Here is a 40,980-nt window from a genome sequence, read left to right as displayed (position 1 = left end):
GCCGCGCCGGCCCTCCCGCCTCGGGAGGGCCAGGATCACACGGCCGATTTGGGTCCAATCGGGACGGCGCGGGGCACTCCCCCGCAGTTTTCCTCACCGACCCCGCCGCAAATCCTTGACACCCCCTGCCCGCGCTTCGTAAATCGCGGGCTCCGACGGACTGCTTCGGCAGCTGCCCAAAAGGCCTCACGGCCGGCAGCCACCAGGATCCGGGCGCATAGCTCAGCGGGAGAGCGTTCCCTTCACACGGGAGAGGTCCAAGGTTCGATCCCTTGTGCGCCCACCATTTAGCAAACAAATTCAGTAGCTTAGACTATCCATTCCCTTCCGATGTGCCCCAATTCCACGGGGGCACAATCCGGGCACACAAAAAATTAGGCTGCATCCGAGGCCGCGAGAACGGGCAGTCCGCGGTTCTTGGACAAGACGCCCGCCTGAATTTCTCTAACGGTCGACCTCACCAAACACGATATCCAGCGAGCCGAGGATGGCTGACACGTCGGCTAGCAAATGACCCCGGCACAGCATGTCCATCGCCTGCAGATGGGCAAAGCCGGGCGAACGGATCTTGCACCGATAGGGTTTGTTGCTGCCATCGGACACGAGGAAGACGCCGAACTCACCTTTCGGGGCCTCCACCGCGACATAGATTTCGCCGGGCGGGACATGGAAGCCTTCGGTGTACAGCTTGAAGTGATGGATCAGGGCCTCCATCGAGCGCTTCATCTCGCCTCGACGCGGCGGGGCGACCTTGTTGTCCTGGATCAGGACGGGACCCTGCCCGTCCGCAGCGCGCAGCTTGGCGATGCACTGCTTCATGATGCGGACCGACTGCCGCATCTCCTCCATGCGGATGAGGTAGCGGTCGTAGCAATCACCGTTGCGGCCGATGGGGACGTCGAAATCCATCTCGGCGTAGCAGTCGTAGGGTTGCGCCTTGCGCAAGTCCCAGGCTGCGCCCGAGCCGCGCACCATGACCCCTGAGAAGCCCCACTCCCAGGCCTGCGCAAGCGTGACGACACCAATATCGACGTTGCGCTGCTTGAAGATCCGGTTCCGGGATAGCAGGGCGTCGAGGTCGTCGACCACACGCAGGAATGGATCGCACCAGGCTTCGATATCGTCGATCAGCTTGGGCGGCAGGTCCTGGTGGACGCCGCCCGGCCGATAGTAATTGGCATGCATCCGGCTACCTGATGCACGCTCATAGAACGTCATCAGCTTCTCGCGCTCCTCAAATCCCCACAGCGGCGGCGTGAGCGCGCCGACATCCATCGCCTGCGTTGTGACGTTGAGGAGATGCGAAAGAATCCTGCTGAGCTCATGATAGAGGACGCGGATGAGCTGCCCGCGCCTGGGCACCGCGATGCCGAGCAGGCGCTCGATGGCCAGACAGAACGCGTGCTCCTGGGTCAGCGGCGCGACGTAGTCGAGACGGTCGAAATAGGGGATGGCCTGCAGATAGGTCTTCACCTCAATCAGCTTCTCGGTGCCCCGATGGAGCAGCCCGATGTGCGGATCGACCCGGCGCACGACCTCGCCATCGAGCTCCAGAACGAGCCGCAGCACACCGTGCGCTGCCGGATGCTGCGGGCCGAAATTGATGGTGAAGTTGCGGAAGCTCTGCTGCGCGTCGCTCATCGGTCCACCTCTCCCGCCGGCCTATTGCCCGCGTCGCGCTCGCGCGACCTGATCCGGCGAGATCTGCGCCGACTTGGCGCCGAAATGCGCCAGCACATAATTGGCCACCGCCGCGAGCTCGACATCGCGATAGGCGTGGAATGACGGCATCGCCGCCTCTACATGGTCGGTCCGGAATCGGGATCCCTGTAGCAGCACCTGGAGCAGATTGACGCCGGTCGGATCGTTCACGGTCTGGCTGCCCGCCAGCGCGGCACGCGGATCGTTGACGCCGGTACCGTCGAAGCCGTGGCAGCTTGCGCAAGCGCCCTGAAACACCTCGAGCCCAAGGGACTCCTGATCGTTCTCGGCGGGAGCCGGCGTGAGATGCGTCGAGTCGTTCAGCGATCGCGGCGAGGGGGCGACCGCGAGCTCGTGGGGCGCGGGATGCCCGGGCACGGTGCGCAGATAGGCGACCATCGCCTTGATGTCCTCCGGCGTCAGGTGGCTGAGGCTGTACTCCACCGCCTCGGCCATGCTGCCCGAGGCCGCGCCGTGGCCTTGCGCGAAGCCCTTGCTGAGATAGTCCGCAAGCGCCTGATCAGACCATGCGCCGATGCCCGCCGTCGCATCCGAGGTGATGTTGTAGGCCTTCCATCCCGCGGTGACGGCGCCCGCGAACTTCTGGCCGCTGTCCAGGCCATAGAGCTTGTTGCGCGGCGTGTGGCATTCGCCGCAATGGCCGAGCGCCTCGACGAGATAGGCGCCCCGGTTCTGAGCCGTCGACTGCCCGGGATCGGGATTGAACTGTTGACGCGGGACGAACAAGAGTTTCCAGGCGCGCAGCAGATAGCTTTGGTCGTAGGGTAATTTGAGCTGATGCGGCGGCGCCTCGGCATGCACCGGCGTGAGGCTGAACAGATAGTCCTTGATGGCGAGCGCATCCTCCGTGCTCATCAGCGCATAGGAGGCATAGGGAAAGGCGGGATAGAGATCCCGGCCGTCGCGTCCCACGCCATGATGCATGGCGCGCACGAACTCGGCGTCGCTCCACTGGCCGATGCCGGTGTCGCGATCGGGCGTGATGTTGGTCGCGTAGATCGTACCGAACGGCAGGTGGAACGGCAGTCCACCCGCATAGGGCCGACTGCTTCCGACCGAGTGGCAGGCGGCGCAATCGGCCGCCTTGGCGAGATACTCGCCGCGTTTGACAGAGTCGGCGCCCGTCGGCAGGCGCGAGCGCGCCTCTGCGACATCGGTGAGGCCGTGCGGCCAGAAGAAGAACGCTGCCGCGGCCGCCGCGAGCACCACCACGATCGCGAGGATCGTCAACCCGAGCCGGCGCATCAGCGATCCTCAGAAGCGAGAGCAGTCGTTCCTTGACGTGCATTCGAGGCCATCGCCTGGCTGGCGAGCCGGCCGCGGTCGAACGGGTAACGCCGCAGCCGCACGCCCGTCGCGGCGAACAGGGCGTTGCCGAGCGCCGGCGCGGCCGAGACCGTCGCAGTCTCGCCCACGCCGCCGGGGTCCTCAGTGCTCCTGATCACATGCACCTCGATAGCGGGGCTCTCGTGGATGCGCAGCATGCGATAATCGTTGAAATTGCTCTGCTGCACGCGGCCGTTCCGAAACGTGATGTCGCTGTAGAGCGCAGCCGTCAGGCCGAAGTTCAGACCGCCTTCCATCTGCGCCTTGACCTGGTCTGGGTTGATGGTGAGGCCGCAATCCATGACGGCAACCGCGCGCTGCAGCTTGATCTCGCCATTGTCCGCCACCGCCACCTGCAGCACGATCGCGAGATGGCTACCGAAGGAATCGTGCAGCGAGACACCGCGACCGCTCCGCGGCGGCAGCGGCGCGCCCCAGCCGGCCTTCTCGGCTGCCATTTCCAGCACCGCGCGTGATCGCGGGTTCTTGCCGAGCAACGCCTTGCGATAGTCGATCGGATCGCGCTTGGCCGCATGGGCAAGCTCATCGACGAAGCTTTCGACGACGAACACGTTGTGTGTCGGACCGACGCCACGCCACCAGGTGAAGGGGATCGGCGGATCGGCACGCGTCCAGTCGACGTGCACGGCCGGAAAATCGTAAGGCGTCTCTTTCGCCCCCTCAACAGCATCCGGATCAATCTCGCCCGGCGGCAATCCCTGCGGCATGTAGTGCGCCGTGATCGAACCGCCGGTGATGTGATCGACCCAGGCCAGCGGCAGACCGTCGCTGCCGAGGGCTGCCGACATGCGATCGTAATAGGCCGGCCGGAACATGTCGTGCTGTATGTCCTCCTCGCGGCTCCAGATGATCTTGACGGGGTAGCTGACATGCTTGGCGAGTTCGGCCGCCTGCTGAATGGAGTCCGCCTCGAGGCGCCGGCCAAAGCCGCCGCCGAGCAGCTGGTTGTGAACCGCGACCTTGTCGAGCGGCAGGCCGGTCGCCTGTGCGACGAGCTGCTGAGCAACCGTCGGCACCTGCGTGCCGACCCACACGTCACAACCATCCGGGCGTACGTGGATCGTGGTGTTGATCGGCTCCATGGTGGCATGCGCCAGGAACGGCAGCTCGTATTCGGCCTCCACGCGCTGCGCGGCGCGAGCCATCGCGCCGTCGACGTCACCGTCGTGGCGCGCGACGATGGCTTTCACCTTGCCGTAGGCGCCTTTGAGATCGTCGATGAGCTGCGCGCTCGACATTCCTGCGTTCGGTCCATCGTCCCAGGTGATGCGAAGCGCCGCGAGCCCCTGACGGGCTGCCCAATAATGGTCCGCCGTCACGGCCACCGCGTTGGCGATTCTGATCACATCGCGAACGCCCGGAATGGCACGGGCCGCGGAGTCGTCGACCGAGACGAGCTTGCCGCCGATGACTGGAGAGGCCGCCACCGCCGCCACCTTCATGCCGGGCACGCGAATGTCGATGCCGAACGTGGCGGTGCCGTCGGTCTTGCCCGGCGAATCCGTGCGCCGCGCTGGCGTACCGATCAGCTTCCACTGTGAGGGATCCTTCAGCGGCACATTCTGGGGCACCGGCTGCCGGCCGGCTTCGAGCGCAAGTTCGCCATAGCTCAAAGTGCGATTGGTGCGAACGTGCGTTACAACGCCCCGACTGGCCGTGCATTCGGTCGCAGGGACGCGCCAGCGCTGCGCGGCTGCCCCGATGATCATCGTGCGCGCCGCCGCGCCCGCCTGGCGCAGCGGACCATAGGCGCCGCGGATCGACGTCGAGCCGCCGGTCGTCTGCGACTTCAAGAGTGGCTGGCGATAGAGTTGCTCATTGGGCGGCGCTGTCTCCACTTGCACCTGGTCGAGCCCAGCTTCCAATTCCTCGGCGATCAGCATGGCCTCGCCGGTGTAGATGCCCTGCCCCATCTCGACATTGGGCACGATCAACGTGATCCGGCCATCCGGACTGATCCGCACGAAGCCGCCGGGTGCGAAACCTTCGAAGGCCGTGCCGGTCTGCCCCTTCCCGGTGACGTCCTGGATCTTGCCGAGGCCGGGCTGCTCGCCGGCGGCGTGCGCCTTGCGGCTGGCCGCGGCGGCAAAGCCGATGACGAGTCCTGCGCCGAGCAGACTACGGCGTGAGATGCGGTTTGGGATGTGAATATAAGCAGGCCCGGACATCGTGCCCCCCCTCAGACCTTTGAGGCAGTCTTTATTGCGGCGCGGATGCGCGGGTAGGTGCCGCAGCGGCAGACATTGCCGGCCATGGCGGCATCGATATCGGCGTCCGAGGGCTCTCGCTTGACGTTGAGCAAGGCCACCGCGGACATGATCTGGCCAGACTGGCAGTAGCCGCACTGGACAACGTCGAGATCGACCCACGCCTTCTGCACCCCCTGCCCGACAGGGTCTCTGCCGATCGCCTCGATCGTCCTGATCTGTCGATTGCCGACGGCGCTCACCGACATCACGCAGGAGCGCGCCGGCCGGCCGTCGACATGCACCGTGCAGGCGCCGCACTGCGCGATGCCGCAGCCGAACTTGGTGCCGACCAGACCAGCCACATCGCGCAGCACCCAGAGCAGCGGCATGTCGTCCGGGACGTCATAGCTCCTGATCTCTCCGTTGATGTTCAGATCGACCATGCCGCGAGCTCCGGGACCGTGCCTCATGCAAGCGGGGCGAATGCCTGATGCTCCCCGACGTTCCTATTCGAACCCGTCGCGGATCCCGCTCGCCTGCGAGACAACTACCGATCCGGACTCATGACTGACAGGAACCCTTCCTCACTGCGTCTGTTGCGGTCCGAGACTTACAACGTCTCATTCCCCAAGGAGGCCCTTCATGGCAGTCCAGATCGTGATGGACCGAGCCGGCGACAGCCGATACCCGTTCGATCCTGCGAGTGCGGCGCAGGTGGCGGAGGCTGAGTTGCGCTTTCAGCAACTGACTGCGCGAGGCTTCACGGCGACCGCCCGCGTTGCGCCAGGGCGCGTGGAGATCATCCGTTCGTTCGATCCGCGCGTGGAGGAATACGTGTTCTTCCCGCGGCTCGTGGGCGGCTAGCACGACCGGTCATGTTCAGCGTTGTCAGATCGGAGCAGCGTGCCCTGCGGCGCCGGCGCGCGGTGCGGACCCTGTATGGCCAGCACCGGTTCCACCGCACGCCGGCCGGCCGCGCGCAGCGTCTGTTACAACAATGGCTGACGCCGGCACAATGGAAGCAGTTTTGCTCGCGCGGCTATTTCGACGTGATCGGCTCCCACAGCGCTCGCCGCTACAGGATCTACAGGGGCACGGCGATGAATGTCTGCCTGCTCGACGAGCGCGGACGCGTCCGCCGCGGCCTCTGCTTCGTGCCGATTTACGACCTTCCGGCCGGCGACGTCATGCTCGCGCAGAAGCTCGCGCTCGAACTGTGCGAGGACAGCGCGCTGATGGTCGCACGAGAGTTCATCCCGCGCGCTCTCTATTGACGTGGTCTCCGTTGACACCTCCGTGTTGACATCTTCGTAGTGGGCCTGCGCGCGGCCGCAGCTAAAACTTCAGGAAGCTGCGCAGACCAAACACCAGGGCATCGGGAATCGCGGCAGCGCCGACCGCCGCGGGCGCCGCCGTGGGCGCATGGCCTCCGGGATGTCCGATGTACTGGAGGTCTGGCTGCAGCGTCCAATTGTCTGCCAGCTTCCATTGATAGGTGAGCTCAAGGGCGAGTTCATAGTCGCGGATCGGGCCGGCTCCGTGGCTCAACACAGCCACGTCGCGGCTGGCCTCGCGCGCGGCGCTGGAGATGCGCCCATAGGCGAGAGCGAGCCCTATGATGTCGTCGGAGCGCTGGGGCAGCGCGCCCTTGAACGTCATTCCGCCATCGACATAGAGGTCCACCAGGTTCCGATCAGCCGGGCTGACGCTTGCTCGCAGTAAGCCGCTGAGACGCCGGCTGCCGTCGTTCGGCATCTGCCAAAGATCCTGATCGAGCACGGCATAAAAACTCCAATTGCCACGATGCTGCAGCGGCGCTCCGGCATCAGCCGCAAGCAGCTGTCCGTTGATATCGGTCCTCTGATCGGCAAAGCTGCCAGAGTGATACCAAGCGCCGAGCTTCAACGAGCCGGGCAGCCCGCCCTGCTGGTCCGGGCTGCCACGTCGGCCACCCGCATCGGTCCCTTCCTGATTGGGATTGACCGCACGACGATGCGCTGGAGGCGCTTCGCCCCAGGCCGAGATGCCTTCTACGATCAAGAACGGCGGATCGTTGACGCGAAGCGCCAGACCAAGGGGATCACGCTGCACCGGATTGCCCGGCCCCGGACCGGCTGGATCACCATTGAAAACGGCCGCCCGCAGTGTGAAGGCGTCGGTCGCCGCGAAGGACAGCCGGACACCCGGCGTCGCCTCAGGATAGGCCGGACCACCGCTCGGCAGGTCCTGCGCAAATGATGTCGGCCAGCCGAAGGTCGAGTTCACGAACAGGTTTGCCGTATCGCTGGTCATGAACTCCTGCGCGGCGGTGAATTGCCCGACCCGCAGATTGAGCTTCGATCCGATCGCCTGCTCGATCCAGAGATTGAACAGCCGCAGTGACGGCGGCGCTTCGATGCCGCTCACACTCATCAGGTTGGCGAGATTACGCGCGCTGAATTGCGTGCCGAAGATGTCATGAATGCTGGCATGCGCCGTCGCCCCGCTCCAGCCGACCAGCTTGGCGAGATCGGCATCAATGATGGTTCCGAAGCGCCCATCGAAGCCTACGCCTTGCCTCACGCCTCCGCTCGGATTGGCAAACCCATCGCCGTAATAAGTAAAGGTGAAGCGGACGCCACGCTGCTCCAGCGCGCTGCGGCCGCCGCCGACATCGCTGAGATCGCGGAGCACGGTGGGCAACGCCGGCACGGTCAATTCGTCCGCTGCAGGCGATGGCGCGCCGTGCAACAGCACGAGCACGCCGCTCGCCCAGCAAGTTGCGGTGCCCCAGCGGCGAGACAAGTGAAACCGACCGCCGTTCGCCATGTGCGCCACCCATCCGCTTATCGCGAAACGTAGCGGTTTGTTCCTGGAGGCGAAACATCATGGGATAATGCCGGTGAGCCTCAAGCAGCTTGCGTCCAATGCGGCCCAATTTGTAGTCAAGATCAGCTCATCGTGCTCGCGGTCTTCTCGAGCGTCGCGGACCGGCCCTCGCCAAGCCTGCGGTATCATTGTTTGCCCAGCGATGCATTGATAGCAACCGCGGCTGTTCATCCAGCATGTCGCTGCCCCGTCACTGCGATGCCCTGCCTCGGTAGCTCCGGGATCACCGAATGATCTTGGCGCTGGTCCAAACGGAATCACCCGTGAGTTCCGTCTTGCCACCTCCTGCCGGCTGGAAGTTGGCGCCGATCGCCGCGCGCAGGGCAGCTGAGCGGCGTCAACGGCATTCTATTATGGATAATCGAGGCACCAATCTCGACATGGAACTGATAGACGCTGCCATTGACTTTCACTTTGGCACCGATGATCTGGTCGAGCTTCGCCGTATCGAGATCGCGGGTGGCACTGGGCCCAGTAGCGCCGCGACGATCACCGGGGGCCCAACTTCTCATCCACCCGCTTGATCTGAGAGAGCGGATATTTCCAATGAACTAGGGCGCTCGCTGGCGCCGCGGGCCGGTGCCGCATATGCTGAAAGTCCGAGCCACACCCGACGCAAGCGACACCAGTAGTGGCAGACATGCGGACGCGATTTGCGTCCACACGATTAGTCAACGGATGCGTAGTGCAGATAGTCAGGATCAAACATCGCCGCGCCCATCAGCGCATCGAAATCTGGCACGGTCAGGGTGCGGTCGCGCAGCACGATCAGGTCGGCGGAGCGCAACTCCTGCAAGGTACGATTTAGATGAACCACCGATAATCCGGTTGCATCGGCAAGATCGATCTGGGTGATCGGGAACTTGCAGCTGTCGCCGTCAACCAGCCCGACGGCGCGCAGCCGCGTCACCACTTCACAGAAGAGATGCGCGACACGCTCATAGGCATCGCGGCGGCCAAGGTTCAGCGTCCACTCGCGCTGGATCGCCGCATTGGAAAGCGTCTCGCACCAGAAGGCTTCGGCGAGCGTTCGATCGCCGACCATTAGGCTTTCGAAGCGCTCGCGGTCGAGCTCGGCGTAACTGACTGGCGTCAGCGCCGCAATCGAATGATCGAGCCGCTTCACGAGATAAATTTGCGCATCGCAGGTGTCGCCGGGCAGGACCAAATTGACGATCTGCCGGCGGCCATCCTCCAGCGTCTTGTAGCGCACAGCCCAGCCGGTCAGCATCATGCGGATTGTGGCCGCGGCGTCGCCCTCGGTGGCCAGCTCCTGCCCTGCCGAGGCGACCACGACATGGCCACGCATGGCCTGTTCGAGCTTCGCCGCCGCCTCCTCGGAGATCGCGCGGAATGCGCGCAGCCGGCGAAGCACGACATCCGCCGTGGCCGCGCTGATGCCTCGGCCGCTCATCGCTGTGATGTCGCGGGGCTCTGGACGAAACTGCGGCTGAGCGGAAGGATGATCTGGAATTGCAGGCCCGCCGGATTGAACGACAGCTGCGTCCTGCCCTTCAGCTCGAAGGCCAATGTCCGCTCCAGGATCTCGGTGCCAAAGCCTTTTCGTTGCGACGGCTTCACCTCAGGCCCTCCTCTCTCGCGCCATTCAAACACCAGTTCATTGGGATCGACGCTCTCGTCGATGTGCCAGCTGATCTCGACCCGTCCAGCCGGCTGGCTCAGCGCGCCGTATTTCACTGCGTTGGTCGCCAGCTCATGAATGGCGAGCGACAGGGTCTCGGCCGCCTTGGGCTGCAGCCGCATCGACGGACCAGAGATGCGCACTTGCTCGCCCTCGCGCGCCTTGTAGGCCATCAGCTCGTCAGCCAAGAGATATTCGAGATCGACGCCCGCTTCGGGATCGCGCGTCACCGCCGCCTGGGTGCGCGCCAGCGCGCCGAGCCGGCCATCGAGATGCGCGGCATATTCATCGACCGTAGAGCTGGTCTGGGCCGAGCGCCGCGCGATCGAACGCACGACACCGAGTGTGTTGCGCACGCGATGCTGCAATTCGGCCAGCAGCAGGCGCTGGCGCTCCTCGGCGCGGGTGATCGCGGTCACGTCGATGAAGGTCATCACCACGCCGGCGATGAAGTTGTCGACGCTGCGATAGGGCAGCATGCGCACGATGAAGCGGGTGCCGCTATCCGGCGCAGTCAGCTCGCGCTCGGCGCTCGCCAGCGTGCGCAGCACCCGGCGGATGTCCTCGTACAGCTCCTCGATCGGGATCTTGGCCTTGATGTGAGCGATCGGGCGGCCGACATCGGTCTCGACCAGATGCAGAACCTGGGTGATCGCAGGCGTGAAGTTCATCACGCGGAGATCGTTGTCCACGAACACGGTCGCGATCTGCGTGCTCTCGAGGAAATTCTTCAGGTCGCTGGTGGCGCGCGTCAGCTCCTGGACACGATGCGCGAGCTCGCCATTGACCGTCGTGAGCTCCTCGTTGACCGATTGCAGCTCCTCGCGCGAGGTCTCGAGCTCCTCATTGGCGGATTGCAGCTCCTCGTTCAGCGACTGATATTCCTCGTTGGAGGATTTGAGCTCCTCGTTGGTGCTCTCCAGTTCCTCGATCGTCGCCTGCAGTCGCTCGCGGGTCGCCCGCAGCTCGCTTTCGAGCCGCTCGACATGCTCGCTGCGCACCAGCGCGCTGTTGCCGCTCGGCAGCGCCGTGGACGGACGCAGCGGGCCATCCTTGAACAGCACGACGAAATTGCGGTGGCCGTCGGCCCCGTCCTCGACCGGCTCGACGGTGATGTCGACGCCGACCGTATGGCCGTTGACCCCCAGCATCACCTGGTCGGCATGCACGATCTGGTTGGAGTCGCGCGCATGGCCGAGCGCCGTGCGCAATTCGAGCCTGAGGTCGCGATGGACGAGGCTGAGCAGATCCAAGGTCGCAGCACCCGCGGTCGGCTCGATGAAGCGGCCGGTGCGGCCGGAGAAGTGCAGGATCTGGAAGTTGCCGTCGGTGATGACATAGGCGGGCGCATAGCGCTCGGCGATGCGCTGCGCCTTGCGCTCGAGCCCGACATCGGCGTTGACAGTCCGGATCGTCGGCATCTCGACGGTTGCGCGCCCCGCAGCCGTGCTGATCGGAAATTCCGGCGGCAGCCGCGAGCCGCTGTCGAGCTTGCGGAAGATGCGCGCGCGGCGGTCGACCGGCGCGAACAATTTCGGATGCCGGGTGACGTTTTCCGAATTGCCGAGGAACAGAAAGCGGCCAGGCAGCAGCGAGAAGTGGAACAGCGGGATCACGCGGTTCTGCAACTCGGCGTTCAGATAGATCAGCAGATTGCGGCACGACACCAGATCGAGCTTGGAGAACGGCGCATCCTTGATGACGTTGTGCTGGGAGAAGATGCACATCTCGCGCAGCTCCTTGACCACGCAATAGGTGTCCCCCTCGCGCACGAACCAGCGTGCCAGCCGCTCCGGCGTAATGTTGCCCTCGATGTCGGTGCGGTAGCGGCCGACCCGCGCCGCGGCCAACGCCCGGCCGTCGATGTCGGTGGCGAAAATCTGCAGCGACGGCGGCGAGTCGAGCTTGGCCGCATGCTCCCGCAACAGGATGGCGATGGAATAGGCCTCCTCGCCGGTCGCGCAGCCCAGCACCCAGACCCGGATCTGCTGCCCGCTCTGCTTGCCGGCGAAGATCTGCGGAATGACGTCCTGCTCCAGCACCTCGAACTCCCGCTTGTCGCGGAAGAACTCGGTCACGCCGATCAGGAGGTCGTTGAACAGGTGCTGCACCTCGTCCTTGTCGTTGCGGAGGAAATCGACATAGGCCGCGATGTCGCTGATCTGCACCACCTGCATGCGGCGCTGCACCCGGCGCAGGAAGGTGTTCTGCTTGTAGCCGTGAAAATCGTTGCCGGTCTTGTTGCGCAGGATGTCGGCGATGCGGCCGAGCGAGGCGGCGGCCGCGGCAAGCACCTCGTCGAAGCCCTGGCGCTCCTCGAGCCGGCGCAGGTGGCGGGCATAGACCTGGATGTGGTCCGCGATGTCCTCGGCCGGCAGCACGAAATCCGCGATCGCGGCGGCCCGGCTGCTGTCCTGCAGCTCCTCTTCCCCTTCGTCCGCGAGGCGCTCGGCGAGCGCGAGCCCGCCATGATCCTTCAGCACGGCGACGCCGAGCGTGCCGTCACCGCCGGTGCCGGCCAGGACGACGCCGATCGCCTGCTCCGCACGCTCCTCGGCGAGCGACACCAGGAGGCTGTCGATGGTGGCGCGCTCGCCGGGCGCCTGCGGGCTTTGCCGCAGGAGGACGCGGTTGTCCTGCAAGGTCGCAATCATGTTCGGCGGGCAGAGATAGATCGACTGACCTTCGAGCTCGGCGCCATCCTCGAGATCCCGCAGGCGGACGCTCTCGAGCGGTTGCAGCACCTGGCGCAGCCAGGCCCCGTCGAGCGCTTCGCGATGCTGCAGCACCAGCACCATGGCGAGATCCTGATCGAGCGCGGCCTTGGACAGGAACCGGGCGAGGCTCGCCGTATTCCCGGTCGAGGCGCCCACACCGATCACCAGCGGACGCCGCTTCTTGTCGCCAGATTGAGACACGCCTTCGGTCGTCATACCCTGTCGCAAATCAAATCCGCCTCAGCCAAAAACAGAAACAAACTAGCCGATCCGTCCTGCAAACAAAATAGCCGCAGGACACCGCCAACGCAGCAAGAAAGCATGCTTTCCGCCGACGAATCCGGCCCGCGCGGCTTGATCTGCCGCAACATCGATGGTGCCGGTTTCCTCTACCCGTTGATCCATGACCGAGCCACTCAGCCTACCGATTCTGCAAATGCAGCTGGACCGTTTGGTTCCCGGCCAGGGCCTGCATCTGGCGACAGCGGATGTCGAGCGGATGTTCGGCTACAACGATGTCGCGACCGGGCGTATCAGGAACTTCGCGGACGGGCATGGCTGCATGTTCGCCTGGTGTGCGACGGGCGTGCAGTTCGTGAAGCTGCCCCGCCGCGACGGCTGACGCATCGCCACCGGCGCGCGCAGGCCGCCCGGCGGCCCTGCGTGTCAGGATTTCAGCTCGCGCTGCTGGCGGAGGCGCAAATAGGCCAGCCGTTGCTGAATGAGCGCGCGATGCCGCTCCCACTCCGCCAGGCTCTCGCGTATCAGCACCGCGAGCCGCTCAGCCTCTTGCTTGGTCCTGTGGCCAACCGAGCTGGCGCAAGGCTGGCCCATGTCGGCGATCAGCCGCTCCTGGTTGCGCAGACGCGTCCGCCCCTTCAGAATGTCCGCGACGGCCTTGCGCAGCTGCATCTCCTCGGCACGGATCTCGGCCGCCGTGGTCTCGGCCGAAAACATCGGGGCATCTCTCCCCATCTTTCACCCCCCTGTCGCCGCCGGCAGATCGAGCGACTTGAGGACGACCTGCCTGATCAGATCGGCATAGCGCCTGTACTCGATGCATCTGTCGTCGTACATCTCGGCAATCGCGGTGCGGCCGCTGGCGCGCGCATCCTCGGCCATGCGGCGCACCAGCTCCGCGCGCTCCTCGATGATACGCAGCGCCACCCGCATCGCCTCGTCGACCCGGCTCTCCTGCTCCCTGGCCAGCACGTCGGCCGTGAAGGCGTGCCCCACCTGGCAGCGAAACCGCAGCGGCTTGTCGACGGTGACGTGCGACAGCACGCCGCCGCAGCTCGGGCAGGTCAAGGCCGCCGGTCTGGAGATCGTCCCGAGGGTCTCGCTGTCGATGCGCTCGCCGGCTGCGATGTCCACCTCCAGGCGGATGTCAGGCGGAGCGGGCCCCGCCGCGTCGGCCTTCGCCTTGGTCAAGCCGGCGAGGACATCGCCGATCTCAGCGCCCGGCAGGCAGTAGTCGACGGAACTGGCTTCGAGCGCACGCCGCGGCATCTCATCAGCAAGCGCATCCGTCGGCGCCTGCACCATCGCCACCCCGCCGCAGCGCTTAATGGCGTTGAGGCCGGACGCACCGTCTGATAGAAGACCACTTAGGATAATACCGATGACCCTGGGCCCATAATGCAGCGCAGCAGATCGGAACAGGGGATCGATGGCCGGACGAACCATGTTCTCGCGTGGGCCGCGGCCGAGCATGATCTCGCCATTCACGACCAGCAGGTGATGATCGGGCGCCGCGAGATACACCGTTCCGTTTTCGATCGGCATCCCATCCATGGCATGCTTGACCGGAAGGCAGCCTGCGGCGTGGACGACTGTCGACAGGATGCCGATTCCGCGTGCGGGAATGTGTAGCACGACAAACACCGCGGCGGGGATATCAGGCGGCAGCCGCCCGAGAATCTCCTTCAGCGGTGCGGTTGCTCCCGATGAGCCGCCGATGACGATGATGTCTCGGTTGAACAAGATCCGATCCTTCTCGAGCGTCGCACAGGAACACGGGTTGTTTTGTACCGTTGGGCGACAAGGTATTTGTCCATCAGCCGTTCCTATCAGTCATTCTCATAGGAGAACTTCATGCATCATGGATCGGCCATTCCGCGGACGTCCTCACAGCCATTTGCCGGACGATCGATCCTGATTGTCGAGGACGAGTATTTTCTGGCCGATGATCTCGCCGATGAGTTCCGGCGCCGCGGCGCTGAGGTGATCGGACCGATGTGTGATATCGACGAGGCGCAGGCGCTGCTGCGGTCCGGGCAATCGTTCGATGCCGCCCTGCTCGACATCAATGTCCGCAGCGAGATGATCTTCCCGGTGGCGCGCATCCTGCGCGAGCGCAACATTCCATTCGTCTTTACGACTGGATATGACAAGGCGTCCATACGGCCCGAATTCGCCGACGTTCCGCATTGGGAAAAGCCGATCGATATCTCGTCCGTGGCCGACTTTCTTGCGGCGAGGCTGCGCGAGCATTGATATCTCGACCTGACGTCTCCTCGCGTCTCGCTCACCGCGCGGCGATGGCACTGGCAGACCGCCGTGCCATCGCCTGCTTGCCGTTAGCGGCAGCGGTGCATGCGGCCGTCCACGCCCTGCACCATGGCGCCGCGCGGGCATGCGACCCAGTTGCCGGCGACGTTGCCGGCCGTGTAGGTGCCGACATTCGACTCATCGCCATCGCCCCCGCCGCCCATCATCGCGTAGGAATTGTCCCAGCCCGAGTTGCCCCAACCGCTGTCCCATGCTCCCGCTGGCCTGAACGGAGCGGTGGCGATCGCGCCGGCAGCCCCCACCGCCCCCCCGATGACGTCGCCCGCAGCCTCCGCCGGCCAGAAGCCGTTGTCGCTGCGCCGTGCGTGAGCGCGGCTTGCGCGAGAGTGGCGCGATCGGTTCAGATCACGGCGGTTTTCAAGCGTCGGGCCTGTGCCGGTGTAGGGGTTGCCAGGTCCGAGGTTCTGGCAGTTCGCGTTCGGGAATTCCGCCTCGCAACGACCGGGATCGCTGATCACCGATTGCGCCAGCGTGGGAGCAGCACTCATCGCAGTGAGCGCGACTGCTCCAAGTATATGCTTCATCATTGTCATTCCAGATTTCCTCATATGATTCGATGTTGTTGCCGTATCGGTCGTCGCCGTGTGAGCGTCTGCGGCTAAGCGGAGCCGCATCTCAACGTTCCAATGAACTTACGATCGGCTTCAGCCTGATGAGATGCGGGCGATCGCCGTCTCCCGCACGATCCATGCCGATGGCGCATGAGCCGGCACGCGCGAGGCACTGAACGTATCCGACAACACGCAATGCGGTCGGGGCCGCAAGCGTGCACGGCCTAAGGGAGCTGCTACCGAGCATCATGATTGCCGATCCCGCTCCGCTGAGATGGTCAGCAACGACGCACGCGGGAAGGTTAGGCCGCCATCGCGATGGCGACTGGCCTCAGACTACCGCGCCGAACCCAAGTTCTTCCTTACGGCGATATCTCGTCGCCGAGGACCGCGGCGGTGCCGGTGAACCTCGCCGACCTGACGCCCTGCATGAATCACGGACGCCGTGGAGGATAGCGCGTAGGCCCTCTCAGAAATGCCTCGAGCTGCGCGATCGCCTCGGCCTCGCGCGCCCGCGCCAAGAGCTGCACCTGATCGGCACCCGGCGGCATCTGCTTAGCGGCCTCGCGCGCCGCATGGGCCGTCTGCAGCAGACGTTCGCCGAGGGACAGGGTCTGCTTGACCCGGCGACGCCGCTTCTTTCGATAATCGACTTCCATACTCGTCCCGCGCTGTTAGAAAAAGTACCGGCATCATTTTGCCGGTCGAGCGCAGGACTGCAGCAACATAGGTAAGCAAGGCCAAGTATTCCAAGCGGGTCTATACTGACGCTCGAACACCGCGGCACTGGAACTCCTTTCCGTCCGCGTCAATCCGCCTGCGCTCCGCTCACCAATCTCGCGCGGAGATCGCCGAGGAAAGCCGTGAGCGCCTGATCCGCGCTCGCCGTATCGGCGGGAGACAGGCTGGTGATACCCCAGCGCGCGAGGATCGCCTCCTGGACCGGATTCCGCAGGGGAGCGAAAACGAAGGAGCGCGGTCGATCGTGGCGGTAGCCCGACTCCTCCCAGATCTGCCAGATCCGATACAGCAGCAAGCGGATGTTGGGATCGGACATGCTGTAGCCGACGAACAGAATAGTATTGGCCAGCGCGTCCGCGCGAAGCTTGAGATCCAGCGGTGAGTCGAACGACAGCCGTTTGAGGAAGTCCGTTTCGGTCAGCACGAGCGACGCATCGTCGTCGAAATCGCCGTGGTACTTGACGATCTGGGTGACACCCGCCGGAGCCGAAGCGATCTCCTTTGCATTGCTGATCTTGGCGTATGGCTTGCCGCACACCTCGAATGCCGTTTCCAGATTGCGGTCATAGTTGGTCGTGTAGATCACCGGGAAGTCGAGATCGACAATCAACCGGTGAAGGTGTGATTGCGCGATGCAGTCCGAAGCGACCCGCCAATTGCGGTCAAGCCAGCTGCGCAGCGGACCGATGCCGCCTCGCTCGAGACGATAGTACTCCGCCAGCATCTGATAGCCATCGCGCATGCCGTCGATGACGTCGCACTCGAGTTCGAGCTCCTCGACAAGATGATCGATCAGCGACTGCCAGGATGGCAGCCCGACCGTCATCGACACGCCGGCGCCAACAAACAGGATGGCATGCCGGCGCCGCATCGCAGACACCAGCACGTCCTGCGCCAGACGCGGCTCACCGCTGTGTTGAATCAGCTCCATGCGAGACAAACGAGAACAACAAGCGGCGTTCCTACCAACCGCCCTCGCCCGACAGGTCCTGCTGTCCGAAGTGCAGCGTCGCCTCAAAGGCCCAGGAACAGCCAATCAGACCGCCGGTTCTCCTGTAACCGTCGAAATCGTTTTATGATGTCCACAGACCACAACATGGCTGCATTGTTTCAGGCGATCGATATTGCGACCGGCTATCTGCTGCGACGTGGCTGCAGTCCGACAGAGGCGAATGCTCTGGTCGGGCGCCATGTCCCACGTCTCTTCGAGCAGGGTGAGCACCGGCCGCTCATGGTCGCAAACAGAGCCCTGGCGCAGATCGAGCGCGAGCTTCGCGAGCGGCCGAGAGACACGATCGATCGCTGAAGCTCCAGGGGATCTCCGTCTGGAGCAGGCAATCTGCTTCACGGGCGTTCTCAATCGTCAGCAGGGATCAGGCACGCCGCCGCCGAGACCCGGTCACGGGCCGGCTACCCGGCTTGTTCGATTCCCTGGCGGCGCCTGAGGGTGGACTGAGACTCCGGACGGAGATGCGAGTGATCCCATCTCGGATGACCGCCGATGACCGCAGCCGGGCTGCCATCCTGAATGATCCGCCCGTTCTGCAGCACGATGATCCTGTCGAACGCCTCCAGGGTCGCAAACCGATGGGTCGCCGAGATGATGGTCCGGTTCGCAAATGCGCCTGCAAGGGCTTGACGCAGCGCCCGCTCGGTGTCGACGTCGAGCGCCGAGGTTGCTTCGTCCAGCAGCAGAATGGGCGCGCTCTTCAGTAAGGCCCTGGCAATCGCGATGCGTTGCCGCTGCCCCCCCGATAGCACCGTGCCGCCCTCGCCCACGATTGTGCGGAGGCCATCCGGCAGTTCATGGATGAAGCCGCATTGCGCGATCTCTGCAGCCGCCATGATCTCCTGCTCTGTCGCATCAGGATGGCCGTAGCGCAGGTTTTCGAGGATGGTGCGGTGAAACAGGCCGACATCCTGCGGAACGAAGGCGATCAGGTCGTGCAAGCCCTGCTCGGACATCGCAGCAAGCGGCTGGCCGCCGAGCCGGATCTCGCCGCGCTGGGGATCATGCAGCCGATGCAAAAGCGCGAGCAAGGTCGACTTTCCTGCGCCGGACTCGCCGATGATGCCGACGCGCTGTCCCGGCGGAATGTCGCAGCTGATGTCGCTGAGGACCGGATCATCTGGACGGTAAGCAAAGCCCAGGCGGGAGATTTGGATCTGGGGCGGCTCGCTGCGCCCGAGGTGGATGGTCCCAACGGTAGGCGTGGAATGGGCCTCCAGCACCTCCAGGGTCTCCCTGATCACGGCAATCTGGTTGCTGGTGCCGATGAGGGCCATCGCAAGATCGCGCGAGCCGTGCAGAATACGGAAGGTCAGCGCGCTGACCAGCACCACGTCACCTGGCGAGAACGCGCCGATTGTCCAACGATAGACGGCCCAGCCGAAGATGCAGGCGGCCGACAGCCACAGGAAGAAATCGTGCAGCATCCTGCTCTTCTCGAGATAGGTCCAACTCCGCCCCTGGGCGTCGGCCTCCTCATGCAGGATCGCCGAAAGCCTCTGGTGCTCGCGGTGCCGCATGCCGAACATCTTGACTGCGCGGATGTTGGCGATCGTATCGATGAGCTCCCCGGACGCCCTGCCCGCCTGTCTTGCATAAACGTGGTGCAGCTGCCTGCCCCGCAGGCCAAACACAAGGAGCCCACTGCCGATCGCGATGACGAGCGCGAACACCGCAACCGCCATGCCGATATCCATGATGCTGAACAGCACCAGCGCGCCGACGAAGTCGACGCAAGGCGGCAGGATGTTCCAGATGAACGTGTTCATGATGGCGCCGAAAGCGCCGCTGACCGCCGTGATGCGCGAGCCGAGCGCTCCAGAAAACACTTCGGCGAAAAAGCCCAGCGGCTTGGCGACCAATCGCTCGAACAGGTCGAGGCGAATCTGCACGCCGGCGCTGACGATTGCACGGGCACCCAGCCAGCCGGCGACGCGCCAGCAGATCGTCTCCACGGCGACGATGGAGATGAACAGCCCGAAGGCCAGCAGCACCGCGTCAACCCGGCGCTCGGGCGCGGCCATCGCATCCACCAGCGCCTTCATCTCATATTGAACAGCGATCGCGCAGGCGCCAGCGACCACGACGCAACCAAACAGCGGCGCAAAATGCTGGCGCTTGGCCTTGACGTAGGACCAAACGAACGCCAGGGGACCCGCTTCCTTCGGATCATGCAGGCGCGGGCTCACGAGCTTCGGGCGCAGCATAGATATCGCCTCTGTCATGCCGAAGCGAAACTGCGATCAGTGACGTCAGGCGCAACGCGCTGCTCGGCGTCCCGGATGCGCCGGAACGTGGCAAGCGCCTGCCCCACGACCTGGTCCATGTTGTAGTACTGATAGGTCGCGAGACGGCCGACGAAATGGACATCGCTCTGGCTCGCAGCCAGCGCCTGATACTTGCGGTAAAGCGCGCGATTGCTGTCGCAGGGGATCGGATAATAGGGGTCGCCGATATCCGTCGGATGCTCATAGGTGATCGTCGTGAACGGGTGCACCTGTCCTGTCAGATGCTTGTATTCGCTGACACGCGTGAACGGCTCGTCGCCGGGGTAATTCACGACCGCCACGTCCTGATGCCACTCTTTCGGCAACGTCACGTGCTCGAACCGTAGCGAGCGATACGGCAGCGCTCCGTAGCAGCGATCGAAATACTCATCGACGGCGCCGGTGAAGATCAGGTTGCGGTATGGGACGAGCTTCTTGATCATGTTGAAGTCGGTCTGCAGCATGATCGAGATCCGAGGATTGTCGAGCATGCGCTCGAACATCCGCGTATAGCCGTCCTTGGGCATAAATTGATGGCTGTCGCCGAAATAGCGGTCATCGGTGTTCGCGCGCGTCGGCACGCGCGCCGTCACCGACTTGTCCAGCTGCGAGGGATCGAGCCCCCACTGCTTGCGCGTATAGCCTCTGAAGAACAGCTCGTACAGCTCGCGGCCGACCCGGTCGACGACGACGTCTTCCGAGGTTCGGATCGTATCGATCGACTCGCGACGGCTTTCGTAGAACGCTTCGGCTTCCTCCTCCGTCGACAGCTGCAGGCCGTACAGACGATTCAGCGTGGTGCGGTTGATCGGAATCGGCAGCTGCTGCCCCTTCACGCTCGCCCGTACCCGGTGCTCATAGGACCGCCACTCGGTGAAATTCGACAGGTACTGAAATATCTCGCTGGAATTTGTGTGGAAAATGTGCGGGCCATAGCGGTGCATCAGCACGCCGGCCGCGTCGTAACAATCATAGGCGTTTCCGCCGATATGCGGTCGCCGGTCGATGATCAACACGGTCTGCTTCAACTGCGTAGCAAGCCGCTCTGCGAGCACGCTTCCTGCAAATCCTGCCCCAACGATCAACCAATCGAACACGGTCATACTCCCGATATCTGACCGGGAGAGAAGCTGGGCGGAAAATGAACGTTCCTAATGCCGCGCGGCCATGCGGGGAGCAGCTAACACACGACAGGCATGCCACGCCTGAGACAGGCCGCGGACGCAATCAGCTCCTGACACAGCGGCTCGTAAAAAAGCCGGCCTCCGTCTTGCCCGATCGGCCCCAGCAATCCGGTTTCGCAGGACCGTTCGTTGACCCATCCGGGATAGTCTAGGACCGGATACAGGCAGAGCCCCTCGAGGTCGACGCCGTCATTGCGAGCGGCGAGCACCTCGCGCGCAACATAATAAAGCCAGGCCGCGCGGGCGCTGCCTTCCGCGCCCGTCTCGGAAATGAACATCGGCGTTCGGTAACGGGCATGGCACTCGCTGAGCAAATGGCGAAAGGCTCGATAACGACAATGGCCGAGCGGAATGGTCGCCCCATTCGTAAGCCATTGGTTGTCCGGATAATAATTGACGCCGAGAATATCGAGACAATCCGGCCTCCCCCCGAGCTCGGACGCCATACGGCCGGTCAGCATGTCCATCGCTTCGTATTGATAGCCCTTCAGGGTCTCGGCCAGCGCCTCGTCTCCATCACCCGCCGGGGCGATGTGCACCAACGGCTCAGCGTGCACGATGCGCGCCGCTGGATCGACAGCCCGAATGGCGTCGATCGCGGCGATGGAGGCACGGACGAGCTGCCGCTTAAGCCGGCCGCCTTCCCCGACGCAGAACGGATTCATCAGAGCGTTGTCGCCACCGGCCCAGGCAAAATATGAGATCTCATTGATTGGACAGAAGTAGCCGGCCCCACCACTCTCCTCTTTCACAAGACGCGCAGCAGCTGCCGCAAAGCGCGCAAACCGGGAGACGAACTCCGGCGCGAAGATATCGATATCATCCGGCCAGCCATAGTGCAGCAGGTCCCAGATCACCTGAACGCCAGCGCGTCGCGCGGCTCGCAAGGCCGCAATGGCTGTCGACCATTCATAACGGCCGGGAGCTTGCTCGATGAGATGCCATCGAAGCCCGTCGCGGAAGGTGTGCAGGCCGACCTGCTTCAAACGCCGGTAGTCGTCGAACGCGGATCGATCATGGCCGCTGGCCGCGATGAGGTCCAGACGCCTGCCGTCAGGGCGTCGATGGGTCGAGCACTCGAACCCACCGATGAAGAAACTATCGAAAAGCGCGGACTTGACGTAGGCCGTGCATTGCAGGTCGTCGCTCGCCACTAGACACGCTCGATCCGATCCGTTGCCACCCTCGGGTTCGCTCCAAGCGACGCGCCTCGCTGCCGCATGACTTGCACCATCTTCCCAAACGTGAAATCCCAGGACTTGTCCGACAGAAACTGATCCACGCGCTTCAGCCGATGCGCGTCGCCGCGCGTCTCAATGCTTCGCCGGACCTCATGTAAGAATGCCTCTGCCGTGTCGGCGATCGCCACCAGCCCCAGCTCACCATAAGGTCTGCGGACGTCGTTAATATCAGTCGAGACAACAGGCAGGCCACCGGCGAGGTATTCAGGCGTCTTGGTCGGGCTGATGAATCGCGTGCTCTCGTTGCGGGCGAACGGCATGATGCCGCAATCCCATCCGGCGAGGTAGAACGGCAGCTCACGATACTGCTTCGGGCCGAGCCAGTGCAGGTTCGGCAGATCGGGGAGCTCGGAGCGCTCGATCTTCGCAAGCGGACCGATCATCACGAACTGCACGTCGGGCGCCTGCGCGGCCATCGTCTGCAACAACGTCATGTCCATGCGCTCGTCGATCACGCCGAAGAAGCCGGCGCGGCGCGGCGGGATGCCAGCTTGATCTAACGGCTCCGAGTCGCCGCGGAGCTGCCGGGCCTGAGCGAAATGGGCCTTGTCGATGCTGCTCGGGCAACAATGCACGTGCGGATGGCGGTCCTGCTTGGCGTCGTAAAGGCTCTGGCCTCCGGTGAAGACGACGTCACAGCTTGCGAGGAGCTCGATCTCACGCTCGACCAGGCGTGGCGGAGCGAACCGGAACGCCGTCAGTTCGTCCATGCAGTCGTAGACGCAGAGGTCCGGGCGCAAATGGCTGGTGAACCCCAGCGCCATCGGCGTGTAGTACCAGAGGATCAGCTCCGGAAAGGACTTCGAGTCGATGAATTCGTTCAGCAGCTCGCGTTGCTGAGCTTCGATGACCTCGACATTGTCCGACGGCGGCAGATGCGGCACCAGCACCTGGACGCCCGGACCACCGTCGCTGGCTACGAGTGTGGGCTCTGTGGCATCGAAGATCGGCTCCTCGAAGACAAAGACGTCGACCAGGGCTGCGGCTCGTGACAGCAGGTGCTGTGGCCGTTGATAGACGAAATTCCACCTGAGGTGAGATAAGCAGATCAGTCCGCCGCGTTCCTCGCGGCTTGGGTCAAGGCTTATCGCAGGTGGCATGGTCGGTCCCTCACGGCTCGCAGATCAAGGCCGGGAATTGACACTCGTTCCTATGTCGGTTGCCGCAGTCCCGTCTGGTAACAAGTGTTAATCGCGGCCGGTGCTTGCTCCCGTCTTCCGAGGCGCTTCGATCGGAACGGCGCTTTGCGCGTCGATCAGCTTGCGGATGAAAGCGGTCTCTCTCTCGCGATAGGCACGGCCGTCGGACCGAAAGATGTCGTGAAACCACACCGGCGGCTCACGACCAACATAGGGGGTCTGCCAGGAATCCCACGGCAGATGTGTCTGCGTCATGCCGTTCGCAAATCCCCAATTGATCGCTCCGACATGATGACGGGCCGCGATCGGCAGGATGCCCTCGAACGTACTGCCGCGCGGACGTGCCATATACTCGGTGCACAGAATGGGTCGCTTGTCCTGTTCCAGGAAGAGGATCTGCCGCTCAAAACGATCCGGCTCGTCATAGCTGTGGAAGGAAATGATGTCGGAGTTCGAGAGCTGAATCCGCTCGATCTCGTCGGGCGGCCGCGCCCTCGACGGATCGCGCCACACCGCACTGGTCAGCGGCTGGATCGGGCGCGACATCCGCGCCCAGGCGAACGCCCGTGGAAGCAAGGAGCGCACTCTGTCGATCTTGTCAGCCGGCTCCCGCTGAAAGTAGCTGTCGCGATTGACGTTATCAGGCTCGTTCCAGATGTCCCAGGCGAGGATGCGCTTGTCGTTCCTGAAGGCGCCGACCACGCCTTCGACATAGGCCTGGAGCCGCGGCCATTGGCCTTCGTCTTGAAGCGCTGCCGAGCCTGGGCTTTGTACCCAGCGCGAGTTATGGACGCCCGGCACAGGCGGGGCCTGTTGTCCAAGCCGCGGATCAGGATCCCAGCAGGAATCGAACAGGACGAGGATGACGCGCAAATGGTGTTTATCCGCGATCGCGAGAGAGCGGTCGATCCGGCGCGTGAATGCCATGGCATCCTGCTGCCAGAGCAGGTCGTGCAGAAAGACGCGCAAGGTGTTGAAGCCGAGCCGCTCGGCCCACCCGAGTTCGAGCTCGATGCGCGCGGGATCGAAACTCTCCTCCTGCCACATCTCGAGCGTGTTGCTGGCGTCGGCAGGAATGTAGTTGGCCCCAACCATCCAGGGTTGACCCGCCGCCCAGTTCGTTGCGTCAGCGGCCGTCCACTGCTCTGCCCGACCTGTCGCTGGTATGACGATCAGGAGGAGACCGAGCAGGATGTTTCTCAGTGCGCTGCGCATCGCCCGGTTCTCCTGATCCACCCTCCGAGCGGCGATCGCTCAGCGTCGGGTCATCGCAAATGGTGGCGGCATGTGACGAATGGTGTCGTTGCTTCCAGAGCCCAGCAGCATCTCTCGATCAGGACCGCCGGACAGCTGTTCCGCCGCAGCCCCCGGCAAGGTCTGCGCCCGGAGCGCCGTCGTGACCAGCGCATCCAGCAGCATGGTGGCCGTGGGATCCGCCAGCGGATCGTCAAGGAACAGGCGGAAGCTCGAGACGAGCACGCGTCCCTTGCCGTAGCCGCGTTCCACCGCCAGCGCGACCGGCTTGTGGATCCAGCCGATCACCAGAGCGGCGTGAACCCGGGCCTGGAAATCGAGCAGGTTGCAGCCGCTGATGACGAGCTCGGGAATGACACGGTCGAAGGTCGCATCGATCAGCGGCCCTCCGGGCACATGTGCAAAGGCGCCGCGGCGCCGCAGCCAGGCGAAGGTCGAGACCCAGTCGCCGCGCCACAACGCGCCGCCCCGACTCTGCACCCGGACGTTCTGCCAATGCGGAAAGAACGGGTTGAGCGACATCTCATGATCGGCGAGTAGCAGCAGCGTGCCGCCAGCCCTGACATGAGCGGCGATGGCCTCGTCATGCGCGGTGGCGATGACAAGATCCGCCTCCGCCAATGCGTTGGCCAGCCTATAGCCCTGCGCCCGCAGCCGCTGGCGCAGCTCCTCCGACGGCGCCCAGACCATCGTGTCAGGCGCAGCATGGCGCAAGCTCCTGGGATGGACCGCGAGGTCGAGGCTGTTCGAAGCGATCAGCCTCTGGTCAGCAGCCCGCAGCTCGAATCCGACCCTGATGCTGCGGGCCGTTTCGACCGGCGGCAGCGTCAGCACGAGGGGCTCCAACTCCGTCACGGTGCCGCGTCCTGCGCGGCAGGCGGAAACGCTTTCTTGGCCGTCGACCGACCATGCAAGCGTGGCCCCCTCAATGGCCTCCACCCCGTTCGCGATCGAGACACCGATGGTTGGCTGCTCGTCATCCCAGTACGACAATCGCTGCCAGTCCGGCACGATTACGGTGTCGGCATTGATGCGCGCGAATACGTCGTGAAAGACCCGCGGATTCCGCAGCATGTCGAGCAGGCCATTGGACTCCCAATGGCAATCGGTGAACTCGGTGATCACGTAGCCGGCGATCTCCGGCCGGCGCCGCATCCGCTCGATCTCATATTTGAGCGAGTGATATTGCTGCCATTGCGCCGCTTGGACGAAGGCTCGCAACGAGCCGAACACGCGGTCGAGGCTCCAGTCGCGGAACCGGTTCTCGATGCCGTGAGCGTACATCACGCCCTCGCCCCAATCATGGCCCGTCTCGAACCACCACGGCTCCCGACCATCCGCACCTGTAAGCTGCGCAGGATCCGGAAGGCCCCAATTGCCGAACTCGGAACACACCAAGGGCTCCCTGCCCGTGCTCACCGCGTCGCCCTCAGGGCTGAACAACCAATCGGAGCGCGCCGCGAGACCGTCGACGAAGCGATCCCAGTCGGCCCGGCTGTCGGGATAAGCCGCGTAGAAATGGTAGTCGGCGATATCCGTCTGGATGTGGAAGCTCGGCGCCACCGGCGAGTTGTCGACCACGAGCCGGGACGGATCGTAGGATTTGAGCCAGGCATAGAGCTTGCGCAGCCACGCCCGGTGCTCGGCATCATGGACGAGGTCAACGCCCCAGTTCTCGTTAATGATCGTCCAGCAGACGATCGAGGGATGATTGCCGTCGCGGTCGACGATCCCTTTGAGCATCCGCTCCTTGCGCGCACGCGACCGCTCGGTCGAGAATCCGCCGTTCGGCAGCTCCGCCCAGATCAGCAGACCGACGCGGTCTGCTGCCTCGTAATAACGCGGATCGGGTGCCTTGATGTGACAACGCAGGCAGTTCAGCCCAAGCTCCCGCGCCTTGCGGAACTGGTCTTCCAGGAACTCCATCGAAGGCGGCGTGCAGATCGTGTCCGCGTAGTAATCCTGATCGAGCGCGCCACGCAGATAGAGTGGCTCGTCATTGAGATAGAACTGGCCGTCCCTGGTCTCGAATTTGCGAAAGCCGATGGTCTCCCCGGCCTCGTCGATCACCTCGCCGTCGCGCCGCAAGGTGAGCTGCACGCGATAGAGGTTGGGCTGCGCCGGAGACCATTTGAGCACGTCACGGACGACGGCTTGAGCGAGAATCTCACTTGCGCCCGCCGCCGCATCGACATGCGCGGTTCCCGCGACCTCTCCGGCCGGAGTCAGAATACGCATCTCGAGCGACGAGGCAGCCGCGAGTGGCGCAGCCAGGCCGATCCTTGCAGTCACCAGGCCGGTATCGGGATCGCTCTGGATTCGCTGCTCTGCAAGGTGATCGGCAATGCGCTGCTCGAGACGCACGGGCTGCCAGATCCCGGAGAGCGGGCCATACCAGCTCTGCTTGCCGAACGGGATCTCAGCGAACGGGGCGTCCGCGAATTCATTGGGATCGTCCGTCGGGCTCTCGACGCGGACGACGATCTCGTTCTCGCCATCGTGCAGGTGCGCCGTAACATCGAACGAGAACGGCAGGAACCCGCCCTCGTGGTCGCCGACATGCTGGCCGTTGATCCATACCCGGGCAAAGTGGAACACGGCTCCGAACCTGAGAAATGCCTGGTCGCGGCGCCAGCCGGCATCGAGCGTGAACCGCCGCTGATAGATGCCGATGCCGGCGCGCATCCGCAGGTCGGGGAACTGCGCCTGCCACACGCCGGGAACGCTGATCTCGCGCACTTCAGCGGGCGTGATGCTGTCCTGAGGCACGTGTAGGAAAGACCACACGCCATCAAGTGATAGTTGTTTGTTGTTCACGATGTCATCTCCGGCGTCCGCGCCTTAAGCGCCGGAAAGTGGCGAAAATGCGCGCCGTTTCCAAGAATGTGACTCGCACCGCAAACAACCGGATGACGAGCTACACGGAACGAGTCGGAACTCGCTCCGCGGTTTGCTTTCGCTCCATCTGCTGATCGCTCACGCCTCGGCGGCTTCCACGTTGACGCGCTCCTTGGCGAGCAGCGACAGGATCGCGTCCGTCTTGCGCTCCTCCTCCAACGTCTGGCCGAGCAGCGGGACGGCCTCGGTGAGACCGAGTTCCTCGGCCCAGCTCTTCAGCGTGCCATAGCGCGTGATCTCGTAGTGCTCGACCGCCTGCTGGGCGGCGATCAACCCCGCGTCGAGCGCCTCGCTGCCCTTGAACTCCTGGAGGATCTCGTCGGCCTCATCGAGCATGCTCTGCATCGCCTCGCAGGGCTTGCCGCGCGCCGGCTTGCCTAGCAGCTCGAAAATCTGCTGCAACCGTTCGATCTGTCCCTCGGTCTCCGCACGATGCGCGTCCAACGCGGCCGCGAGCCTCTCAGATTCGGCGGCGCGTTCCATCTTGCCGAGCGCGCGCAGCACCTGCTTCTCCGCTGAATAGGTATCCTGCATCAGAATGAGAAAGAGGTCTTCGAGTGTCTTTTCGGTCTGCGCCATGGCTGTTCTCCTCGATACGATTTGGCAGCAACCTCGCTGCGGCGAGCGAGGTTCCTGTTGGTGCCGAGCAGCCGGTTTGTTGGCTTAGGAACTTGCGAAAATTCCGGGACGTTAGGCCTCGGGTGAATTGGCGTTCGTGGCGACGTCGTCATCCGCAACGGCGCGCCCCGGCAGGTCCGGCGCGAGCAAACAACGATGGTTTCGCCTCACCTCAGGTCCGAACGAGCGCAATGCCAGATCTCGAAATGTGGGGTGGAATAGAATGTACGGTCGTTCGCCTTCGAGATCGGTTCAGGAACCAGGTCGCGGAAACCGGCCATTGCGATCGTCTCGACGATCTCGACCGGATCGCCGCGCTGGGCATACGCACGCTGCGCTATCCGATTCTGTGGGAGACGATCGCGCCCGATGATCCCGACAGCTGTGACTGGCGCTGGCACGATGCACGGCTCGCCCGGCTCAAGACACTCGGGATCCGCGTCATCGCGGGATTGCTCCATCACGGCAGCGGGCCGCGTTACACCGATCTGCTCGATCCCGCCTTTCCGCATCTGCTCGCGATCCACGCGGCGCGCGTCGCCCAACGCTACCCCTGGATCGAACTGTTCACGCCGGTCAATGAGCCGCTGACGACCGCGCGCCTGAGCTGCCTGTATGGCCATTGGTATCCGCACGCAAGCGATGAGCACAGCTTCCTGCGCGCGCTGCTCAATCAATGCGGAGCGACCATCCTCGCGATGCAAGCCATCCGCGACATCACGCCCTCGGCGCAACTCGTCCAGACTGAGGACGTCGGCAAGGTCTTCAGCACGCCGCGGCTCCGCTACCAGGCAGACTTCGAGAATGCGCGGCGCTGGCTGAGCCTCGACCTGTTGTGCGGTGAGGTCGATCCTCATCACACGCTTTACGACTTCATGCGCGACAACGGCATCGACGCAGCCGTGCTGGAGCGCCTGGAAGATAACCCGTGCCCGCCTGACATCATCGGAGCGAATCACTACCTCACCAGCGAGCGCTATCTCCACCCACGCACGGACGCATTTCCGGCCGAGTTTTCCGGCGGCAACGGCCGCGACCGCTATGCCGATGTCGAGGCGGTGCGCATGCCGCTGCCGGCCGTCCAGCTGGGGCCGGCCGCGCGCCTCGCCGAACTCTGGGCTCGATATCGGCGTCCGATCGCCATCACCGAGGTGCATCATGGCTGCACCCGCGAGGAGCAGCTGCGCTGGCTGATCGAGGTCTGGAATGCCGCAGCCGAGATCCGACGCCGTGGCGCCGACATCCGGGCGGTAACGGTCTGGTCGATGCTGGGCGCGGTCGACTGGAATTCCTTGCTGATCCGCGACGATGGTTGTTACGAGCCCGGAGCGTTCGATGCGCGCAGCGAACCGCCGCGCCTCACCGCACTCGGCCGCGCGGTGGAGAGTCTGGCGCGCGAGGGACGCTTCGAGCATCCGGTCGTGGTGAACTCGCCTGGCTGGTGGCACCGCCCCGAACGACTCTATCATCCGCCGACACGTCGACGCATGGCGCCGCCGACGGCTGTCCGTCGGCCGCTCCTTGTTGTCAGCAATGACGCCGAATGGTGGCGGGTCTGTCGCAACGCGGCTGACGTGCGCGGACTGGCCATGGCGGCGGTCAATTGGAGCGACCCCGATGCCGAAGCACCGGACCGCCTTCGCTCTGTGTTGAAGGCGCTGCAGCCGTGGGCGGTGGTCGCCACGCGAGCCGGCTTGGAGCAGGCAGCTAGCGACGTCCGCCTGCATGAGCTTGCGCTCGCCTGCGACGCGCTCAGCATTCAATTGCTGATCTACGATAGCAACGGCACGCGGGACGACTCCGGTGACGGACAGCAAAGACAGAGCACGTATCCAGGCGACGGCGGAACGGCTGCCCGCCCAAGCCAGGCATGGACTGACCCCACGCTGGTGGTCTGCGCAGGTCGCAAGTATTTCGATGATGCCCTCGACCTCCTGATCGACGGGGAACATGGGTTCTGGTGTCCGACCTCGCGAGGGTTACAGCGGCGAGACGAGGCGGCTGCGAAGGACGACGGCCGAAACCTCGCAGCCGGATAGGAGCCAACGGAGGCTCCCCGGGTTGGCCTCGATTGAACTGCAGGATCGATCATGACCTTCTCCGCTCTCGACGCGTCAACACGGACCATCCTCGTGACGGGGGGCGCCGGCTATATCGGCTCGCATGCCTGTGTCGCCCTGCTCTCGGCCGGCCACGACATCGTCGTGTTCGACAACTTCTCGAACAGCAGCCCGCGCGCGCTGGAGCGGGTGGCCGAGATCACCGGCCGAACATTTGCCGTGGCCGAAGGCGACATCCGCGACCAGGCTGCGCTCGAACGAACGATCCGGGCCTGCGGTTGCGATGCCGTGATGCACTTTGCCGGCCTGAAATCCGTGCCGGAGTCGGTCCGGCGGCCGCTCGACTATTATGATCAGAACGTGATCGGCACGCAGCGGCTGCTCGCCGCCATGGTGAATACCGGCGTCAGCCGCATCGTCTTCAGTTCATCCGCGACGGTCTACGGGCAGCCGCAATTCCTGCCCTATACGGAGGATCACCCGCTGGCGCCGGTGAATCCTTATGGACGCACCAAACTGATGATCGAGGACATGCTGCGTGATCAGTGCGCGAGCGATCCGGCGTGGAGCGCCGCCCTTCTGCGTTACTTCAATCCGGTCGGGGCCCATGAGAGCGGACTGATCGGCGAGGACCCGCACGGCGTTCCGAACAACCTGCTGCCCTTCGTGGCGCAGGTCGCGATCGGGCGCCGCGATCATCTCAAAGTGTTCGGCAAAGACTACGACACGCCGGACGGCACGGGAATCCGTGACTACGTCCACGTCATGGATCTGGCGGAAGGCCATGTCGCCGCGCTCGACCGGCTGGACCGCCCGGGATGCATCGCCCTCAATCTCGGCACAGGCCTCGGCCACAGTGTTCTCGACGTCATTCGAGCCTTCGAGCTGGCGAGCGGCAAGCCGCTTCCCTTCAAATTCGTGGAGCGCCGTCCCGGCGACCTCGACAGCTATTATGCGGCAACGGACGCGGCCCGAACGCTCCTCGGATGGTCAGCCTCGCGTTCACTTGCAGCGATGTGCGCCGATCACTGGCGCTGGCAGTCGCTCAATCCGGATGGCTACACTGAGCAACATCAGAGGCACGAGGGCGTCGAACATGTATCGCTCTCACCTGTGATGTCCAGCGAGCCAGCGCTTCTCGATTCAACTGCCTCACCCGTTTCTGTCTCGCAGGGCGGATGAGCTTCTCCTTGTCGCGTCGCTCTCCTGCGCCAGCTGCATCCTCCTACGGTGCACGCCTGGAGCTTCGCGGCGAGGCTCTCCTGGCTCTCGGCGCTTCGCACTGTCTACGGATGAACTCTTCGGCCCATTCGAGACATCTTGTTGCATTCGGAAGGTCATCCACCTCCAATTCCGGGGCACTTTCCTGGCGATTGCCGTCTGGGCCGATCTTCGACAAGCGGATCTTATAGGAGTGATGGCTCGCCCATACCGTCGCGATGACGCCGTCAAGCTCATAGGTCTCGACAGGCTCGTCGTTCGCAAGACTAGCGTTGGTCGGCCTCTTGCGTCGACGCCCTCGTGAGGTGAGGCCCAACAGATTTCCGCGCATCGGGTAGCCTTATCATCAGACGCTTGCCCGAACAGCGGGTTCTTTCGGTAAGCGAGCTCGAGCGAGATACAGTCTCAGCTTGTCCAGAGGGCCGGGGCGGTCGTGACGAGATCGGCGCCGTTTCGATCCGTGTCGATATAGGCCGGCGACCGCGGCCGCCCGCGATCGACAGCGAGCGGAACGGCTTTTCGTCGCGGTCCGCTGGGAGCCCCGTCAGCTGTATATTGTCGCCACTCAAATGCAGCCCTTTGGTGCTCGACGGTCCACCGCAGGATCGCCGGATCTCGGTCAAGGAGGTAGTGCCAGCCCTCGACGAGGCGTACCAACAACTCGTCCGGTGAGGGTGTGATTTCCGTCAGGGCCTCATCGATCCCCGAGAAGGTCGTCATGACCTGACGGCAATCGTACTGGTCGAGCAGCCGGTCGGATTCCGCCATCACACGTCTCCCGAGATCGGAATCTCTGAAGCTGCCCACCGGTCTCGTATGCAGGACAGACACGCCGTCTAGGATGCCGAGGCCTTCGTATCCCAAGAGCTTCGGCCAAACCGAGTCCAGGCCCCACCCCCATCCGGTGGTCGTAAGATCCAGCGTGGGCAACAATCGCTCCAGGGTTTCCCGGCGGAAGCACGGGACCATGATCTCGACAAAGCCGACACGCCTTGCGAAGAAGCTCTGATTGGTCATCGTGATGTAGTGCGCGTAGTAGGAGTTCTCCTGAAGCGCCGGCGCATACAGGTCGAAGTCCAACGCGGCGCCAAACCTGAAGAGCGCATCGATATCGTCCTGGCTGGTGAAGATGTCGTCATCCGGCAGCCAGATGTAGTCGTAGTCTCTCCAGCCGTTCCAGGAATTCAGCAACGTCCTCAGCCCAGCCCATTTTGGTCCGGGCAATACTCCACCAATGGTGCACTCGACGTCGGCTGCGTGCTCTATCTCCTGAAATGGGCAGAGGTACAGATCCCAACTGCGCTCCTTGGCCCGCTCGAGCCAGAACGGATGCAGGGATCTCCTGCCAACGCGCGCGATCACGAGATGGGGTCTCACCAGCCGTCTCCTTCAATGTTGCCCATCGAATGCAGAATGCCGGTGGCACTCCATGGTTGCTGTTTTCCTGCAAACAAATCGCGTGCGGCAAATTAGAAACGGGCGGTGACGAAGGGCATTGCCGATTCGCGTTCTCGTGGATCGGATCATGACCAAGGCCTTTCATCGAAGCATCTTCACAGCGCGGCTGGGCGATCTTCCCCGGCCGATACCGCGCCTGAATCTGTCGAGTGCACGGCCTCATACCCCACAGGTTCGCTGGCCGTCATATGATCCAACGAGGCTGCAGCCCGGCATTCTACATTTCGGCTGCGGTGCCTTTCACCGCGCGCACCAGAACGTCTTCACCCAACGGGCCATCGAGCTGGAAGGTGCATCGGCGAGCCGGTGGGGTGTGGTCGGGGTGAGCTTTCGCAGCCGAAAGGTTCGGCAGGCCCTCGCCCCCCAGGATCTGCTCTATACGGTGATGGAACGCGCTGATGACAGCTCCCGAGCAGACGTGGTGGGCGTCCTGAGGGGCCTGCTGTTCGCGGGAGATCAGCGCGCTCGCATCATCGCCATGCTTTCAGATCCGCAGATCCGAATCGTCACCTTGACGGTGACGCCCTCGGGATATGCGTCGGAGAATGCAGCGTCGACCGACCCGGTCGGGCTCATCGTCGACGGGCTCGCAACGGTGCGGGATCAGAGATCAGCACCTCCCGTGCTGATCTCCTGCGATAACATCCCACATAACGGGCGCCGCTTGCGCGATGCGCTCATCCAGCGCGCAGACCAACGAAGCGCAGCGCTAGGCGACTGGATCAGCCGTAACGTTCAATGCCCATCGTCTGTCGTGGATCGGATCGTTCCTGTCCCGACATCCGCGGATTCCGCCGCCGCCAGTGGACTACTTGGTTTGCAGGATCTGGCCGCAGTGGCGACGGAGCCATTTCGCCAATGGGTGATCGAGGATTTCGACGGCCCGCGGCCACAATGGGAGCAGGCCGGCGCCCTGTTCGTCCCGGATGTCACGCCGTGGGAGCTTTCGAAGCTGAACCTGCTCAACGGCACGCACATGGCGATTGCTTTCCTGGGCATGCTGGCCGGGCTGGAGACGGTCTCCGACGTTATCCTCGATCCGCTCTTCCGTCGCTATGCAGCGCGGCTGATGCGCGACGAGCAGATCCCCACCATCCCCAAGAGCGATCACGATCTGGCGTCCTATAGCGATCTATTGCTGCGGCGCTGGCGGAACCGGAAGATCGTCCATCAGCTCGGGCGCATCGCAAGGAATGGCTCTGAGAAGCTGCAAGCGCGACTCCTCGCGTCATTGGCGTCCAACATCGCGACAGGAAGACCCGCACCGTGCACGATGCTCGCCATCGCAGCCTGGGCTTGTTGTACCGCGGGGATATTGCGGTTCTCAGGTACATTCGTCGACGAGGCCGCTCCGGGATTACAACGGCTATCAGTGACGTCCGGAGGCGAAACGTCGGCTTTCGTGCAGATGCTCTTGAGCAGAGAGGATATCTTCGGCCGGGAGCTGCCAGGGAATCCGAGGTTCGGGCAGGAGCTGGCTCGTGCCATCGACAGCTTAAAGCGCTTCGGCGCCCGGGGCGCCGTGTCAAAGATCGTCTGTGATGCAGAGGTGCACCCGTGAACCTGTCCGATATACGCGCCGTGGTCTTCGACATGGACGGGCTGCTGGTCGACAGCGAGCGTCTCGCTCGCGCCGCGCTGATCGAGACCGCCGGCCGCTTCGGGATCACGGCAGATCTCGACCTCTTCACGCGCATGATCGGCCTTCCCGAGGACAGCTCACTGGCCCTGCTCCGGCATCGGTTTGGTCTGGATTTCGATGCGGAAGACTTCATACGGAAGGCAGCCACGGCATGCCATGCGATGGTTGACTGCGGCCACTTGGAGCTGAAATCCGGAGCAACTGAGCTCATGGAATTTCTCGAGCATTCGGGATTGCCTAAGGCCGTTGCAACGTCATCATCACGCGAGAAGGCGATGCGCACGCTTTCCGCAGTCGACTTGGCCAGCAAGTTCGACGCGATCGTCACACGTACGGACGTCGCGCGCGGAAAGCCGCATCCGGACCTTTTCCTGCGTGCCGCATTCGAGCTCGATCAGCCCGTCGATCGATGCATCGCCTTGGAGGACTCCTATAACGGCGTTCGGGCCGCGCGCGCGGCCGGAATGAGAGTGATCATGGTTCCCGATCTCCTTATCGCGACAGCGGAGATGGACGACTTAGCCGAGTTGATCGCGCCTGATCTGCTCGCAGTTCTTGACGCGCTCATGAGAGTGCGAGTGGAGCTGGAGGATACAGCCGGTTCTTGACACCGTTCACTTTTCAGTCTGACAACGTCCTCCGGCTTCGAGCTGCCGGATCCCTCCGTCACACTCCGGCGCGCTGACGGCACGCCGCTCCTTCCGACCAGGCGGCTCCGCCAAGCCTGTGCCTTCGAGTGGCCGCAGCGGTTCATTAGCCGTGAAGCGGTTTTTAACGTGCCGCCAATGATCAGGTGCGACATCCAGCAAGTCGTTGCCGAGTGCCTCGACCACATTGATGTGCTGCAGCACGCGTCGACCTTCAGTTAGCCGAAAACCTGCAGCAGAATGTCTGCTCTAGGGCCGACGAAGGGCACGGTCGCATACGCTTCTCCCGCGCGGACAGCTTGCAGAATGTCGATCCGGTGCCGCGTCATTCGGTGACCATCGGACGAACGCGAACGGCGTGTTAGATCGAGGGTCCGTTGCGGTCCCCTTTGGCTTGACGTTTGCTGTGAAGCAATTGAGCTGCCCCGCATAGGAAATCGCAGTTTGGGCGTTCAGGGGCCTTCGACCGTCTGCTCAGGAGATGAGCCGCGCCCCGCGCTGGAACGTCAGATATTCCCAGAGCCAGTTCAGCGCTACCGTAATCCGGTTGCGCAGCCCGATCAGAAAATAGATGTGCACCACGCCCCAGAACGTCCATCCCAGAAGCCCGGTGAGCTTGAGGTGCTTGAGCGACACCACCGCGGACTTTCGCCCGATGGTCGCAAGATCGCCCTGGTGACGATAGACGAACGGCAAAGGCTTTCTGGCGCCTCCGACGATGTCACCGCAGATCAATTCCCCCACATAGCGGCCCATCTGCTTGGCCGCCGGCGCGAGGCCGGGCACCGGTTTGCCGCCACTGCTGGCTGCTGCGATATCGCCCACGGCGAAGATGTTGGTGTGCGGCGGCACGCGAAGATGATCGTCGACAACGATCCGCCCCGCTCGGTCGGACTTCGCACCGATCCAATCCGCGGCCGGCGTCGCGCGAACTCCAGCCGCCCATAGGAGAGAGCAGCATGCGATATGGCGTCTATTGGACAGGGTCACGCTGTCACGCGTGCATTCAGTGACCGCCGCATCGGTGATAACGTCAACATTCATTCGCCGCAGCGCCTTGCGCGTATAATCGGACAGCTCGTCGGCGAAATTCGACAGCAGCCGCTGGCCCGCCTCGATCAATACGACCTTGGCCGATTGCGGATCGATATGGCGGAAATCGCCGGCTAGAACGTTCTGCGCGATATCGGCAATCGATCCGGCCATCTCGACCCCGGTCGGCCCCCCGCCCACGATGACGAACGTCATCAGCTTCTGCCTGAGCGCCACGTCATCTGTCCGCTCTGCGCGCTCGAAACATGTCAGAATCTGCGCCCGGATGCGCGTTGCGTCCTCAATCGTCTTCAAACCCGGCGCAAAGCGTGCCCATTCCGGATGATTGAAGTAGGAGGTGGTCACGCCGGTCGCGAGGACCAGATAATCGAACGGAAGGTCCGGGCCATCTGTTGTTACCACGACGCGCCGAGCGATATCGACACCATTGACCTCCGCCATGATCACCGTCGCATTTGCCTGATCGGACAGGATGGCGCGAATCGGCCAGGCCACGTCCGCCGGCGACAGCGCCGCCGTCGCGACCTGGTACAGCAAGGGCTGGAAACAATGATGGTTCTTGCGGTCCACCAACGTAACCGAGACCTCGGCACGCGCCAGCGCCCGGACGGCCTCAAGGCCGGCAAAGCCGGCTCCTATCACGACGACGGAAGGCTTGGTTGCTGGGATCATGTCCGGATTGAAGGATGCCTGGAGCCAACTTAGCGCGCACGGACGGACTTGCTTGACGCGCCGTCCAGTCTCGTCAAGACGGGCTCCTCCTCGACGTTCCTAAAACCAGCCTGATATCACTGCCCGGCAGCACGCCTACCGCGAGGCGGATCGAGATCTGCTGCGGGATCATGCGGAGCAAGTAGGAACGAAGAATTCTCCCGCCGGTCAATATCCGACAGCTCAACAGGAGATTTCTAGTATGGAACGCAGATCGTTTCTTCTCGCACTCGGCGCGCTCAGCCTCGGAGCCGGGGTCGCTCAAGCGCGGCCGCGCATGGCCGCGGACTTCCGCACCGCAGATCTCGCCGGCGGCGCCTTCGCGATGACCACAAGCCAGCTTGCGCTGACACGCACCGGTAATCCCGATATCATCAACTTCGCCAATGCAGAGATCGCCGAGCAGATGCAGGTGGCAGCTGCGCTCGGCGCGGCCCCCGGATCGGCTCCAATGCGGACCGACCACGCTGTTCTGCTGCGGCAGCTCGAAGCCGTGCCGAGCGGAGGCGGCTTCGACCGCATGTATGTGCAGGGACAGATCAGGGGTCATCGCGAGCTGCTCGCGTTGAACAGCGATTATCTGCGCAGTGGCAGCGATCCACAGGAGCAGAGCGTCGCGCAGATGTCGCTGCCGATCATCCAGCGCCACCTGGCAATCCTGAACGGATTGCGTGAATTGGCTTAGTCCCGAGCCAACCGTTGGAGCCAGACATGGCAAGGCGAGCAAGGAGCCCTGCGGTCAAGGGCTCCAAAGGCAAGTGAGCTGCTTGCGAGCGGGCGGAGAACCCGTCTCAGGTGCGGGGCGCGCGCTCCGCCAACTTTGTGAGCGCCCGTCAGGTTCGGCGCTACATCTTGCGAGCCACCAGCTTCATGCGCAGCTCTGAAATCGCTTCGCCCGGATTGAGCCCCTTTGGGCACGCCTTGGCGCAATTGAGAATGGTGTGGCAACGATAGAGCCGGAAGGGATCTTCCAGAATGTCGAGCCGCTCGCCGGTGGCCTCGTCGCGGCTGTCGTTGATCCAGCGAGCCGCCTGAATGAGGGCCGCGGGTCCGAGAAAGCGCTCTGAATTCCACCAATAGCTAGGACATGAGGTCGAGCAGCAGGCGCAAAGGATGCATTCGTAAAGGCCGTTGAGCTTTTCGCGGTCTTCCTCGCTCTGCCGCCATTCCTTCTGCGGCGTTGGCGTCTTCGTCTGCAGCCAAGGCTCGATGACCGAGAGCTGCGCGTAGAAGTTGGTGAGATCCGGCACCAGATCTTTCACGACGGGCTGATGCGGCAGCGGAAGCAGCTGAACCGGCCCGTCATGGTCGCTCATGGACTTGGTGCAAGCGAGCGTGTTCTGGCCATTGATGTTCATCGAGCACGAGCCGCAGATGCCTTCGCGGCAGGAGCGGCGGAAAGCCAACGTGGAATCGATGTTGTTCTTGATCCAGATCAGTCCGTCGAGAACCATCGGCCCGCAATCGGACGTGTCGACGTGATAGCTGTCCATCTGTGGATTGCCGCCGACATCGGGATTCCAGCGATAGATGCGAAACTCGCGCAACGTGACGCTTTTCGGCTTCGGCCAGGACTTGCCTTCACGCAGGGCGGAGTTCTTCGGTAGTCTGAATTCGGCCATCACAGGTCCTTTCGACCTTGCGGGTCGTCCCGCGGGTCCTCGTCAGAAACATCGCAGTTGCAGCCAATCCTCCACGCTGAGCCCGAACAGGAGCGGCCGCCAGACCGGCGCCGTTGCGGCGACACTCAGCAGGCCAAAAGCGACATACGCCGCCCATGGCGGGATGCCTTCAAACCGCACGGTCGCGGAGCGGTGCATGTGCCGCCTCCCGGATGCCGACGCGTGTGATCACCCAACCCGCGGCAAGCATCGCCGCTCCCCAGATCAAGAAGCCCATGTCCCACGCGCCGCGTTGCGCGGCGGGAGCGACCTCGTTGACGTGGTGAAGTCCGAGCCATTCGTGATCGACGAGACCTTCGATCAGATTGAACAGGCCCCAGCCGAGCAGCAGCGTGCCAACCAGTTGCCGGTTAGACCAGCGCAAATGGCGCCCATGGGCCGACCTCCAGAGCACGTAGAGTCCGGCCACGACGAACAGATACGTTCCCGCGTGGAAGATTCCGTCCCAGGTCGTATTCAGCTGCAGGTTCTCGATGGTCGTCGGCGGGTACCAGCTGCTCACCATGTGATGCCATTGCAGCAGCTGATGCAGCACGATGCCATCGAAGAAGCCGCCGAGCCCGAGGCCGAACAGGATCCCCGCTGCGATCGGAAAACCGGGTCTTGGGGTGTGATCGACCATTCCGTTGGCGTCCTCGAACAACGGCGAAGCTCACGCGCGTCCGCTACCAACAGGCGCGCTCGCACGGCGTTCCTACACCGACGAGCGCTGCTACGTCACACGACGAGATATTAAAGCCGGATGCGCGCGTCAGTAGGGACCTCCCCGCTCGCTGATCAGCCCGGGCCAAGCCGCCGCACCGGCGACGGACTAGCCAACGTCCTTATTATCGTGGGTTAATGATCTTGGGGACGCCTTTCGAAATCATCAGCCCAGACGGCTGCTGGTTGGTGCCAGACTATCGTGCGCGTATACTGCCCAGCAAAGGGAGCGTCGCTCGAAGCGCGGCCCGCCAGCTGAGCCGGAAGCGGAGCCGATTTGCTCAGGCCCAGAACTAAGCCATTGGCGTCGAGTTGAGCGTTCAACTCGATTGGAGTTCCTGGTTCATACTCGAACGGCTTCCGTCGGCTAAGGCCCTCTTGCCTGTAGTCCCAATTTGAAACAGACTTGCCCAAGTTATCTGGGGACAGCAGGTGCCCGCACACACCTCATTTAAGACGCGTTTGTCGAGCCGGGACGATGAACCTTGAAGACTTGTATCGACTTCTCCGAACCAGCCATGTTCAGGCGCAGGGCATTGTCGATACGATTGACGAGCCGCTTCTTGTCCTAGACGAAAGCGCGGTTGTGATTGAGGCCAATCGCGCCTTCTTCGTCACTTTTCTGGCCGAGCGGGACGATACGATCGGCGTCCCTCTCGATCGCCTCGGCAATGGCCAGTGGAATATTCCCGACCTCAAGCGGTTGATCTCGGAGGTCATTCCTAGATCGGCTGCAGTGATCGACTATGAGGTCTCCCACGACTTCCCGGCTATTGGCCTTCGTACCTTCCTGATCACAGCGAGGCGCCTGTCCAAGCCTGACAATAATAGCACGCACCTCGTCATTGTTTTCACGGACGTAACCGAGAGACGAGCCAAAGAGCGTGAGAGCTCGCTTCTGAATTCAGAGCTCCGCCACCGCCTCGTCAATCTCCTGGGAGTCGTTCAGGCCATCGCCAACCAGATCGAGACGAAAGACAGATCGGCTGAAGATTACAAGGCAACGTTCCTGGCGCGCTTTCAATCCCTGGCCAAGGCTCAGTCCATCATGGCTGCCGGCAGCTCATCAATCGATTTGGCTGGTCTGGTGCCGCAGGTGTTGTCATCCTTGAAAGACGAGCAGCTGGTCTTTTTGGGAGGACCGCCCTTTTCAGTGCCGTATAATCAGGTGGTGCCGGTTGCGATGATCTTGAGCGAACTCGCGACCAACAGCTTCAAGTATGGGGCACTCGCGCAACGCCGTGGCACTGTCGAGGTGAGCTGGCGGATCAGTTCAGACAGTTCCAATCGCCCCTGTCTTTGCTTCGTATGGCGAGAAAGGTGCCCTGAGCCTATCGCTTCACCCACCCGGACGGGGACTGGAACGCTGATCATCGCTGAGATGACTAAGTTCAGCTTGCACGGCGAGGCCGAACTGAACTTTCAGCAGGACGGCCTGCGAGCAACGCTGCTCATCCCACTCGCGATGCCTCTTGAAGCAGGTTGAAGAGCTTGAGGGTAACTATCGCGCGCAGGGCAGTTGCTCGCTGCGAAAGGACAGTTGTTCGCGGCAGACGGGGACGAGGGCTCTTGAGGCCCTCACCTGCGAGGTGACAGCCTGACCGCTCCACGCCTGCTGGAACTCCCCGGATTCAGGGCGTTGGTTCACTCAAGTATCGGCATAGAGTCCAAAATGGAGCGGCAATTGGCGGGCTGGCCGGCGGGAGACGGCGAAATGGCGGAGCGAATCCGCGCCCATCATTGGGCGATGACGCCGCTCGGCCCGATCGACGATTGGCCGCAAAGCCTGCGGACAGCACTGGACATGATCCTTGCGATGCCCAGCCCCGCGAGCATCCTCTGGGGG

General features: G+C 63.5%; 36 protein-coding genes and 1 tRNA gene. 11 read left to right on the top strand and 26 right to left on the bottom strand.

Going from position 1 to position 40,980, the window contains the following annotated elements; translation table 11 throughout:
- Window positions 1–211 precede the first annotated feature (211 nt).
- Window positions 212–286, top strand: a tRNA-Val gene (locus BRAO375_RS07540).
- A gap of 158 nt (window positions 287–444) precedes the next feature.
- Here BRAO375_RS07540 and BRAO375_RS07535 read toward each other — a convergent pair.
- Genes BRAO375_RS07535 through BRAO375_RS07520 form a run of 4 tightly spaced genes read right to left on the bottom strand, consistent with a single transcriptional unit; the run spans window position 445 to window position 5,701 of the window.
- Entirely contained in the window at window positions 445–1,641 is a 1,197-nt protein-coding gene (locus BRAO375_RS07535) for an NADH-quinone oxidoreductase subunit D (protein ID WP_009026872.1), read from the bottom strand.
- A 21-nt stretch (window positions 1,642–1,662) separates the two neighbouring features.
- Entirely contained in the window at window positions 1,663–2,967 is a 1,305-nt protein-coding gene (locus BRAO375_RS07530; protein ID WP_009026871.1) for a c-type cytochrome, read from the bottom strand.
- Window positions 2,967–5,237, bottom strand: coding sequence for a xanthine dehydrogenase family protein molybdopterin-binding subunit (locus BRAO375_RS07525; RefSeq protein ID WP_009026870.1), 2,271 nt, complete (start codon window positions 5,235–5,237; stop codon window positions 2,967–2,969). The genes BRAO375_RS07530 and BRAO375_RS07525 overlap by 1 nt, the downstream gene beginning before the upstream one ends.
- Window positions 5,238–5,248: 11 nt before the next feature.
- On the bottom strand, window positions 5,249–5,701 hold the full coding sequence (locus BRAO375_RS07520; protein ID WP_009026869.1) for a (2Fe-2S)-binding protein: 453 nt from the start codon (window positions 5,699–5,701) through the stop codon (window positions 5,249–5,251).
- 199 nt (window positions 5,702–5,900) lie between these two features.
- Here BRAO375_RS07520 and BRAO375_RS07515 point away from each other — a divergent pair, with 199 nt between their 5' ends.
- Complete coding sequence (locus BRAO375_RS07515) at window positions 5,901–6,122, top strand: hypothetical protein (protein ID WP_009026868.1); 222 nt, start codon at window positions 5,901–5,903, stop codon at window positions 6,120–6,122.
- A gap of 11 nt (window positions 6,123–6,133) precedes the next feature.
- Window positions 6,134–6,532, top strand: a complete 399-nt coding sequence (locus tag BRAO375_RS07510) for a hypothetical protein (protein ID WP_052536071.1) — start codon at window positions 6,134–6,136, stop codon at window positions 6,530–6,532.
- A 61-nt stretch (window positions 6,533–6,593) separates the two neighbouring features.
- Here BRAO375_RS07510 and BRAO375_RS07505 read toward each other — a convergent pair whose 3' ends face one another.
- From BRAO375_RS07505 to BRAO375_RS07495, 3 genes are all read right to left on the bottom strand, one after another.
- Window positions 6,594–8,000 carry a carbohydrate porin gene (locus BRAO375_RS07505; RefSeq protein WP_052536070.1) on the bottom strand — a complete coding sequence of 469 codons (1,407 nt, stop codon included), beginning with the start codon at window positions 7,998–8,000 and terminating at the stop codon, window positions 6,594–6,596.
- A gap of 793 nt (window positions 8,001–8,793) precedes the next feature.
- Complete coding sequence (locus BRAO375_RS07500; protein ID WP_009026865.1) at window positions 8,794–9,540, bottom strand: Crp/Fnr family transcriptional regulator; 747 nt, start codon at window positions 9,538–9,540, stop codon at window positions 8,794–8,796.
- Window positions 9,537–12,701 carry a CheR family methyltransferase gene (locus tag BRAO375_RS07495; RefSeq protein WP_009026864.1) on the bottom strand — a complete coding sequence of 1,055 codons (3,165 nt, stop codon included), beginning with the start codon at window positions 12,699–12,701 and terminating at the stop codon, window positions 9,537–9,539. Before BRAO375_RS07495 ends, BRAO375_RS07500 begins: the two co-directional genes overlap by 4 nt.
- A gap of 187 nt (window positions 12,702–12,888) precedes the next feature.
- Between BRAO375_RS07495 and BRAO375_RS07490 the strand changes: the two genes are divergently transcribed.
- Window positions 12,889–13,107 (top strand): hypothetical protein, encoded by a 219-nt coding sequence (locus tag BRAO375_RS07490; RefSeq protein WP_035647623.1) that lies wholly within the window; start codon window positions 12,889–12,891, stop codon window positions 13,105–13,107.
- A gap of 44 nt (window positions 13,108–13,151) precedes the next feature.
- On the opposite strand, the gene BRAO375_RS07485 is transcribed toward BRAO375_RS07490, so the two are convergent.
- Together BRAO375_RS07485 and BRAO375_RS07480 are read right to left on the bottom strand one after the other, a co-directional pair.
- Complete coding sequence (locus BRAO375_RS07485; protein WP_009026862.1) at window positions 13,152–13,442, bottom strand: hypothetical protein; 291 nt, start codon at window positions 13,440–13,442, stop codon at window positions 13,152–13,154.
- A 21-nt stretch (window positions 13,443–13,463) separates the two neighbouring features.
- Complete coding sequence (locus BRAO375_RS07480) at window positions 13,464–14,468, bottom strand: chemotaxis protein CheB (protein ID WP_009026861.1); 1,005 nt, start codon at window positions 14,466–14,468, stop codon at window positions 13,464–13,466.
- A gap of 111 nt (window positions 14,469–14,579) precedes the next feature.
- On the opposite strand from BRAO375_RS07480, the gene BRAO375_RS07475 reads away from it, so the two are divergent.
- Window positions 14,580–14,981, top strand: coding sequence for a response regulator (locus tag BRAO375_RS07475; protein WP_009026860.1), 402 nt, complete (start codon window positions 14,580–14,582; stop codon window positions 14,979–14,981).
- An 83-nt stretch (window positions 14,982–15,064) separates the two neighbouring features.
- Here the strand turns inward: BRAO375_RS07475 and BRAO375_RS07470 are convergent, their stop codons facing one another.
- The 11 genes from BRAO375_RS07470 to BRAO375_RS07420 form a co-directional block, all read right to left on the bottom strand.
- Window positions 15,065–15,589, bottom strand: a complete 525-nt coding sequence (locus BRAO375_RS07470; protein ID WP_009026859.1) for a hypothetical protein — start codon at window positions 15,587–15,589, stop codon at window positions 15,065–15,067.
- A gap of 452 nt (window positions 15,590–16,041) precedes the next feature.
- Window positions 16,042–16,266, bottom strand: coding sequence for a hypothetical protein (locus tag BRAO375_RS07465; protein WP_009026858.1), 225 nt, complete (start codon window positions 16,264–16,266; stop codon window positions 16,042–16,044).
- Between the two features lie 149 nt (window positions 16,267–16,415).
- Window positions 16,416–17,279 (bottom strand): SIR2 family NAD-dependent protein deacylase, encoded by an 864-nt coding sequence (locus tag BRAO375_RS07460; RefSeq protein ID WP_009026857.1) that lies wholly within the window; start codon window positions 17,277–17,279, stop codon window positions 16,416–16,418.
- 105 nt (window positions 17,280–17,384) lie between these two features.
- Window positions 17,385–17,696, bottom strand: a complete 312-nt coding sequence (locus tag BRAO375_RS37270) for a hypothetical protein (RefSeq protein WP_139031333.1) — start codon at window positions 17,694–17,696, stop codon at window positions 17,385–17,387.
- A 62-nt stretch (window positions 17,697–17,758) separates the two neighbouring features.
- Window positions 17,759–19,564, bottom strand: a complete 1,806-nt coding sequence (locus tag BRAO375_RS07450; RefSeq protein ID WP_009026855.1) for an ABC transporter ATP-binding protein — start codon at window positions 19,562–19,564, stop codon at window positions 17,759–17,761.
- Between the two features lie 14 nt (window positions 19,565–19,578).
- Window positions 19,579–20,721: a UDP-galactopyranose mutase gene (glf, locus tag BRAO375_RS07445; RefSeq protein WP_009026854.1), complete on the bottom strand. Its 1,143-nt coding sequence runs from the start codon at window positions 20,719–20,721 to the stop codon at window positions 19,579–19,581.
- An 83-nt stretch (window positions 20,722–20,804) separates the two neighbouring features.
- Window positions 20,805–21,962 carry a glycoside hydrolase family 1 protein gene (locus BRAO375_RS07440; protein ID WP_009026853.1) on the bottom strand — a complete coding sequence of 386 codons (1,158 nt, stop codon included), beginning with the start codon at window positions 21,960–21,962 and terminating at the stop codon, window positions 20,805–20,807.
- A complete protein-coding gene (locus BRAO375_RS07435) occupies window positions 21,962–23,149 on the bottom strand; it encodes a glycosyltransferase (protein WP_009026852.1) in 1,188 nt (395 codons plus the stop codon). Before BRAO375_RS07435 ends, BRAO375_RS07440 begins: the two co-directional genes overlap by 1 nt.
- A gap of 87 nt (window positions 23,150–23,236) precedes the next feature.
- Entirely contained in the window at window positions 23,237–24,403 is a 1,167-nt protein-coding gene (locus BRAO375_RS07430; RefSeq protein WP_009026851.1) for a glycoside hydrolase 5 family protein, read from the bottom strand.
- A gap of 39 nt (window positions 24,404–24,442) precedes the next feature.
- A complete protein-coding gene (locus BRAO375_RS07425) occupies window positions 24,443–27,259 on the bottom strand; it encodes a glycoside hydrolase family 2 protein (protein ID WP_139031332.1) in 2,817 nt (938 codons plus the stop codon).
- Window positions 27,260–27,418: 159 nt separating this feature from the next.
- Window positions 27,419–27,919, bottom strand: coding sequence for a YciE/YciF ferroxidase family protein (locus tag BRAO375_RS07420; protein WP_009026849.1), 501 nt, complete (start codon window positions 27,917–27,919; stop codon window positions 27,419–27,421).
- On the opposite strand from BRAO375_RS07420, the gene BRAO375_RS07415 reads away from it, so the two are divergent.
- A complete protein-coding gene (locus tag BRAO375_RS07415; protein WP_175345304.1) occupies window positions 27,898–29,997 on the top strand; it encodes a glycoside hydrolase family 1 protein in 2,100 nt (699 codons plus the stop codon). The two genes, BRAO375_RS07420 and BRAO375_RS07415, sit on opposite strands and share 22 nt — an antisense overlap.
- A gap of 51 nt (window positions 29,998–30,048) precedes the next feature.
- On the top strand, window positions 30,049–31,200 hold the full coding sequence (gene galE / locus BRAO375_RS07410) for a UDP-glucose 4-epimerase GalE (RefSeq protein ID WP_009026847.1): 1,152 nt from the start codon (window positions 30,049–30,051) through the stop codon (window positions 31,198–31,200).
- Between the two features lie 444 nt (window positions 31,201–31,644).
- Here the strand turns inward: galE and BRAO375_RS35655 are convergent, their stop codons facing one another.
- Window positions 31,645–32,616, bottom strand: a complete 972-nt coding sequence (locus BRAO375_RS35655; RefSeq protein WP_009026845.1) for a hypothetical protein — start codon at window positions 32,614–32,616, stop codon at window positions 31,645–31,647.
- Window positions 32,617–32,764: 148 nt separating this feature from the next.
- Here BRAO375_RS35655 and BRAO375_RS07400 point away from each other — a divergent pair, with 148 nt between their 5' ends.
- Together BRAO375_RS07400 and BRAO375_RS07395 are read left to right on the top strand one after the other, a co-directional pair.
- Entirely contained in the window at window positions 32,765–34,258 is a 1,494-nt protein-coding gene (locus tag BRAO375_RS07400) for a mannitol dehydrogenase family protein (RefSeq protein ID WP_009026844.1), read from the top strand.
- Window positions 34,255–34,947, top strand: coding sequence for an HAD family hydrolase (locus BRAO375_RS07395; RefSeq protein WP_009026843.1), 693 nt, complete (start codon window positions 34,255–34,257; stop codon window positions 34,945–34,947). The genes BRAO375_RS07400 and BRAO375_RS07395 overlap by 4 nt, the downstream gene beginning before the upstream one ends.
- 6 nt (window positions 34,948–34,953) lie before the next feature.
- Here BRAO375_RS07395 and BRAO375_RS37265 read toward each other — a convergent pair whose 3' ends face one another.
- The 3 genes from BRAO375_RS37265 to BRAO375_RS07385 all read right to left on the bottom strand — a co-directional run bounded on the left by BRAO375_RS37265 (window position 34,954) and on the right by BRAO375_RS07385 (window position 36,711).
- Window positions 34,954–35,190 carry a DUF2840 domain-containing protein gene (locus BRAO375_RS37265; RefSeq protein ID WP_283806056.1) on the bottom strand — a complete coding sequence of 79 codons (237 nt, stop codon included), beginning with the start codon at window positions 35,188–35,190 and terminating at the stop codon, window positions 34,954–34,956.
- Between the two features lie 14 nt (window positions 35,191–35,204).
- Window positions 35,205–35,315: a DUF2840 domain-containing protein gene (locus tag BRAO375_RS38825; RefSeq protein WP_283806055.1), complete on the bottom strand. Its 111-nt coding sequence runs from the start codon at window positions 35,313–35,315 to the stop codon at window positions 35,205–35,207.
- Window positions 35,316–35,460: 145 nt separating this feature from the next.
- On the bottom strand, window positions 35,461–36,711 hold the full coding sequence (locus tag BRAO375_RS07385; protein ID WP_009026842.1) for an NAD(P)/FAD-dependent oxidoreductase: 1,251 nt from the start codon (window positions 36,709–36,711) through the stop codon (window positions 35,461–35,463).
- Window positions 36,712–36,952: 241 nt separating this feature from the next.
- Here BRAO375_RS07385 and BRAO375_RS07380 point away from each other — a divergent pair, with 241 nt between their 5' ends.
- Window positions 36,953–37,435, top strand: a complete 483-nt coding sequence (locus BRAO375_RS07380; protein WP_009026841.1) for a DUF4142 domain-containing protein — start codon at window positions 36,953–36,955, stop codon at window positions 37,433–37,435.
- A 160-nt stretch (window positions 37,436–37,595) separates the two neighbouring features.
- On the opposite strand, the gene BRAO375_RS07375 is transcribed toward BRAO375_RS07380, so the two are convergent.
- Together BRAO375_RS07375 and BRAO375_RS07370 are read right to left on the bottom strand one after the other, a co-directional pair.
- Window positions 37,596–38,372, bottom strand: coding sequence for a succinate dehydrogenase iron-sulfur subunit (locus BRAO375_RS07375; RefSeq protein ID WP_009026840.1), 777 nt, complete (start codon window positions 38,370–38,372; stop codon window positions 37,596–37,598).
- 169 nt (window positions 38,373–38,541) lie between these two features.
- Window positions 38,542–39,054: a DUF2243 domain-containing protein gene (locus BRAO375_RS07370; RefSeq protein WP_009026839.1), complete on the bottom strand. Its 513-nt coding sequence runs from the start codon at window positions 39,052–39,054 to the stop codon at window positions 38,542–38,544.
- Between the two features lie 558 nt (window positions 39,055–39,612).
- Here BRAO375_RS07370 and BRAO375_RS07365 point away from each other — a divergent pair.
- Window positions 39,613–40,620: an HWE histidine kinase domain-containing protein gene (locus BRAO375_RS07365; RefSeq protein WP_009026837.1), complete on the top strand. Its 1,008-nt coding sequence runs from the start codon at window positions 39,613–39,615 to the stop codon at window positions 40,618–40,620.
- The last annotated feature ends 360 nt before the right edge of the window (window positions 40,621–40,980 follow it).

The organism is Bradyrhizobium sp. ORS 375 (genome assembly GCF_000239775.1).
GTDB lineage: Bacteria > Pseudomonadota > Alphaproteobacteria > Rhizobiales > Xanthobacteraceae > Bradyrhizobium.
The sequence above is the reverse complement of the archived record's forward strand: the minus strand, read 5'-3'. Positions and strand labels throughout refer to the sequence as shown.

Excerpts from the sequence above, each read along its gene's own strand:
- BRAO375_RS07535 (WP_009026872.1), bottom strand. The coding sequence starts at position 1,641 with ATGAGCGACGCGCAGCAGAGCTTCCGCAACTTCACCATCAATTTCGGC.
- BRAO375_RS07530 (WP_009026871.1), bottom strand. The coding sequence starts at position 2,967 with ATGCGCCGGCTCGGGTTGACGATCCTCGCGATCGTGGTGGTGCTCGCG.
- BRAO375_RS07525 (WP_009026870.1), bottom strand. The coding sequence starts at position 5,237 with ATGTCCGGGCCTGCTTATATTCACATCCCAAACCGCATCTCACGCCGT.
- BRAO375_RS07520 (WP_009026869.1), bottom strand. The coding sequence starts at position 5,701 with ATGGTCGATCTGAACATCAACGGAGAGATCAGGAGCTATGACGTCCCG.
- BRAO375_RS07515 (WP_009026868.1), top strand. The coding sequence starts at position 5,901 with ATGGCAGTCCAGATCGTGATGGACCGAGCCGGCGACAGCCGATACCCG.
- BRAO375_RS07510 (WP_052536071.1), top strand. The coding sequence starts at position 6,134 with ATGTTCAGCGTTGTCAGATCGGAGCAGCGTGCCCTGCGGCGCCGGCGC.
- BRAO375_RS07500 (WP_009026865.1), bottom strand. The coding sequence starts at position 9,540 with ATGAGCGGCCGAGGCATCAGCGCGGCCACGGCGGATGTCGTGCTTCGC.
- BRAO375_RS07495 (WP_009026864.1), bottom strand. The coding sequence starts at position 12,701 with ATGACGACCGAAGGCGTGTCTCAATCTGGCGACAAGAAGCGGCGTCCG.
- BRAO375_RS07490 (WP_035647623.1), top strand. The coding sequence starts at position 12,889 with ATGACCGAGCCACTCAGCCTACCGATTCTGCAAATGCAGCTGGACCGT.
- BRAO375_RS07485 (WP_009026862.1), bottom strand. The coding sequence starts at position 13,442 with ATGTTTTCGGCCGAGACCACGGCGGCCGAGATCCGTGCCGAGGAGATG.
- BRAO375_RS07475 (WP_009026860.1), top strand. The coding sequence starts at position 14,580 with ATGCATCATGGATCGGCCATTCCGCGGACGTCCTCACAGCCATTTGCC.
- BRAO375_RS07470 (WP_009026859.1), bottom strand. The coding sequence starts at position 15,589 with ATGACAATGATGAAGCATATACTTGGAGCAGTCGCGCTCACTGCGATG.
- BRAO375_RS07465 (WP_009026858.1), bottom strand. The coding sequence starts at position 16,266 with ATGGAAGTCGATTATCGAAAGAAGCGGCGTCGCCGGGTCAAGCAGACC.
- BRAO375_RS07460 (WP_009026857.1), bottom strand. The coding sequence starts at position 17,279 with ATGGAGCTGATTCAACACAGCGGTGAGCCGCGTCTGGCGCAGGACGTG.
- BRAO375_RS07450 (WP_009026855.1), bottom strand. The coding sequence starts at position 19,564 with ATGCTGCGCCCGAAGCTCGTGAGCCCGCGCCTGCATGATCCGAAGGAA.
- BRAO375_RS07435 (WP_009026852.1), bottom strand. The coding sequence starts at position 23,149 with ATGCCACCTGCGATAAGCCTTGACCCAAGCCGCGAGGAACGCGGCGGA.
- BRAO375_RS07430 (WP_009026851.1), bottom strand. The coding sequence starts at position 24,403 with ATGCGCAGCGCACTGAGAAACATCCTGCTCGGTCTCCTCCTGATCGTC.
- BRAO375_RS07420 (WP_009026849.1), bottom strand. The coding sequence starts at position 27,919 with ATGGCGCAGACCGAAAAGACACTCGAAGACCTCTTTCTCATTCTGATG.
- galE (WP_009026847.1), top strand. The coding sequence starts at position 30,049 with ATGACCTTCTCCGCTCTCGACGCGTCAACACGGACCATCCTCGTGACG.
- BRAO375_RS07400 (WP_009026844.1), top strand. The coding sequence starts at position 32,765 with ATGACCAAGGCCTTTCATCGAAGCATCTTCACAGCGCGGCTGGGCGAT.
- BRAO375_RS38825 (WP_283806055.1), bottom strand. The coding sequence starts at position 35,315 with ATGACGCGGCACCGGATCGACATTCTGCAAGCTGTCCGCGCGGGAGAA.
- BRAO375_RS07385 (WP_009026842.1), bottom strand. The coding sequence starts at position 36,711 with ATGATCCCAGCAACCAAGCCTTCCGTCGTCGTGATAGGAGCCGGCTTT.
- BRAO375_RS07380 (WP_009026841.1), top strand. The coding sequence starts at position 36,953 with ATGGAACGCAGATCGTTTCTTCTCGCACTCGGCGCGCTCAGCCTCGGA.
- BRAO375_RS07375 (WP_009026840.1), bottom strand. The coding sequence starts at position 38,372 with ATGGCCGAATTCAGACTACCGAAGAACTCCGCCCTGCGTGAAGGCAAG.
- BRAO375_RS07370 (WP_009026839.1), bottom strand. The coding sequence starts at position 39,054 with ATGGTCGATCACACCCCAAGACCCGGTTTTCCGATCGCAGCGGGGATC.
- BRAO375_RS07365 (WP_009026837.1), top strand. The coding sequence starts at position 39,613 with ATGAACCTTGAAGACTTGTATCGACTTCTCCGAACCAGCCATGTTCAG.